Origin of the sequence: Thalassospira profundimaris WP0211, from assembly GCF_000300275.1 — a bacterium.
GTDB lineage: Bacteria > Pseudomonadota > Alphaproteobacteria > Rhodospirillales > Thalassospiraceae > Thalassospira > Thalassospira profundimaris.
Map to the genome: position 1 here is coordinate 115343 of NZ_AMRN01000007.1, position 57507 is coordinate 172849.

Consider the following 57507-nt stretch of genomic DNA (forward strand, 5'->3'; position numbering starts at 1 on the left):
ACATCGTCCCCGACCAGCCTGAACAGCTTTTCATTTGGCAGGTGGCAGTTTCGCCCAAGGCCCGTGGCCTGCGTCTGGCGAAGCGTCTGATCCTTGATATTCTGGATCGTCCGTCCTGCCACAACGTCTCGCAGCTGAACACAACGATCACCTCGACGAACGCACCGTCGCAGGGTGTCTTCCGTTCCGTTGCGCGCGAACTGGGTGCTGATGTTAAGCGCAAGGTCCAGTTTGAACGCGAAACACACTTCGAAGGCGCCGCTGCCAGCGAAATTCTTTGGCAGATCGGTCCGTTCGAGCGCGAAGACGTCGAACGCGTCGCCGCCTAATCCGGCTGACCTAATTTTCCCACTTGTCATACTCGAAATGGCATCGACCATTTCTGGAACATCCGGCACGCCGGAACGTTCGGTATGACAGGTGGACTTGATTTTCCCAATCTGAAAGAGGGAACTATGACTGTATTTGATCGCCTTGAATCGGAAGTTCAGAGCTATGCACGCTCCTTCCCCGTAACCTTTGAAAGTGCTGAAGGCGCTTGGCTGACCGATGTCGATGGCAACCGCTATCTTGATTTCCTTGCCGGTGCCGGCACGCTGAACTATGGCCATAACCATCCTGTCCTGCAGGAAAAGCTGATTGATTATATCAAATCAAACGGCGTAACCCATGGTCTGGACATGCACACCAAGGCAAAGGCAGCGTTTCTTGAAGCGCTCGAAGAGAAAATCTTCAAGCCGCGCGACATGGAATACAAAGTCCAGTTTACTGGCCCGACCGGCACCAACGCCGTCGAAGCTGCTCTTAAACTGGCCCGTCGCGTCAAGGGCCGCGAAACCGTGATTTCGTTTACCAACGGCTTCCATGGTTGCACGCTTGGTTCGCTTGCCATCACGGGTAACGAACATCATCGTGGCGCTGCTGGCGTCTCGCTTGATAATGCTGTTGCCGTGCCGTTTGACGGTTATATGGGTGACGGTGCTGATACCACCGAGTATCTGGACCGTGTCCTTTCGGACAACTCCAGCGGTATCGCCCTGCCCGCAGCCGTGATCGTCGAAACCCTTCAGGGCGAAGGTGGCCTGAATGCCGCTGACTTCGGCTGGCTCAAGAACCTGGAAAAGGTTTGCCGCAAGCATGACATACTTCTGATTGTCGATGACATTCAGGCGGGCTGTGGTCGTACCGGTACGTTCTTTAGCTTCGAACCTGCTGGCATCAAGCCGGACATCATCACGCTGTCGAAATCCCTTTCGGCGTATGGTCTTCCGCTTGCCGTGGTTCTGATGAAGCCGGAACTCGATGTCTGGCATCCGGGCGAACATAACGGCACCTTCCGTGGTAACAACCACGCGTTTGTGACTGCTGCTGCTGCGCTTGACCATTTCTGGTCGGATGACAAGTTTGCTGCTGATGTACGCGACAAGGCCGCGTTCCTTGAAGCGCGCCTCGATGAAATCATTGATCGCTATGGCGATGGCAAACTCTATCGCAAGGGCCGCGGCCTGATGCAGGGTATCTGCTTTGAAAGTGGCGAACTGGCATCCAAGGTCACCAAGGAATGCTTCAAGCATAACCTTGTGATCGAAACCAGTGGTCCGGAAGATGAAGTGGTCAAATGCCTTGTGCCGCTGATCATCTCCAAGCAGGATCTGGCACATGGACTGGAAATCCTTGAACTGGCAACCGCCAAAGCCATGGGCAAGGACGTTTCCCCGTCCAAAGCAGCCGCTGAGTAACATAGTTTGGGCGACGCTTAACTGCGTCGCCCGACCCCACAACTTAATTATATCAAAGAGTTAAAAATGATTGTTCGTACTCTGAAAGAATGTGAAGCATCCGGTCGCCGCGTGGTTTCGGACAACTGGGAAAGCACCCGTCTGTCGCTTGCCGAAGATGGCATGGGTTTCTCGTTCCACATCACCACCATTTATGCCGGCACCGAAACCGAGATCTGCTACGCCAACCATTTCGAGACGGTTTACTGCATCTCGGGCAACGGCGAAGTTGAAACCATTGCTGACGGCAAGAAATACAAGATCGAGCCGGGCACGGTTTACATCCTCGACAAGCATGACCGCCACTATCTGCGCGGCGGCACCGAGGACATGGTAGTTGCCTGTGCCTTCAACCCGCCGCTGAATGGCCGTGAAGTGCATGACGAGAACGGTGTTTATCCGCTCGATGGCGAAGCACTCGCAAGCTAACAATTTCTGGTCGGGCGGCACCTAACGACTGCCCGACCATTTAAAGCATATTCTTTAAAGGAAACGCCCCTAAAGGAGGCAACATGCTTTCAGCCCAGAAAAACAAGGACGCAGGGCATAGCGTTCACAAGATCGGCGGTACGTCGATGACCCAGGTTGATGCGGTCATGGACAACATTCTTGTCGGCAACCGTAAGGAAGACGAACTTTACAACCGTGTCTTTGTTGTTTCGGCATATGGCGGTTTTACCGACCTTTTGCTGGAAAACAAAAAGACCGGTGAACCGGGCGTCTATCAGCTTTACGCCGGCTCGGAAACCGATTGGGCCTGGGGCGATGCCTTGACCAAGGTCTCCGAAAAGATGTGCGCCATTAACGAAGAAATTTTTGGCGACGCGCCGGAACAGAAGCTTGCCAATGCCTTTGTGCAGGAACGCATTGAAGGCACCCGCAGCTGCCTGATGGATCTTCATCGTCTATGCAGCTTCGGTCACTTCAAGCTTGAAAAGCATCTTCTGACCGTACGTGAAATGCTCTCAGCCATTGGTGAAGCCCATAGTGCGCACAACACCATGCTTCTCCTGCGCGCCAAGGGTGTGAATGCGGTCTTTGCCGATCTTTCGGGCTGGCGTGAGCCAGAGGCCTCTACCCTTGATGGTCGCATTGGAAAGGTGTTTGATGACATCGACCTTTCCAAGCAGCTTGCCATTGCGACTGGCTATGCCCAGTGCAGCGAAGGCCTCATGAGCATCTATGGCCGTGGCTATAGTGAAGTGACGTTCTCGCGCATTGCCTGCCTGACCCAGGCGCGCGAAGCGATCATTCACAAGGAATTCCACCTGTCGAGCGCCGATCCGCGCATCGTCGGCGAAGACGCTGTGCGCCCGATTGGCCGCACCAGCTATGACGTGGCCGATCAGTTGTCGAACATGGGCATGGAAGCCATCCACCCGCGTGCGGCCAAAGGCCTTCGTCAGAACGATATTCCGCTGCGGATTGCCAATACCTTTGAACCGGAACATCCGGGCACGGTTATTGACGATCATTGGGAGCCGGAAAACAGCCGTGTTGAAATCGTGACTGGCGTTCCGACCGCGTTCGAGATTGAAGTCTTCAATCAGGATATGGTTGGTGTTCCAGGTGGCGAGGAAGCGATCCTGAACGTTCTGAAACGTTACAAGGTCCCGACCGTTACCAAGAACCTGAACGCCAATACGATTACGCATTACGTGTCGGCACCGCTTAAGCAGATCCGCCGCTGCGTTGACGAGATCGAGGCAAATCAGCCAGAGGCAACCGTTCAGACCCGTAAGGTCGCGATTGTCTCAGTGATTGGTGCCAACATCGAACAGCCGGGTCTGTTCGCCCGCGCGGTATCGATCCTTGATGATGCCGGTGTTGAGCTGGTGGCATCCCACTATCCGAGCCGCCGCGTTGATCTGCAGTTTGTTGTTGCCGAAGGCGACTTCAACAAAGCGATTGTTGCGCTGCATCGCGGCCTCGTCGAAGGCAAAAAAGAAGAAAGTGCGTCATCCAAGAAAACCAAGGATGACAGAACCGAAAAACAGGAAAAGCTCAAGGCTGCATAAGCCAAAAGGGCATCCGAACATCACAGCAAAACCCGCAAGTGCCGCATTGGCCTTGCGGGTTTTGTTTTGCCTTGATCATATGCTTGTCAGTTTTGATGCAGCGCGATAGGACTTAAAGGATAAACGGGGCACACCAGCAAAACAGACGGGACATCGACCATGACCACGCATAACAGCAAAGCCATCAACGAACTCCTCGACGTCATGGCAAAGCTGCGCAACCCCGATGGTGGCTGCCCGTGGGATCTGGGACAGGATTTCTCCACCATTGCCCCCTACACCATCGAAGAAGCCTACGAAGTGGCTGATGCGATTGCAGACAATGACATGCCAGAGCTTTGCAACGAGTTGGGAGATTTGCTGTTGCAGGTGGTGTTCCATGCCCAGATGGCGAAGGAAGCCGGTCATTTCGAGTTCGAAGACGTCGCCAATAGCATCGTTTCAAAAATGATCAGCCGCCATCCGCATGTATTTGGCGACGGGGATGCCACGACGACCGATAGCGTCAATCAGACTTGGGAAAAGATCAAGGCCGCCGAACGCGCCCGAAAGGCAGAAGACAAAGGCCACGAACGCCACAGCGCCCTTGATGGGGTCGCAAGCGCCCTGCCCGCGTTAATGCGGGCAGAAAAATTGACCAAACGTGCCGCGCGTGTCGGGTTCGACTGGCCCAGCACCGAAGAAGTCTTTGACAAGCTTCACGAAGAAATCGACGAACTCAAAGCCGAAATGACCGAAAACCCGGATCCGACCCGCCTGCAGGATGAACTTGGCGATATGCTGTTTGTGATGGCCAATCTGGCGCGCAAAATCGGTGTTGATCCCGAAGTGGCGCTTCGCGGAGCGAACCATAAGTTCACCAAACGCTTCCACTTCATCGAAGACGAACTCGCGCGCGACGGCCGCACGGCTGCGGACTCAGATCTGGCTGAAATGGATAGTCTCTGGGATTTGGCGAAAAAGACCGAACGCGGACAGGTGTGATCCCACACCTGTCCCGTCAAAGTTTTTCGATCTAATCTTCCAGCGGCATATAGATTTCGGTTCGCAATTCCGTTGGTGCCACTTCGCGCGGATTATTGAGATATTCCTCAAAAACCGGGCCTTCGCGCGCTTCCTCACCAGACTGTGGCAACCACTTGCCAAACAACCACAAATAGGCTGCCATCATATCGGCATATGGCCCCTTGTAATGCAGGCAGGCATATCGTCCCGCCGCAACGGTTGTTTGTTCCACCGGCGCTTCCAGTTCGATTGCCGTTGCGCTTGAAAGCAATGCTCCTGCTTTCGAAAACAGGTCTTCTTCGCGGTAACTGCCCGGATCTGTGTGATAAACCCCAATCAATCTAGCATCCGGTGTGATCAGGTTCCGTACCGCCAGCCATCCAAACAACCGGTCGAACGCCTCGCCGATCTGCATGAAGGATCCATGATGATCGATCGTCAGAAGCGACAATTCCGGGACGTTCCGAATCTCAACATCCCAAGGGCCGCTGATGACAGCACCTTGGTCCTCAAGGGCGTTCAGGAACTTCGCATGGCTGCCTTCCTTGCGATATCGCGCTGGTGGCATGCCATAGCAATCCGAAAAGATGCGCGTAAAGGATTGCAGGTTAGGATACCCGCATCTCTTGCCGACATCTTCGATTGCAATTGCACTGTTGGCCAACATTCCAGCCGCTGTGTGAAGACGCACACGCTTTACCGTTGCCGCAATGGTCTCATCAAAAACACCGTGATAAATGCGATGCCAATGGGTCGGCGACATGCAGGCGATTTCCGCCAACTTGTTCAGATCAAGCTCTTCATCAAGATGATCATGAATATAGCCCTGCACGCGGGCAAGACGTTCCTGGTAGGATTTCCGGGCATGCAATTTATTCATCGTTCTCTCATGCAGTTTGTTGTGCAGTTCGAAAACGCTAGCACGCGTTGATTTGACAAATCTTGCGGTCTTGCAACGTCGTTATGCAGGGAATAACGGCTTCAGGATTTCGTTGATCTCGGTCCAAAGTTCTTCGGAACTGGCGCACAAAAGCCCGGCAGCGGTCGCATTGGCATTATATTCGTTGTCTGCATCCGATGTAATGTAACGCGCATAGCCACCGGCCTCACGCACCAGCAATGTACCGGGGGCATGATCCCAGGGTTTAAGTGTCCGATAGGCACAGAAATCAAACGCCCCACGCGCTGTTTCCTCATACTCGGCACCACAGCAGGAATAATGCGCAACATCGGCAAAGAAATCGAGATGTCCGTAATGCTTGCGAATGCGGTCCCGGGCGTATGAAATCAGAAAACCTTTGGCATCAGAGGCCTTGGTAATGTTTGAACGCACCGAAACAGGCTGATCCTTGTAACGCGTGCCCGACCCCAATTCTGCAACGGTTGCTGCACCTTCAATCGGATCAACAATCCAGGCAGCAACGGTTTCACCGCCCGCATAAAGGCCGACCATGCAACGGAACGGTTGTTTGTGATGGGCGAAGTTCTTGGTGCCATCTACCGGATCAATGATCCAGAATGGATCATCCCCGGCAAAAATCCGTTGCTGTAAAGTCGGGTCTTCATGGGCGGCTTCTTCGCCAAGTGCGCGGCTGCCCGGCAAAAGATCGGTCAAACGGCGGGTCAGAACGCGTTCGGCTTCGGTATCAGCAATCGTCACCAGATCCATTGCATGGGTCTTGGTATCGATATCGGCATCGTCCAACTGGCCAAAACGCGGGGCAATTTCAGCAGCCGACACTTCCCGAATGATTTCGGTCACTTTGTCCATATCGACTTTAATCGCCACGCGCTCTCTCCCTATCAAACCAGATGAACATCGAGCCCGGCCTTTGCACACCAGTCTTCGAAACGGCCAACGCGGGTCGTATCGACGCGCACCTGAACCGAAATGCCGTCGGCACCTTCGTTGCGTTTCAAAACCTCGCCCTGCTCATAAAGCCGCGCCAATGATTTGCCATCCGAATACGGCACGCAAAGCTCAAATACCGGCATATCTTCGGTCAGCCGGTCTTCAATCAGGCCCAGCAATGCGTCGCAATTGGTCCCTTTGATGGCTGAAATCGCGATCGTGTTGTCGTGGCGCGCAGAATATTCCGAAACGGCTTGCAGTTCTTCGCCTTTGAGCTGATCAATCTTATTCAGCGCTTCGACAAGTTCCTCGCCGTCAATCGCCTTCTGAAGCCCAAGCTCCTTAAGAACTTCAAGCACATCAAGCTTTTGCTCTTCGGTTTCCGGCGATGCCACATCGCGAACATGGACAATCAGGTCGGCTTCAAGAACTTCTTCAAGCGTTGCACGGAACGCCGCGACGAGATCGTGCGGCAGATCGGACACAAATCCCACGGTATCAGAAAGAATAACCTTCCGACCACTTGGCAGGATCAAACCACGCATGGTTGGATCAAGCGTCGCAAACAGCATATCCTCGGCAAACACCTCGGACACAGTCAGCTGGTTAAACAACGTCGATTTACCGGCGTTGGTGTAACCGACAAGGGCCACAATCGGATACGGTACCCGACGGCGTGCTTCGCGATGAAGTTCACGCGTCCGTTTGACTTCCTCAAGCTCACGACGGAGCTTGGCAAGCTTGTCACCGATCAAACGACGGTCGATCTCGATCTGACGTTCACCGGGACCGGCAAGGAATCCACGCCCACCACGTTGACGTTCAAGGTGGGTCCAGGTCCGGACAAGGCGCGAGCGCTGATAGCTCAGCAGTGCCAGTTGAACCTGCAAACGACCTTCACGCGTCCGCGCGCGATCAGCAAAGATTTCAAGGATCAGGCCGGTCCGGTCAATGACCTTGCATTTCCACTCGCGCTCCAGGTTACGTTGCTGGATCGGGGAAAGCTGGCCGTTGATCATCACAATGTCGGCCTCAATGGCCTTGATCTGCAGACCAAGACGTTCGGTAACGCCTTTGCCAAACAGTGTTGAAGGCCGCAATTTCGCGATGGGCACAATTTCCGCGCCCACCACTTCAAAATCAAGTGCACCCGTAAGACTGACCGCTTCTTCGAGACGCGACGATGCGTCGCGCCAAGCACCGGTCTGGTCTGCGCGTTTTAGTTCCGGGTGGAAAACTAGGACCCGGGGAGCTTCTGGCGTATCGCCGCCCCCCGAAGTCAGAGATTCTTCAGCTATTTTCTTCTTCCGTCGCAGGCTGGCTCGGATCAAACAGTTTGATCGGCGTCGTCGGCATTACCGTCGAAATCGCATGTTTGTATACGAGCTGGGTATGAGCATCGCGCCGCAGCAAAACAGAGAAATTGTCAAACCAGGTGATAATGCCCTGCAATTTGACTCCGTTGACCAGAAACACGGTAACCGGCGTTTTGTTTTTACGGCAATAATTCAGGAAGACGTCCTGAACATTCTGTGATTTTTCCGCCATCGGTTAGACCTAGCCTTCTTTTATGAGCGTTTTTTTGGTTTCGGGCGGTCAAGGAAAATGTGGAACCGTCGACTTAAAGGTCTGTCACGATTCCGGCCCCATTTTTAATGACCTCTATGAACTATAAGACTTTCGAGAAGCCTTTTACAACCCCTACAAGCGCCCCGCAATCAGCGAAATGCCAATCAGGGCTAAGAGTCGCGGAATTCTGCGTATCGCCGTGACCGGTAATTTCATCACCAATCAGAATTGCAGTCGCCCCGACGTTGCGCGCGCACTGAATATCGACCACGCTGTCGCCAACAAACCACAGATTCTCATATTGCGGCGCCGAAGAGTCGCCCATTGCCAGATGCACCGGATCGGGTGCCGGTTTGTCCTTGGCGGCATCGGTTGCACCGACAATCTTGCCAAAAAATGGTGTCCACCCAAGGTGATCGGCTTCCTTGCGCAAGAAATCCCCGTTCTTGTTGCTGACCACCCCGATATAGGTGCCGTTATCACGCAGTGCACATAACAAATCATGCGCCCCGGCCAGCGGCATCAGGGTTTCAAGGTGAATAGACTGGAAATGACCATAAAAGCTGTCTTTGGCCTGCTCCCAGCGATCTTCACCAAACAAGATCGGAAAACTGTCACGCATCGAGCGCGCGACACGCTGCTTGGTTTGGTCAAGCGTCCATGTCTCAAGCCCGAAATCGTCAAATGTCATGTTAAGGGCCGCCTGGATCGTCCCCCAGCTATCGACAAGGGTGTTATCCCAGTCAAAAATGACGGCCTTTGGCGGATGGGGCAATTGATCAGACATTTGAACTTCCGGTGGCAAGATCGGGAATATATTGTATGAGGATTACAGCAACGATTTGATTTATCAGAAGTATTCCAGACGAACAGCGAACATCTTTTCGACCTTCTTGATCTGTTCTGACCCGGCAAATACGACAATCCGGTCGTTGGCCTCGATCACGGTGGCGGCGCGCGGCATCACAACTTCGCCATCGCGCAAAATGGCCCCAAAGACCACGCTTGCCGGCATTGCGATATCCTTGATCGCCTTGCCAACGATTGGTGCCGTTTCAAGGGCTTCTGCCTCAAGAACCTCGCCAAAGCCCTCTGACAAGCTGTGCACGGCACGAATACGGCCGCGGCGCACATGATGCAGGATGGTCGACACCGTCGTCATACGCGGACTAATCACCACATCCACGCCAAGTTCGGAAACCAGCGAGTTGTAGGTACTTTTGTTAATCAGCGTCAGCGCACGCGGGCAGCCATACCGCTTGGCCAGAAGTGATGCCAGAATGTTGGTTTCATCATCATTGGTCAGCGCAACAACAGCCTCGGCATTGCCGACATTGGCTTCTTCAAGCAGTTCAGGATCAAGAACGTCCCCGCGCAGAACAACGCTTTTCTTTGGCAATTTCTGCGCGACATAGCGCGCACGTTCCGGATCGGCTTCGACCAGTCGGGTGGTCACACCCGGGAAGTTCTTGTTGATTTCCTCGGCCAGGAACAATGCGATGTTCCCGCCGCCAAAGATCACAATTCGGCGTGCTTCGGGATCTTCATGACCAAAGGCCGACATTGCGCGATCCACCTGATCGCTCGATACAGCAAGATACACAAGGTCGCCCGCCAGCATTTGATCGTCGCCCTTGGGATAGACCGCCTTGTCACCGCGGATCATGCCAAGGATCGAGATGTTGAGATCCGGGAAAAGCTGATGAAGCTGACGCAACGGCGTGTTGATCACCGGGCAATCGTCGCTACACCGAATGCCAAGGATTTTCACCTTATCATCGGCAAACGGGATCATGTCGAACGCACCGGGTGCCTGAAGGCGGCGTGCAACCGCGCGCGCGACTTCCATCTCGGGCGAAATCACCACATCAATCGGAAGCTTTTCACGGCCAAACAGGCTGGCCCATTCCGGCTGCAGATAAGTCTGGCTGCGGATACGGGCAATTTTGGTTGGCACGTTAAACAGCGAATGCGCCACTTGACAGGCTGTCATATTGACTTCATCGGCAAAGGTCACTGCGATCAGCATATCTGCCTCTTCGGCACCGGCCTGTTGCAACACATCCGGGTGCGAGCCAAAACCAATGATACCCTTGACCTCAAGCGTGTCGGAAATCTTGCGCACCAGTTCTTCGGACTGGTCGATCACGGTTACATCATTGTTTTCCGCAGCCAGATATTTGGCAATGTGGAACCCCACCTGCCCGGCGCCGCAAATGATGACCTTCATTTCGAATTCTCCCGTTCACAACAGTCCATGATGAGTTTGGGCTTATTGCCCGTTCACACCAAGGCTTTTCAGCTTGCGATGCAAGGCTGAGCGTTCCATGCCGACAAAGCTTGCCGTTTTGGAGATGTTCCCGCCAAAACGGTCGATCTGTGTCTGGAGATATTCTTTTTCAAACATCTCCCGCGCTTCGCGGAGCGGCAATGCCATGATTTCACTGGTCTTGTCAAAACTTAGCGACGTCGGCACGTCAGAAAACAGCTCTGATGGCAGCATTTTACCACTGATCAGATCAACCTTGTCATCATCATCGGGCGCCATGATCATCAATCTTTCGATGACATTGCGCAACTGGCGGACATTGCCCGGCCAATCATAGGCATGCAGGGTTGCCATTGCTTCGGGCGAGAGTTTCCGTTTCGGAAGACCGGTCGCATCGGCATACCGATCAAGGAACATTTCCGCCAACATCGGAATATCTTCCCGACGCTGCTGCAAGGATGGCACTTCAAGCGGCACAACATTGAGGCGGTAATAAAGGTCCTGGCGGAATTTCTGCTCGGCGATGCGTTGTTCAAGATCGCGTGCAGTCGTTGCGATAACGCGCACATCAACATTGACCGGAACCGATCCGCCAACGCGTTCAAACGTCTGATCCTGCAAAACCCGGACAATCTTGCCCTGGGTTTCGAGCGGCATATCTGCCACTTCATCAAGCAACAAGGTCCCGCCATGGGCCAATTCAAGCACACCTGTGCGCGCCTCACGATCCGAAGTCGCAACCGCCCCAAACAGCGATTCTTCCATGGTGTCGGGCGAAATATTGGCACAGTTCAGCACGACAAACGGTGCTTCCGCACGGGCGGATTTCTGATGGATCAGGCGCGCGACAACTTCCTTGCCCGATCCGGCCGGGCCATGGATCAGAATGCGGCTGCCGGTACGCGCAACCCGTTCGGCGGACTGGCGCAAGTTGTTCAAAACCGACGATTTGCCAACAAGTTCGGTATCACCACCGGCCCGCAAAGTCAGTTCGCGGTTTTCACGACGCAGGCGCGCATCGTCAATGGCGCGTTCGACCACCATTAACAGGCGGTCAGTATTGAACGGTTTTTCGATGAAGTCATAGGCACCAATGCGCGATGCCTCGAGCGCGGTTTCAATATTTCCGTGACCGGAAATCATCACCACCGGAACTTCGCTGTGTTCGCGCTTGATCAGCTTAAGCGTCTCGATGCCATCGTGATCACTTTCATCCATCCAGATATCAAGCACCACAAGGCTTGGTCGACGTGCTGCAACCTCTGACAGCGCGCCTTGGCTTGATCCTGCCTGACGGGTTGTATAACCCTCGTCCTCGAGGATGCCTGATATCAGAGCCCGGATATCTTCTTCATCGTCGACAATAAGAATGTCGTGCGCCATGTCGTGACCAAATCAATCTTTTTCTTGTTTCGATTTTGACAACTAAATCAATTGCCTGAGGAATGTGCGTCCGAAGCCACACTATCAATTTCGGCTTCTACAACCTTTGGGAAAGATAGCGTAATCGTAGCTCCGCTTTCAACGCCGTCGGAGAGTATAAGCTCTCCACCATGGTCTTCCATGATTTTCTTTACGATCGCCAATCCAAGCCCGGTTCCCTTCGATCGGGTGGTGACATAAGGCTCGGTCAGGCGCTCGCGATGCTCTGCCGGAAGACCTTTGCCGTTATCCGACACCGCAACGAAAACGCGTTGATTATCGGGCGACACCGCGACTGAAATCTCGATCTTGCCAGGTGGCAGTTCACCCTCTGCCGGCTTTTCACGGCCTTCAATCGCTTCTGCCGCATTCTTAAGCGTATTTGTCAGACATTGATTGACCTGATGCGCATCACACGAAATTTGCAGATCTTCGATACCACTGCGGTCAAAATCATAAGTGATATTGCTGTGCGCCTGTTTTTGCAGGAAGACCGCACTTTTCACCAGCTCTCCGATGTTTTCCAATCGCATGGTTGGTGATGGCATGCGGGCAAAGCTGGAAAACTCGTCGACCATCCGCCCGATATCGGACACCTGTCGGATGATGGTGTCCGTACAGGTCGTAAAGACTTCCTGATCATCGGTGATTTGCTTTAGATACCGGCGCTTCAAACGTTCTGCTGAAAGCTGGATCGGTGTCAGCGGGTTTTTGATTTCATGGGCGATACGGCGCGCGACATCAGCCCAGGCCGCCATACGCTGTGCGGTCTGAAGTTCCGTGACATCGTCAAAGGTCACGACATAGCCAAACACCGTGCCATCATCGGCCCATTCCGCTGTCACACGCGCCATCAGTGTCAGGTTGACACCATCACGGCGGATTTCGATCTGGCGTGGCTTGCTGCGATCCCCATCGCGGGCAAAATCGTCAAACAGTGGCTGAAACTCCGGAATAACGTCGGTCAGTTCCTGTGCCAGATAATCCTCAAGATCAACACCAAGAAGATCCGATGCACTGCGGTTTGGAAGATCAATCTTGCGTGCCGGATCAAGGCCAATCACGCCGGCGGTAACCCCGCCAAGGATGGCCTCGGTAAAGCGCCGCCGTTCATCATTCAGCCGGTTGGCTGCAATCAATTCATTGCGCTGGGTTTCAAGCTGGGCTGTCATCCGGTTAAACGCCCGGCTAAGCGCTTCAAGTTCATCCCCCTGCCCGTCAAGCGGCACACGGAAAGACAAATCCCCGTCGCGCACGCGTTCCGCACCGGTAATCAACTGCGACACAGGCTGGACCAAACGGGTTGCCACCATAAGCCCCAACGTCACAGCCGCCAAAAGCAGCACAACAGAAATCAGAACAAAGATCATGACAAAGGTAATCACAATCCCCGAACGTTCACCCTCAAGACTTTCATAGGCATCAACTGCACGCCGTGCCTTGTCGATGCGATCCAGAACGTTGGGGTCGACAAAACGACCGACCAGCAAGAAGGCGTCAATAAAGCTTGGGATCTTGGCGATTGCGCGGATGCGGTTATCGCTTGAACCGATCATCAGAACGACGTCTTTCTGCCGTGCTTCGTCAAAGACTTCCGGTGGCACCGAAACCTGATTGGTATCGTAGGAAAAACTGTATTCGGATTGGGCGATAATCTGACCCGATCCGTCGACCATCATCACTTCCGGCAACCCGCGCGCCAGCGCCTGATCGGTCAGAAAGTTCGAAATGCGGTCCGGACTGGTCGAAAAATTGACCCCGAAACGCTGCAAGTCACTGGTGGTTGCCAAGGCATCCGCGCGGATCAGTTCCTGGTGTTCGCGCAAATAGGCATCGGCGATGACCATACTTTCTTCAACGGCGGTTCTGATGCGGTCGCTAAACCAGCCCTGAATACCGAAATGCAGGAAAAGTGCCGAGAATATCGCAACCACAATCGCTGGCGTCACCGCCACCAGCGAGAACATAAGAACCATACGGGTATGAAGCTTGGCCCCGGCAACCCCGCGCCGACGTTCCACCCAAATCTGGACAAGCTTGCGCGCCACAAGGGTCGCCAACAGCAACACCAACACAAGGTCGATGTTTAGCAGCAACAAAATCAGGCGCGGGTCAGGCCGGAATGGCGCTGTCCCCGTCATCGCCAGATAGGTCGCCGTTACCGAAACAAGGGCAGCCGTTACCAATCCGAACGCAAAGCGCCGTGACTGTCCCAGCCGCCCCAGAAACCGTACAAAGCCCGACCGCAAGAACCGGTTGGAGATCGAACGGTCGGTATTGTTCATTTCGTGCCCCTGACGACTTCCAGTCCAAGATCACGGATTTTCTTGCGCAGCGTATTGCGGTTAAGGCCAAGAACCTCTGCGGCCTTGACCTGATTGCCCCGTGTTGCTTCCAGCGTCACATTCAAAAGCGGACGCTCCATTTCCCGCAAAATGCGATCATAAAGACCATTGGCAGGCAGATCGTCATCATGGGCATCAAAATATTCGCGAACATGGCGTTCGATGGATTCTGAAAGCGACTGTGGTTCCGCAGTCGGTGCGGCTTCGCTGATATTATTCTCGGAAAACTCGGTCTCGATGACATCGACACCGATGACATCATGCGAATAAAGTGCCGTCAGGCGACGCACCATGTTTTCAAGTTCGCGGATGTTCCCCGGCCAGCGGTGCGCTTTTAGGCGCGCCATCGCTTCGGACGACAGCGTCTTGCGCGGAAGACCTTCTTCGCTGGCCTGCATCAGGAAGTGGTTGACCAGTTCCGGAATGTCTTCCAGCCGTTCACGCAGCGACGGCAGACGGATCGGCACGACATTCAGGCGATAGAACAAATCTTCACGGAACGTGCCTTCACGGATCAGCTTGCGCAAATCACGGTGCGTGGCTGCAACAATGCGCACATTGACCCGAATGGGTGTACGCCCGCCAACGCGGGTGTACTCACCTTCCTGCAAAACACGCAGCAAACGGGTCTGGGCTTCAAGCGGCATGTCGCCGATTTCATCAAGAAACAGCGTGCCGCCCTCGGCCTGTTCAAACCGGCCGACTTTGCGTTCGTTTGCACCGGTAAAGGCGCCTTTTTCGTGACCGAACAGCTCGCTTTCGATCAGTTCGCGCGGGATGGCGGCCATGTTGATGGCAACAAACGGACCATGACGGCGTCCGCCATATTCATGCAGTGCGCGCGCAACCAGTTCCTTGCCCGTACCGCTTTCGCCGGTCACCATCACCGTCAGGTCGGTATTCATCAAACGCGCCAGCGCACGATAAATTTCCTGCATCGCCGGCGAACGACCGATCAGTGGCAGGCGATCATCGCCCTCCTCATCCTCGGACTTACCGGTTTCATTGGCCTGCGGCGTCTCAAGTGCGCGATCAACAATCCCCATCAACTCATTAAGATCAAATGGTTTTGGAAGATATTCAAACGCACCGCGCTGGGCGGCCTTCACCGCCGTCATCAGCGTATTCTGAGCACTCATGACAATAACGCGAAGGTCCGGGCGCAGCTTGCGAATGCGCGGCACCATATCCAGCCCGTTCTCGTCAGGCATCATCACATCGGTAATCACCAGATCGCCATCCCCATCGGCGATCCAGTCCCAAAGTGTGCGGCCATGGCCAGTACTGCGGACTTCGTGTCCCTGACGCGACAATGCCTGCGTCAGGACAGTGCGAATGGCCCGATCATCGTCGGCAACCAGAATTCTCGCAGGGCTCGTACTCATGCGGTTTCTTCCCTGTTATTGATTATGATCGGATCAGCGGCCCCCTCGGCCAATGCCCGATTGTAAATCGGTAGCATGATTTGAAACTCTGCACCTCCCCCGGGTACATCTTTCACTTCAATCACACCGCCATGGTCATTGATAATTTTCGCAACCAGCGCAAGGCCAAGTCCCGATCCGGTCGGTTTTGTCGTCACAAACGGGTCAAACAGGCTTTCACGCATGTCTTGCGGAATACCCGGCCCGTTATCACGCACCGACACCACCAGCGGCAGGTGAACGCGCGCGTCACCACCGGCCACGGCAAGGCGGATACCATGCTGATAGCGGGTCGAAATTGTAATAACACCGTCCTTCGGATCGACGGCCTCACCGGCATTCTTGATCAGGTTCAAGAACACCTGAACAAGCTGATCACGATTGCCAAATACCGGCGGCAAGGACGGATCGTAAATTTCTTCGAATGTCAGGTTCTTGGCAAAGCCGTTTTCCGCCAGACGACGCACATGCTCAAGAACCGTATGGATATTGACAGCCCCGCGTTCCAGCGGCTTGTCAGAGAAAATCTCCATCCGGTCAACGAGTTCGACAATGCGGTCGGCTTCATCACAAATCAGGCGTGTCAGCACACGATCATCTTCGTTGCTGGTTTGCTCAAGCAATTGCGCGGCACCACGAATACCCGAAAGCGGGTTCTTGATTTCATGCGCCAGAATGGCCGCCATGGCACTGACAGAGCGTGCTGAATTTCGGCTCAGCAACTGGTTGTCGATCTTTTGCGCGATCGAGCGTGGCTCAAAGGTCAGAACCGCACAATCGCTGTCATCAGGCATTGAGCCAACCGTCAGATTAACCGTGTGCTTACCGATTTTGGGGCTTTCGATCAGAAGATTATGATCGGCAACCAGGGTTGCCTCATCAACGGCCTGTCTGATCAGGGAAAAAACCGGGCTGTCCTGCGGGATGAAATCCGTCAGGTCACTGCGGCACAACACGGCGGCACTGGTGTTAAACAGTTGCTCGGTGGCCTGATTGACAAACTTGATTTTGCCATCCCGGTTGGCCACGACAACAGCACTCGCAATCGCGTTCAGAACGCCGGTCGGGTCGACCCCATTGCCTTTTCCAAATCCCAGTCTCATGCATATCTTCCCCGACAACAGTTTTTGACCGTCGCCATATTATTGTTATGAGGTAATCAGGCGGCTGCCTGATCCAGTTTGATTTCGTTTTCGATCAACGGTTCGTAGAACGACCGGATTTGATTTTTGACTTCGGCTGGGTCATCCAACACATTGACAATGCGACGAAATTCCGTCGCATTTCTCAGGCTGTTGCAATACCACGCCAGATGCTTGCGGGCGATGCGCACACCCTGACGGCCATGATGATCAATCATCGCATCATAGTGACGCAGGATGGTCTGGAGCTGAATTTCAAGTGTTGGCGCCGGAAGCTTTTTCCCCGTCGCAAGATAGTGCGACACCTGTGCAAGGAACCATGGACGCCCCTGCGCCCCACGTCCGATCATGACCCCGTCTGCACCGGACCGCTCCAAAAGTTCCTTGGCATCTTCTTCGCTGTTTACATCACCGTTGCCAAGTACCGGGATCGACACCGCGTCTTTGACCAGTGCAATCGCATCCCAGTCGGCATCACCCTTGTAGAACTGGCAGCGCGTGCGCCCATGAATGGTCAGCATCGCAATCCCCAGATCCTCTGCAATGCGGGCAAGCTTGGGGGCATTGCGGTTATCATCATCCCAGCCAAGACGCATTTTCAACGTCACCGGAACCGACACCGCATCCACCGTCGCCTTGATAATATCGGCAGCCAGCTTTTCATCACGCATGAGTGCCGAGCCGGCATAGCCCTTGGTCACCTTTTTGGCCGGGCACCCCATATTGATATCGATGATCATGGCCCCGCGGGCTTCGTTCATCTTGGCCGCTTCGGCCATTTCTTCGGGTTCGGTGCCTGCAAGCTGAACCGAAAGCGGGCTTTCAGCAGCACAATCACCATGCATTTTACGGACTTCTTTTTCATGCCGCTGGATGCGGGTCATGGCATCCGACGCAATCATTTCGGACACAACAAGATGTCCGCCAAACTGGCGGACCTGTTGCCGAAACGGAAGGTCAGTCACACCTGACATCGGTGCCAGCACAACATTCTCTGGCACATGTACAGAACTGATCTGCAATGACATGAAGGAATTCCAATTGCCTAAAACTTGGGCAGATTAATAAAACTGGCCACGACATGCAACAACTCTCAGCCTGTTGTTGCAATTATCGTTGTTTCAAACCTGAAAACTCTAGGAAAATCCGACGAAAGTTCAACATTGTCGGGACTAACCATCCGATCAGGAATGCCTGCCCATGCCCCAATAATGACTAGCAATTATGCATACATCAAAAGGATGATCGTAAAAATTGAGCAAGCCACAATCTGGCAGGGCTATCTGGTCGCCCTGTTTTGGGGCTAGCCGATAATATAGCCGGTTACCAACCGAACGCCCGGAAACGCCAAAGTCAGAAGCAACCAGGCGCCAAGAACAAAGCGTACAGCCATGCGCCCGCGCAAGGTGGAGCGTTCATGGATAAAGATCAGCACACAAATGGTCGCAAAACCCAGCAAGGTCAGCAGCATCTTGTGGTCGATTTCCCACAGGCTCTGGCCTTCAACATACCGAAGCGCAAAGCCTGAAATGATTCCGATGATCAGGATCCAGGCCGACCATTTCAAAAACCCGACCAACATGTATTCACTGTCGCGCAGCGGCGGCAGACGTCGGCTCCAGCGGGTCGGCTTGCGTTTTTTCAGGGCGTATTCTTGAACGACATAAGCCATCGCGGCAATCGCTGCCAAAGTCACAAGCGCATAGGTGATCAGGGAGCTACCGATATGCGCCCAAAGCCAACCGGAATAAAGTGCCGGCCCATCCACGGTTTCGGCAACGTTGTTACCAAATACCCGGAAGACCGCCGCCAAAACCGCGAAAAGAAGCAGATAGCCGCCGATATACCCGGCCAATCGCCAGACCTGATGCGGGCCTTTGCAAATTACCAGCCCACCAAAAATCAGGATTACGGTTAGTTCCGACCAATGCAGGGCCGCGGCAAATCCACGCGACTGAACTTCCTCACCGGTAACCCCCAGCAACACCATCGTGCCGACAGCCGCCAGACAAATGGATGCATAAAGCCAGATATCGCGCTGTGGTTCAGGGCGCATGATCTGTCCGGTCAGGGGCAACAGGGCAAGGATATGGATATATGCTGCAAGCATCTTGAAACCCGTTTCAGTCTCCGGGATCAATCGCGACCCCGATATTGCATTTGCCGACTTGGCAAAACCTCCGCAGAAAGATAGCCTGCGGCGCACTCACGACAAGCCATGGCTTTATGTTTATGACCCAAAAAACAGGCGTTGTCATCGTCGCTGCCGGCAGCGGTAGCAGATTTGGCGACCCGATACCAAAACAATATCACATGCTTGGCGGCAAAAGCATTCTTGCACATTGCATCGAATGCTTTGCACGACATGCCGATCCCGACCTTATTCAGGTGGTCTATAATCCAGCCCATCAGGACTGGTATGAAAGCGCAACTGCGACCTTGAATGCAACCGGGTCGCTCCCCGCGCCGGTGCCAGGTGGTGACACCCGGCAGCAATCGGTTCTGAACGGATTGCGCGCCCTTGAGGCCAAGGGTCCGGATATCGTTCTGATCCACGACGCAGCACGCCCGGGGATATCCGATGATGTGATTGATCGGGTTATGACAGCACTTCAGACCCATCCGGGGGCGATACCCACCCTGCCCGTGGCGGATACCATCAAGCAGACAGATCGGGATGGCGTCATCACCAAAACGATTGCACGCGAAACCCTGCAACGTGCCCAGACCCCACAGGGGTTTGATTTCAAAACGATTCTCGATGCGCATCAGAAATTCGAAGGCCAGGAATTCACCGACGATGCAGCCTTGCTTGAGGCCACCGGGCTTGATGTGATCTGCGTTGCCGGCACCACCAACAATGACAAGATCACCCATCGCGATGATTTTGGCCGGGCACAAAGCTGGGCAAATACGACAGACAAGGAAACAGCGCACATGTCGCAAGAAGAATATCGGGCTGGCACCGGATTTGATGTTCACCGCTTCGCACCGGGGGATCATTGCATCCTTTGCGGGGTAAAAGTCCCGCACAGCGCGCGCCTTGAAGGCCATTCCGATGCCGATGTCGGCCTGCACACCCTGACCGATGCCATTTTGGGTGCGATTGGCGCAGGTGACATTGGCCAACACTTCCCGCCAAGCGACATGCAATGGAAAGGTGCAGCGTCTGACATCTTCCTCAGACACGCGGCAGACCTTGTGCGCAAGCGTGGCGGGCGGATTGTAAATGTCGATGTGACGCTCATCTGTGAACGTCCGAAAATCGGGCCACACACCCCGGCAATGTGCCAGAAAGTCTCGGAAATTCTTGGGATTGATGTGGACCGCGTCAACGTCAAGGCCACCACGACCGAACGACTTGGCTTTACCGGGCGCGAAGAAGGCATTGCCGCACAGGCGGCCGTCAGTGTTGCCCTTCCGATCAACTGATCAACCGCGAAGACCAACAAACAAAGGGCAGGATCAAAATCCTGCCCTTTTGCATTTAAAGGATATATGCGCTCAACGGCAGCTTAGGACGCGGCCTTGTCGCCTTCTTCTGGCAACTGGTGTTTCATCAGCACCGGCACCTGCGCCATGCCAAACACCATGGTGATCGGCATAATGCCCCATACCTTGAAGGCCACCCAGGTATCGGTGGAGAAATTGCGCCAGACGATTTCATTGACCACGGCCAAGAACACAAAGAAGAATGCCCAACGCCAGGTCAGAATGCGCCAACCTTCATCGGTTGCCTTGAACGCGCTTTCCAGAACCAGCTTCAGGAACAGTTTTCTTGCTGCCAGTCCGCCAAACAGGATGCTGGCAAACAGCAAGTTCACAATGGTCGGCTTGATCTTGATGAACAATTCGTCATCGAGATACAGCGTCAGACCACCAAACACGATGACAAACACCCCACCGATCAGCGGCATCACCGGGATGGTTCGCGCCAGCGCATATGACGTCGCGAGTGCGACGACGGTGGCGGCGACAAACACTGCCGTTGCTGTCATCAGGTTGGTCGTTGCATTCACCGCAAAAAACAGGACCAACGGCCCCATTTCGAGGGCCATTTTGGTAAGCTGGTTCATTAACTCGTATCATCCCATGGAATAAATTTGCGCCATCCTAGGGGGCATGCCCGCCATATGCAATCACATCAGCCGTGATCCGGATCCCAATTGGGTTTGCAGCCATGAAACATAATCGTGATTGCCACGCCCCAACGGGAGTTCAAGAATACAGGGGACCTCATAAGGGTGGTGATCTTCGACCCATTGCGCCAATTCAAGCGCCTTTGTTTTTGATGTTTTAAGGATAACCACCACCTCGGTTTCTTCCTCGACATCGCCATCCCATTCATAGATCGCCGTCATATGAGGCAAGACATTGGCACAGGCCGCCAGTTTTTCGCGAATAGCACCACCCGCAATCACACGCGCCATATCCATGTCCGGCACCGTAACATACAGAAATGACATCTCACTTGGTTGGAACTCTTCTGGCGTCATTGCGATTGCTCCATGGTTGATAATCCGTCACACTGATCAGGGTCAGGACCTAACATCCGATGTTTGTATCACCAATCATATCATAACGGTGCGAGGAGTACCGATGACGGGGAAAAAACATTCGAAACCGACCGATGTGCAGCTTGAATGGCTGCGCCGTGGTCTTAGCCAGCCCGGTGGCAAATTGCCGCTTTTTGACGGCAATGGCAAACAGATCAGCGAAAAAACGGTTCGAAGCTGTATTGATCATGGCTGGGCGGCACCGTGGTTTGACAACCCTGTCAAGCCCGATTGGCTGATCTGCAAGCTGACTGATGAAGGGCGTCGGGTCGCCAGCGCAGGCAGTTAACGCACGCTCCCCCTAAGCTTGGCCTGCAAATGCCGTAAAATCCTGACCGATCTGATCCGATCCCGATGATTGCGGGTATCAGACTCATCTTGCTGACGGCAACAGATGGGTAAAGATCATGCCGATATTGCTGCGAAACATGTTCCGGGTGGTTACTGTTCTGGGGGCATTACTGAGCCTTCCGCAGGCGGCTGCCGCATCCGACGAAGCATGGCAGATCTGGCAGTCTGACGGTGTTCATGCCTTGATGCGCCATGCCATTGCGCCGGGCACCGGCGATCCGGCGAACTTCACCCTGGGCGATTGCACGACACAGCGTAATCTGGACGACACCGGCCGCCAACAAGCACGTCAAACCGGTGATCGCATCCGCGAGATGGGGATTGAACTAACCTCAATCCTGACAAGCCAGTGGTGTCGCTGCGTTGATACCGCGCAGTTGCTTGATCTTGGTCCGGTGACCGAGGAGCCAGCACTGAATTCCTTTTTCCGCAATCGCAGCACAGAAGCGGCACAGACCGCCGAAATCAAAGCAAAGCTTGCCAGCCTTTCCGGTGATGAAAAGCTGTTACTGGTGACCCATCAGGTGAACATCACCGCCCTGACCGACATTTTCCCGCGGTCGGGTGAAATCATTCTGTTCAGGATGGCGGATAACGGCACGGACATAGACGTACTTGCGCGTCTGATGCCGTAGCATACCGAGATGCGATTTTTCGCAATAATATCAAAGGGGAGATAATTGGTCGGAGCGAGAGGATTCGAACCTCCGACCCCCTGCACCCCATGCAGGTGCGCTACCAGGCTGCGCCACGCTCCGACCGTAGAGTTGCGCCGTTTGGCGCGGCTCGATAAATAGCGGCGCCACGCCAAAGACGCAAATGGTTTTTATGGATTTTTTTTAACGTCCTGCAGGCCTGTGCGCAGGATCGCCTGAAGTTCTTCGAGTTCGCCCAAAACAGCTTTCAGCGCTGTTTTGTCCGGACCGGAGACACTGGTCATTCCAGACATAGTGGAACCAGGCGCCATATCCGATGCGCCTGTTTCTGTGTCCTGGCCGGTTACAGCGATTTCCGATGGCAACTTGCCCTTGTTCTGATCAAGGAGCTTTTGCACCCCCTTGATCGTAAAGCCCTGGTCGTGCAGCAGCGTGCGAATATGGGCAAGGAAATCAATGTCTTCTGGACGATAATAACGTCTGCCCCCTGCCCGTTTCATCGGCTGGATCTGGGGAAACTTGGATTCCCAGAACCGCAGGACGTGCTGCTGAAGACCAAGCTCCTTTGCAGCCTCGCTAATTGTGCGAAAAGCAGAGTCAGACTTTGCTGTCCGGCGGGAAGTTCCCGCCGCAGCCCCCAAGTTCGTTTTCATGACTTCTTTTTCTTAAGCGTTAATTCGGGCTTTCAGGACCTGTGAAGGCCGGAAGACAAGCACCTTACGCGGAAGGATCGGTACTTCTTCACCCGTTTTCGGGTTTCGTCCGATACGCTGACCTTTCTGACGAACAGAGAAACTTCCGAAAGAGGAAATTTTTACAACTTCGTCCTTGATCAGTGCCGATGAAATTTCATCGAGAACAGTTTCAAGCAGCTGGGCGGATTCATTCCGCGACAGACCAACTTCCTGATAAACGGCTTCCGCGAGATCCGCACGGGTAATCGTTGTTTCCGACATGACAGGCCGCCTCCTAATTACGGGACTTAATTTACAAGGCTATATCTGGTAGCGAAATCACTCAATATCAACAGGATACAATGCTTTTTGACGGAATGTTGTGAAAATTAAGAATTTCACGTGAATTTGTGTCATTCCGTACAAATGGTCCGGCTTTACCAACGCATTAACGATGCGCCCCAAGTAAAACCGCCGCCCATGGCTTCGAGCACGACAATATCACCGCGTTTGACACGTCCATCATGGACCGCCTCGGCCAGTGCCAATGGGATTGACGCCGCAGACGTGTTGGCGTGACGATCAACCGTCACAACCACCTTATCCTTGGAAATACCAAACTTGCGCGCCGTACTATCGAGAATGCGCTGGTTGGCCTGATGCGGCACCAGCCAGTCAATATCGCCCGGCTCAAGGCCGGTATCGGCCAGAACTTCGCGGATAACACTGGCAAGGTTTGTCACAGCGTGGCGGAACACTTCCTGACCTTCCATGCGCAAATGCCCGACGGTCTGGGTCGCGGACGGTCCACCATCGACATAAAGAAGCTCATACTTGCTGCCGTCAGAATGCAGACGGTTGGCAAGAATACCAACGTCTTCGATCGTGCCCTGGCCTTCAACGGCCTGCACGACGACAGCCCCCGCACCATCGCCAAACAGCACGCAAGTCCGGCGATCTTCCCAATCAAGGATCCGCGAAAAAGTCTCCGCCCCGATAACAAGCGCGGTTTTGGCCTGACCGTTACGGATATACATATCCGCCGTCGTCAGCGCATAGATAAAGCCAGAACAAACAGCCTGCACATCAAAGGCGAACCCTTTGACCCCAAGGCGATTTTGCACCTTTGTGGCTGTGGCCGGGAATGTGTTGTCCGGGGTCGCGGTCGCAACAATGATCAGATCGATGTCATCACATGTGACACCGGCATGTTCCATCGCGCTTTTGGCAGCAGCAAAGGCAAGATCACTGGTGGTTTCACCTTCGGCCGCGATGTGGCGCTGACGAATGCCCGTACGGGCAACAATCCATTCATCTGACGTGTCAACGCGCTTGGCCAGATCATCATTGGTTACAACGTTTGCAGGCAAATATGAACCGCAACCAATAATGCGAGAACGAGTTGTCATGATTTGGGGACCGCCGGTTTTCTGTTTTTCTGGTGGGTTAATCAGTTGGCTTGACCAACAGGAACGGCAACGTCTTCTTGCTCCGCATTTTCAAGGCCGCTCATGGCCTCTTCAAATAGTGCAAGCTCGTGCTTGATGCTGTCATTGAGGTTGTTAACGATCAGATCGTGGCAAACCCCGATGGCGTTGGAAAAACCAAGCGCGTCGGTGCCGCCATGGCTTTTGACCGCAATGCCATTCAGGCCAAGCAACATGGCCCCGTTGTAACGGCGCGGATCCATGCGATCACGGAAACGCTGAAGCGAACGACGGGCAAGAAGATAACCGATCTTGGCAAAGAACGAACTTTTGAACGTCTCGCGCAGGAAATGCACCAGCAGACGCGCAGTACCTTCTGCGGTTTTAAGCGCGACGTTGCCGGTAAACCCATCAGTCACGATCACATCGACCGTACCCTTGGCCAGGTCATCCCCTTCAACAAAGCCCTCAAAACGGATCGGCAGATCAATGTCGCGCAAAATCGCTGCGGCTTTCTTGACCGACTCATTCCCCTTGAGTTCTTCGATACCAACGTTGAGCAAACCGACAGACGGTTTTTCAAGACCAAACAGGATCCGTGTGAACACTTCCCCCATCAGGGCAAACTGCACAAGGTTGTGTTCGTCACATTCGATGTTTGCGCCAAGGTCAAGCATCACCGTCTCGCCGCGCTGTGTCGGCATATAGGTGGCGATTGCCGGGCGATCGATGCCGCGGACAGTTTTCAAAACGAACTTGGCCATTGCCATCAGCGCACCGGTATTCCCGGCAGACACGACACCCTGTGCGTCGCCCTCTTTAACGGCGTTGATGGCAAGACGCATGCTGGAATCACGGCGCTGGCGAAGCGCGACGGAAGGTTTGTCTTCCATCATGACTTCCTGCGAAGCGTGGCGGATGTCGCTGACAGCTTCCAGTGATGGATATTTGGCCAAAAGCGGTTTGAGTTTCGCTTCATCACCAAACATCAGAAACTTGAGATGGGGCAAACGCTTGAGCGCAATTTCGGCACCAGCCAAAACCATCTCAGGCGCGTGGTCTCCTCCCATCGCGTCAAGTGATATGCAAACCTGTTCAGGCAACGTATTCTCTTATGGTTGTTCTAAAATCTCTGAACCGGGTATCCGGCAGGCAAGCCAATAGGCAAAGCTTGTCATCAATGGGCCGGAACGCCCGTAATTACCGGAATTCTCCACCAGATACAAGGTAAAGCACATTCCGGCTGCCCACACCATAACAGTGTGAACACGATCATAGTGCAGTCAAAATGTGAAATGCCGGTAAATACCGGCATATTCAACAAGCCTAATCATCAGACGTTCCCGCCCGGATGACCACTATTTTTTCTTTTCAAGCTGTTCTTTAAGGCCTGCAAGCTGCGCAAACGGGTTGGGTTTGTCGGCGTCGGCCTCTTCTTCGGTCTGGATCGAGTCCGGCAGCTCCGCATCATCCTTGCGCGGATACGGGTCCATCGCAACGGCAAGGAACTGTGCAACAACCTCGCCCAGATCAATCATGCCATCGACAAGCGGCTCGGGCTGTTCAAGCAGCGCCATCAATTCGGCTTCCGAAAGATTTTCAAGATCGTCCGGGTTTGACGGCATGTCTTCTTCGGAAACATGCGGCGAGAAAAGAACTTCAACCGTATCTTCAACGGTTTCCGGCACGGGCTCGAGTGTTGCGACACAGCGCTGAACGATTTCGGCACTCATCGGGCCACGCACGGTAACTTCGCCGTTTGACGCGGTTTTAACTTCGAGCTCGGCGCGCAAGCTATCAATTGAAACCAGCTCGAACCGTTTGGCCAGTTCGGCACGTTCCTTTTCATTGGCTTCAATAACAAGTTTCTCTTTGCCACTGACCATTTCATCGGTTTTGACAATACGGGAAAACTCGGGGGTAAAATTATCAGGCATCAGGTCGTTCTTTCTCGTGCGAGTCAGATACAGCAACAGCCGGGACATCGGGAAAATGAACCGCGCCGTTCTGCATTTGCAAAATGGTTTGATTTTCAAGGCTGGTCAGCGCGTCGTGGATATAGCCGACCATCGCCATAAGTTGTTCATTGCTGACATTACAATCAGCGTAAAGATTACGGTCCAGTGCGGCGGCAAGCTCGGCTGCGCCAGACTGAACACCTTCTTCATAGGCAACAATGCGCCCATGGTAGGATTCAGACATCTTGCGGATCCGTTTCAGGATACCGACATCGCCGATCCCCATTTCACGCATGTTCTGATCAAGATCAGAAAACATCACATCAAAGATGCGCTGTGCAAGATCACGGTCACCATCATCGGCCTTCAGACGGCGAAACAGGATGAATGCATGAACGAGAATAAGGTCAAAGCGCCCTTCCATCTTATCGGGAACGCCAAGCTTTGCGTAGAAGTCCGGTTGGCGCGCCTGGGTTACCATTGCCGTGTAAAGCTCGAACGCAGCAGTTTGCTTGCGGTCTTTTTTCTTAAGCCATCCAAACAACAGTAACACTCCTTCGTTGACATTCCTGTCGTGGCACGCAGAATGCCGTAAATCTCATTGGGGTATGTCTGCCCCATGCATTGCCCGGCAATATCATGCGCCTCGCGCAGAAACTCAAGGCAATTCCGGTTTCGCTTCAAGAAGAGGGTCGCTCAGGTGAGCTTCATGGATAACAAAACTACCCGCATTCCCCTGATCATGCTGGCAGGGCTGGCTATTGCCTTTGTCGCTGCCTGCAGCCCCAGAATTGCGACCCGCGGCCACGCGCCGGACCCAGAACAGCTTGAACAGATCTCTGTCGGAGAATCGACCAAGGGTGATGTCACCAATATTCTGGGATCGCCATCATCGGTTGCCGCCTTTGACGAGAATGTCTGGCTTTATATTTCCAGTGTGACCGAGACCGTCGCATTCTTCGAACCCGAAACCGTCCAGCAGAAAGTCATTCTGATCAGCTTCGATGCGGCCAACCGCGTGGAAATCCTGAGTGAATATGACCTCGAAGACGGCAAGCCGGTTATCCCGACGGACCGCGTCACACCGACTGCCGGTCGTGAAATCACGATCCTGCAACAGCTCTTCGGCAACCTCGGCCGCTTCAGCGAGCAGAAATAAGCCGCCTGAGCCGATCAAGAGATCTGTCGTTATTTAAAATGGTCGAACCCGCCATCTGCGAGTTCGGCCATTTTTCCATCCGTCCCGATCAGTGATACAACACCAACCTCATCCGTCACCCCACCGATGACGGTGAAAGTATCGCCCAAGGCAGCAACATCGTCGGGTGCGCCCGCAATCAGAAGTTCGTAATCATCACCGCCCGCAAGAATGCGCGACCACTGGTCTTCGTCACCATCCAACACCGCGCGCGCCGCCTTGGATAGCGGAACAGCATCGCGGTTGATCACAAGACCGACACCCGAAGCAGAGCAAATTTTGCGACAATCGCCTGCAAGCCCGTCGGAAATATCCATGGCAGCCAGGCGTCGTTTCGATGCGATACAGGCCGCACTTTCCGTCATTCGCGGCTGCGGCAACCAATAACGGTCTTTCAGAAACGCGGCCAAATCCGGTGCAAGATCGGGAAATTCGCCGTTCAGTAGCGCCAGCCCCAAGGCCGCATCGCCCAACGTTCCGGTGACTGCCAAAACATCGCCCGGCTTTGCCAGATCACGTCGCAGGGCCCTGCCCGTTGGAACATAGCCAAATGCCGTCAGACTGAAGAATGTCGGACCCGGGGTTGCAACCGTATCCCCGCCCCAAAGCGAAACATCATAAGCCGCACAGTCTTCGCCAAACCCCATGGCAAATCGCGCCACCCAGTCATCAGGAAGATCGCGATTATAACCTGAACTCAAGACGACACCGCCCGGTCGGGCACCCATGGCCGCCAAGTCCGACAGGTTCACGCGCAGAACTTTCTTTGCGATCAGTTCGGGTTCATCAATGCTTCGGAAATGGACATCTGCCACCAGCGCATCGGTTGTGACAACAACCTCGTGCCCGGCTGGAGGAGAAAATACGGCCGCATCATCCTTCAAAGACAATGCGGCCGGATCACTTTGCGCAATGGGCGCAAAATGGCGCGCGATCAGTTCAAATTCGCCGGACCGCGCTGCCATATCAATTCTGTCCGGCTTCACCGGGACGCAAGGTTTTCCCAATGCGGTCCAGCACGGCATTGACCAGCTTCGGTTCGTTCTCGTCAAAGAACGAATGTGCTGCGTCGACATATTCCGTGATGACAACCCGCATCGGCACGTCTTCACGTGCGATCAGTTCATACGTGCCCGCACGCAAAATGCTGCGCAGAACCGTCTCAAGACGCTGCGTGGTCCAGCCCTTTTCAAGCGCACCATTGATCAGCGCATCAAGATCGACCATGCGCGCGGCAACACCCTGAACCAGATCGGCGAAAAAGCCGCGATCCGGATCGATCAGGTCTTCGTTTGGCACATCAAGATCGCGACCACCCGCACCATCAAGGCGGAAGTCGGAATATTCGCGCACGATATCAGCGGCAGGCAGCTGCGAAAGCTCTGCCTGATAAAGCGCCTGAATAGCGGCAAAACGCGCCGCGCTGCGCCGTTGTGCGGCTGATGCCTTTGATTTCTCGGTCATTACTTGTGATGTATTCCAAAGTGGTTTTGAACTTCAATCTGACGCAGAACAGCTTTGGCAGCCTCGCCGCCCTTGTTCTTTTCGTCAGCCTTGGCCCGTGCAAGTGCCTGCGCCTCGTTCTCGACAGTCAGGATGCCATTGCCGATTGCCAGGTTGTAGTCAAGGCAAAGCTGCATCAGCGCACGATTGGCTTCTTCGCAAATGTGATCGTAATGCGTGGTTTCGCCACGGATAACACACCCCAGCGCAAGATAACCGTCATAGCGCGGACCGGTGGCCAGTTCTTCCATCGACTGCACAGCATAACGGATGGTAATCGGCACTTCAAACGCACCCGCGACCGAAATACGGTCCCATGTCGCGCCACCAGCTTGCAGCGTCGAAGCGGCCCCTTTGACAAGGTCTTCGACGATATGCGTGTAATACGGCGCATCCACAATCAGAATGTGGGGGGCGTTGCTCATGATTTTATTCCTCCGAGACGACAAGCGGACGCTGATCAACCAGATTTAGACCGAAGCCGTCAAGTCCTACAATGTGGCGTTTGGTATTTGAAAGCAGAATCATGTCGCGAATGCCAAGATCATGCAAGATTTGCGCACCGACACCATAGTCGCGCAAATCACCATCACCGTTTTCATTCGCCAGTTCCTGACGCAGGGCATCGCCATCACCGCCATTCATCTCGATCAGTTTGGCAATCGAAGCAGAAAGCGTGTTCGGGCGCGGTTCACGGATCAGGACAACCACACCACGCCCCTCCTCGCCGATCTGGCGCATGGCGGCCGAAAGTTGGCCCTGATGGCCCGTTTGGGTATCGCCCAAAACATCTTCTATCACATTTAGGGCATGCACACGGGTCAGAACCGGCGCATCATCAGAAATATCGCCTTTAACCAGCGCAATATGTTCGGCATAGGTGACATTGTTGACATAAAGATGCATGTCAAACTCGCCGCCATTCACACTTTTGATCTTGGTGGTGGCTTTGCGCTGAACGACTTTTTCATGTTTGCGGCGATAGCGGATCAGATCGGCGATCTGTGCGATCTTGAGATTGTGTTTCTTGGCAAACTCGACCAGTTCAGGCAAACGCGCCATTTCACCCGAATCACTCATGATTTCACAAATGACACCCGACGGGTTCAGGCCCGCAAGGCGTGCGATATCAACAGAGGCCTCTGTGTGACCGGCCCGCACCAAAACCCCACCCGGACGGGCGCGGAGCGGGAATACATGGCCCGGTGTCACGATGTCGTGGCGACCGGCATTGGGATCGATCGCAACGGCCACAGTCCGCGCACGGTCAGGTGCGGAAATACCCGTGGTAACACCAGTCTTGGCTTCGATCGATACGGTAAAGGCTGTTTCATGGCGCGTGCCGTTATGCGCACTCATCATGGTCAGGCCAAGCTCGTCGCACCGCTCAGATTCAAGCGTCAGACAGATCAGGCCGCGACCATGCGTTGCCATGAAATTGATGGCATCGGGCGTTGCCATCTGGGCCGGAATAACCAGATCGCCCTCGTTTTCGCGGTCCTCGTCATCGACAAGAATGAACATCCGGCCATTGCGGGCCTCTTCGATGACGTCTTCGATTGGCGAAAGATAATTATGCGGCATTGTTGATCAATCCTTGCCCAGCATGCGCGCGACGTAGCGTGCCAGCATATCAATTTCAAAGTTGATCCGGTCGCCCGGTTGCTTTGAACCCAATGTGGTTTCGTTTTGGGTATGCGGTATCAGATTGATACCAAATGTGTTTCCGTCAACCTCGTTGACGGTCAATGACACACCTTCAAGTGTCACCGATCCCTTGGATGCTATATATTTTGCAAAGGCTTCGGGCACTTCGAATGTCAGGCGCAAAGAGTCGCCTTCAGGTACGCGTTTGGTCAGCGTTGCGACCCCGTCGACATGTCCGGATACGATGTGGCCACCCAACTCATCCCCGACACGCGTCGCCTGCTCGAGATTGACCTTGGAACCGACAACAAGGTCACCCAGCGTCGTCCGCGACAGGCTCTCTGCCGATGCCTCGATGGCAAACCAGTCACCCCCGGTTTCGATCACGGTCATGCAGGCACCATTACACGCGATTGATGCCCCCAGAACGATCTTTGAGGTATCAAATGATGTGGTGAACTCAAACCGGGTGTCGCCGGTTTTCTTGATTGCACGCACGGTTGCGATATCGGTGATGATGCCAGTGAACATTCATTTATTCCGTTATTTTATCGTAGGTTACCGCAATATCTGCACCCACTTCACGAACTGAAGTACGTTTGAAATGCGGTGCGTCGGCAAGCTGATTTAAACCAAGATCTGCAATCATTGCCTTGCCGTCACCACCGATCACCGATGGCGCGACGAAATGAATGATACGATCGACAACACCCGCCCTGATCAAACCGGCGGCAAGATTTCCGCCACTTTCAACAAGGACACGCGTCAGACCTTCATCTGCCAGCTTACGCAGGACATCATGTAGGTCCAAATGATCGCCTGCGCATCCGGCAGAAATCACTTTTACCGCAGTTTTTTCAAATTTTTCCGATAGTTCGGCGAAATTCTTGTCGGCTGTCACCAGCCATGTCGGCACGTCGTCGGCCGTCTGGACAAGCCTGGCAGCAAACGGCACGTCACCTGCGCGGTCCAGAATGACACGCACCGGCGACTGGTGATCGCGCCCGGAAAGGCGACAGGTCAAACTTGGATCATCGGCGATGACCGTCTTGGCACCGACCAGAATGGCGTCATGATTCGCGCGCAGCATGTGACCGGCTTCGCGTGCGCAAGCACCCGTAATCCACTGGCTTTCGCCACTGGCCGTCGCAGATCGCGCATCAAGGGTCGATGCCAGTTTAAGAGTGACAAACGGACGGGAACGCTCGGCCTTGCACAGAAACCCTTCATTCACACGGCGGGCCTCATCGGCATAAAGCCCGACATCAACCTGAATGCCGGCATCACCCAGCATTTTGTGCCCCCTGCCCGACACGCGCGGATCCGGATCGGTCAGCGCGCTGACAACGCGCGACACCCCGGCTTCAATCAGGCCGGTTGCACAGGGCGGCGTTTTGCCAACATGGCTGCACGGTTCAAGGGTGACATAGGCAGTTGCACCACGGGCCAAGGGACCGGCCATATCAAGGGCAACACGTTCGGCATGCGGGCGGCCACCGGGTTGTGTGTGACCACGACCAACGATGGTGCCATCAGAAGAAACAAGGACACAGCCAACCGACGGGTTCGGCCAGACATTTCCCAAACCGCGTTTTGACAGGCTCAATGCGACCTGCATGAAATGCCGGTCGTCTTCGCTAAACGCGGGGGCTGTCATTACTCTGCGTCCGCCTCTTCTTCCCCATCATGCATTTTTTCGACGAATTGTTCGAAATCGCGGGCTTCACGGAAATTCTTGTACACCGAAGCGTAGCGTACATAAGCCACCTGATCGAGGGCATTCAGCGCCTCCATCACCATTTCGCCAATGGTATCGGTGGAAATATCGCTTTCGCCACTGCTTTCAAGACGACGCTGAATGCCATTAAGGGCCTTTTCAACACGCTCGTCTTCAATCGGGCGTTTGCGACACGCAAGAAAGATCGACCGCGCCAGTTTGTCGCGGTCGAACAATTCGCGTTGCCCGTCTGTCTTCACAACCATCAATTCACGCAACTGGACACGTTCAAATGTCGTGAAGCGTGAACCACAGGCAGGACAGAACCGGCGACGGCGAATGGCATGATGCTCTTCGGTCGGACGGGAGTCCTTAACCTGGGTATCGGTATGTCCGCAAAACGGGCAACGCATATTTTTATCTAAGCCTCAAATCGATCAGGAATAGATCGGGAAACGCTTGCAGAGGTCTTCAACCTTCGCACGGACGGCGGCCTCGACTTCGGCATTGCCTTCCGGGTTGTCGACCATGGCATCCAGAACGTCACCGATCAGTTCACCGATCTGCTGGAATTCGGCAACACCGAAACCACGTGTGGTACCAGCCGGCGTACCAAGACGCACACCAGACGTAATGGTCGGCTTTTCGGTGTCAAACGGAATACCGTTTTTGTTGCACGTAATGCCTGCACGTTCCAGTGCGACTTCCGCCGTGTTGCCTTTCAGGCCCTTCGGACGCAAGTCCACCAGCATCAGGTGCGTATCGGTACCGCCAGTCACGATGTCAAAGCCACGTTTGACGAGGACTTCGGCCAGTGCCTTGGCGTTATCAACAACCTGCTGTGCATATGCCTTGAATTCCGGACGCAGGGCTTCGCCAAAGGCAACAGCCTTGGCCGCAATCACATGCATCAGCGGACCACCCTGCAGACCCGGGAAGACGGCGGAATTGATCTTTTTGCCGATCTCGAGGTTGTTTGACAGGATCATGCCGCCACGCGGACCACGAAGGGTTTTATGCGTGGTAGTGGTTACGACATCTGCATAAGGAAGCGGGCTCGGATGAACGCCACCGGCAACCAGGCCTGCAAAGTGCGCCATATCAACCATCAGCAAAGCGCCAACCTTGTCAGCGATTTCGCGGAAACGTTTGAAATCGATCTGACGCGGAATGGCCGAACCACCGGCAATGATCAGCGCCGGTTTGTGTTCAACCGCAAGGGCTTCGACCTGATCGTAATCAAGGGTCAGGTCGTCTTCACGAACACCATACTGAATCGCATTGAACCACTTGCCCGACAGTGCAGGACGCGCGCCGTGCGTCAGGTGGCCACCAGCATCAAGCGACATACCCAGAATGGTATCGCCCGGCTTGCAAAGGGCCAGCATCACCGCACCGTTTGCCTGCGCACCGGAATGGGGCTGAACGTTGATAAACTCGCAGCCGAAGATTTCCTTGGCGCGATCAATTGCCAGCTGTTCGGCAACGTCAACATATTCACAACCACCATAATAACGGCGCGAAGGATAACCTTCGGCGTATTTGTTGGTCAGGACAGTGCCCTGTGCCTCGATAACCGCTTTGGAAACGATGTTTTCCGAAGCAATCATCTCGATCTGGTTCTGCTGACGATCAAGCTCGTCGGTGACAGATTTGTACAGTGCCGGATCAGCTTCGGCCAAGCTGGTGGTGAAAAAGCCTTTGAACGACATGCGGGGGCCTCTTTCGATGCGATGTGACGGGGAGCGATCCCTTAAGGAACCGCCTGCCCGTTCCGGTTGATGCCAGATGGCGAGAAAATCAGACGGAGCAGGACATTTTTGCGACGCGGCCTTCGTGACGACCGCCTTCGAATTCGGTCGACAAGAAGGTATCAACACAATCAAGTGCCGTGGCTTCACCAATCAGGCGGGCACCAAGGCAAAGAACATTTGCGTTGTTATGTTGACGGCAAAGTTCCGTGGAAAGACGGTCATGAACCAGCGCTGCACGGATTTGCGGATAGCGGTTGGCTGCCATGCTCATACCGATGCCAGATCCACAGACGAGAATACCCGCCTCGGCCTTGCCATCGATAAGGGCCTTGGCCACTGCCTGCGCATAATCCGGGTAATCAACCGAAGCCGAACCATCTGTGCCCAGATCAAGCACTTCAATCCCGCGCTTTTTCAAGGTTTCAGCAATGGTTGATTTCAGTTCCACACCACCGTGGTCGGAGGCAATCGCAAGGGTTTTGACGGTCATAGGCGTGCCTTTATTCAAAAGCAAAAGTTAAAATTTGAGCGCCTTGTAGCATATAGCGTCGGGGCTGCCAACGCGCAGCTCATGCAAAACAGCAAGTTTTCCAAACAGAACTGACGCAGTAAAACCGTTATGGTTCAAACGCTCCGTATATTGAACACATATGTCAGCTTTAACGCCGTCAACAAGGTCCATGCAGGTATCAGAATGCCGCCATGGCCGTAAAGTACGATCCAGCCATATAAACAGTATTATTGCGCAATCTGTCTGGTTGTATTTCCTGTGCGATCTGAAATTTAAGAGGGTTTAATCATCGTCACCAAAGCATAAACTTTAATATAGCATCCCTATAAACCAAAACATGCTCTATTAAACAAATAACCTTGTGTTTTTCTGTGGTTTGACTATACCGATTGAATAGTGCATTAAGTTTAATGTGATTTATCAAATGAAGGATTACTTCAATTATGGCTGAAACCGAGAACAGCGTGCTTGATCGCGACGAACTTTTACAGATGACCGTCGACATTGTATCTGCCTATGTCAGCAACAATGCGCTTGCCGCGGCACAGATTCCGGAACTGATTTCGACTGTCTTTGCTTCTCTTGATGATATACACGGTGTTGAAAAAGAACCGGAACAGGAACCGTTGAAACCGGCTGTTCCGATCAAAAAATCTATTGGCGATGATTATATTGTCTGCCTCGAAGACGGCAAAAAGCTGAAAATGCTGAAACGTCACCTGCGCACGACCTATAACCTCACCCCGGAAGAATACCGTGCGAAATGGGGCCTGCCGGCAGATTACCCGATGGTCGCACCGAATTACGCCAAGCAGCGTTCGCAGTTTGCCAAGAAAATCGGTTTGGGTCGCAAGGCGAAATAACGCCTTCCCCAGTCAAATACCGAAAGAAAAAACGCCGCCCTCATTCAGGGCGGCGTTTTTCGTATCCGACTGCAAAAGTCGGGTCAGCCCAGCTCTAGGCCGGACTGACCGTTCGCAGTTGATCACGGATTCTGGATAGCACCGTCGGTGTACTGACCGTCTTTCCAGGTGTAGATCCAGTAACCCGGAGCATCGACGTCGCCTTTGGCGTCAAACGAGATTTCGCCAAGAACGGTGTCGAATTTCTCGGAATGCAGGGCATCTACAACCGGCTCGAAGTCGGTCGAACCAGCTTTGTTGGCAGCCTGTGCCCAAGCCTGGATCGCACCATAGGTGAACAGGGTGTAACCTTCCGGCTTGTAACCGATTTCGTCGAAGTATTTGACGAGGTCGGCGTTGCGCGGATCGGTTTCAATTGCAGGCGATGCGGTGAAGATGGTGCCTTCGCCGGAATCACCGGTAATTGCCCAATATTCAAGGGTGTTGATCGCGTCACCAGACATGACCATGGTGTCCATGCCCTGTGCGCGCATCTGACGAACGATCAGACCGAGTTCGGTGTGGTAACCACCATAATACAGAACTTCGATGCCTTCGGATTTCAGCTTGGTCACCAGAGCCGAGTAGTCTTTCTCAGCCGGGGTGATTGCTTCGTAAAGGGCTTCGGTTACGCCGTTCGCATTGAGGTTTTTCTTGGTTTCGTCAGCCAGACCTTTGGAATAAGCCTGTTTGTCGTGAACGATGGCGATTTTCTTGTCGCCATAGTTTGCAGCCAAGTATTTACCAGCAACTTCACCCTGCTGATCGTCACGACCGCAAACACGGAATACGTTGTCCATGTCACGTTCGGTCAGCTGCGGGTTGGTCGAAGCCGGGGAAATCTGGATGATGCCCTCTTCGAAGTAAACTTCCGAAGCCGGGATCGAGGAACCAGAGCAGAAGTGACCAGCAACAAGTGCAACGTCTTTGCTAACCAACTGGTTGGCAACAGCAACAGCCTGTTTCGGATCGCAAGCGTCATCGCCGATTTCGAGAACGAGCATTTCGCCGTTCACGCCACCAGCTGCGTTGATGTCAGCAACTGCTTTCTCTGCACCCTGGGTCATCTGTTCGCCAAATGCAGCATACGGACCGGTCATCGGACCAACGGTCGCGACAACGATGTCAGCTTTTGCTACACCCATTGAAAGAACAAGCGCGGAAGCAGTGGCAAGAAGGCCGAGCTTGGTTTTCGACATAAGAGAAGTCTCCCTGTTCCAAAGGTTGATTCCATCACCATGACAGAATCATCTTTTTGGATCTGAAACCGGCCCGTGTTTATCGCCGATTACCGGTTTCAGTTCCCTCGCACCATAGCGCTCCGTATTCGGGACGCATGAGTACAAACCAGATGATTGCCCGTTATCGGGCAACCATGCGGGGACGCGTTACGTCCCCGCAAATATCAGCGAACATCAGCACCTTCGCGGGCGCGATACGCAAACGGACCAACCCGTTCATACAGCCACGGATATTGCGACAGCATCTTGTTCACCTGCGTCAGGCGGAAAGCCGCGAAGGTGATAGCAAACAGGATTACCGTATCAAAAATGTAGCCGGAAAGTGAAAGAAGCTCACCTTCAAACAGGGCAAAAACCATGAAGCGGTCAACGCAGCCAAGCAGCAGTGCATAAGGCACTAGCTGCCAGGCCGGACGCCAGGTGTTTGCGATGGCCTGACCGGTCATAAAACCGCAGAACCCCATCAGGATGATGGTCATTCCGATTGTGACACCAATGCTGGTACCCGTAATCGCTTCCATCTCAGAACTCCCTAGTGGCCACCCTCGAGGTAGGCTGCGCGGACTTCCGGGTTTGCCAGAAGTTCCGCACCCGTCCCCGAGAGCGTGATATTGCCATTGACCATCACATATCCACGATGAGCCAGTTTAAGCGCATGGAATGCGTTCTGCTCAACGAGGAAGACCGTCATCTTTTTCTCGCGGTTGATCTTCTCAACCGTTTCGAAAATCTGCTTCACGATCAGTGGCGCCAGACCAAGTGACGGCTCATCAAGCAGAAGAAGACGCGGACGGCCCATCAGGGCACGGCCGATTGCCAACATCTGCTGTTCACCACCAGACATCGTACCGGCACGCTGGTTGATGCGTTCCTTCAGACGCGGGAACAGATCAAACACCATTTCGATATCCGAATTGAAATATTTCGGATCCTGGGTGATCGCGCCCATCTGAAGGTTTTCATAAACCGACATGCGCGGAAAAATACGACGCCCTTCCGGGGACTGCTGAATACCAAGCTGGCAGATCTCATGCATTGGCATGCGACTGATATCCTGGCCTTCAAACAGAATGCGTCCCTTGCTGGCCTGCGGCGAACCGCAGCAGGTCATAAGCAACGTGGTTTTGCCGGCACCGTTGGCACCGATCAGGGTGACGATTTCACCTTCATTGACTTCCATATCAATGCCCTTGAGGGCTTCGATATTGCCATAGAAGGTATGAACACCTTCGATTTTAAGCATGGACATATCGATGGACTCCCTCACTGCGCTTTCGGATCAAGATGAAGGTCGGCAGCAACTTCCGGCGGAAGCTCGTCATCCTCTTCTTCGCCAAGATAGGCGCGGATAACAGCCGGATCATTCTTGACGGCTTCTGGATTGCCATCGGCAATCTTTTTACCGTAATCAAGAACGATCACATGGTCGGAAATCTGCATGACAACGCTCATATCATGCTCGATCAGAAGGCAGCCAACGCCCTGATCATCACGGATGCTCTGCAACAGAACGTTCAGTTCCGCCGACTCACGCGGGTTAAGGCCCGCAGCCGGTTCGTCCAGACAAAGCAGTGACGGGTCGGTGCACATGGCACGTGCGATTTCCAGGCGACGCTGGGAACCATATGGCAGGTTACCGGCATTCCAGTCAGCCTGTGCATACAGACCAACCTTCTCCAGCCAGAACTCCGCCTTTTCGACCGCTTCCTTTTCCGCCTTGGCATATTTGCCAAGGTTGAACAAACCGGCAAGAGAGAACGCAGAGGCCTCCATCAGTCGGTTATGCTGGGCAACGATCAGGTTTTCCAGAACCGTCATCCCGGTAAACAGGCGGATGTTCTGGAACGTGCGGGCAACACCTTTGTTACGTGGAATGCGGAACCCTTCGGTCCGTTCCAGCAACCGCGGCCCATCTTCGGCATGAAGGGTCAGGCGACCCTCGGTCGGAACGTAGAACCCGGTCAGGCAGTTAAACACAGTGGTTTTACCTGCGCCGTTCGGGCCGATGATGGCTGTAATTTCACGCTTGTTGGCGTTGAAAGACAGATCATCAATCGCGACCAATCCGCCGAAACGCATGGTCAGATGTTCGACTTCAAGCAGTTTGTTGTCGGTCATTTAATTTCTCCGGCAACTTTTTCTTTCTGGCTCATATTGAGCAGAATGGTCGGATCACGGAAGGACAACAGACCGCGCGGACGCCAGAGCATGATGGCAACAATACCTGCCCCGAAGATCAGCATGCGATATTCGGCCAGTTCACGGAACATTTCCGGGAAACCGATCATGACAATTGCTGCCAACACGACGCCGATCTGGCTGCCCATGCCGCCCAGAACCACAATCGCAAGAATCACAGCCGATTCAAGGAAGGTGAAGCTTTCCGGGCTGATAAAGCCCTGACGGGTTGCAAAGAACGCACCGGCAAAACCACCAAACATCGCGCCGATGGCAAATGCCGACAGCTTGGTGTTGGTCGGGTTGATGCCAAGCGAACGGCAGGCGATCTCGTCTTCGCGCAACGCTTCCCAGGCACGCCCGATCGGCAATTTGCGCAGACGCAGGGTCACGAAGTTCGTCACCAGTGCCAGCACAAGGATCAGGTAGTACAGGAAGATCAGGCGATGCATGGACGAGTATTCCATGCCAAACAGCTCGTTAAAGCCAATCGTCCCTTCCGGAACACGCCGCGAAAAATCGGCCAGTCCAAAGAAGCTCGGACGTTCAATCGATGAAATTCCGTCCGGACCACCGGTAAGGTCATACCAGTTGATCAGAACAACGCGGATAATCTCACCGAACCCGAGGGTCACGATTGCAAGATAGTCACCGCGCAGACGCAGAACCGGGAAGCCAAGGATAATCCCGAAGCTTGCCGCAAAGATACCGGCCAATGGCAGGCAAAGCCAGAAGCTCAGATCGAAGTTCTGTGACAGCAATGCATAGGAGTACGCCCCGACCGCATAAAACGCCACATAGCCCAGATCCAGAAGACCCGCCAGACCAACCACAATGTTCAGGCCCCACCCCAGCATGATGTAAATCATCACAAGGGTCGCAAGGTCGATTGCGGAACGGTCTTCGCCAAAGATGAACGGGAAAATGATAAAGAAGATAATCCCGATCAGACCGATTTTCTTGGTGTTCGAACGATACGCCAACTGGATTTTGGACGACAGTTTGGCGCTTTCTTCGACATCAGCCGAGGTCTTGTCTTTCATCGTGAAATAGGCCGTGGCAAAAATGATCGCCACAAACGCGATACCAACGATGGTGCTGACGACACTTGAAAACACCATGTCGAGGAAGACCGGCGAAACCCAGCGGTCATCAAGTTCGCGGAAACGTACGAACATTTCAAAAACGGCAACGGCAGAAAGCGTAATCAGAACGGCCTGGCCGAGACGTGAAATGTTCTCGCGGCGGAAAATCAGGCCAAGACGCCCGATCACCGTAGCCCCGATTGCAATCAGGACAAGATCCCAACGCACGGCCAGTTCCAGACCGGTCGGACGGTCAACCGTCTCGACACCAAGGAGCATGACCGACATCAACAGCGCGATCACGGCAAAGAACGCAAGTTCCTTGACCACTTCCGAGCCATTGGTACGAGAAGAAGCAAATGCAGCAGACATCAGACTTTCTCCACCTCCGGCTTGCCGAGCAGACCCCACGGACGGAAGATCAGCACAAGAACCAGAATGCCAAACGTTGCGACATCCTTGTATTCAATCGTGAGATACCCCGACCAGAAGGCCTCGATCAGGCCGATCAGAAGACCACCAAGCATTGCGCCCGGCAAAGATCCGATACCGCCAAGAACGGCTGCGGTGAAGGCCTTAACACCGGCAAGGAAGCCGATATAGAAGTCGATCACGCCGTAATACAACGTCACCATCATCCCCGCGACCGATGCCAGGGCAGCACCCATGACAAACGTGGTCGAGATGGTGCGGTCAACGTTAACCCCCAGAAGGCCTGCCATTGTACGGTCCTGCTCACAGGCACGCTGTGCGCGGCCCAGGGACGTTTTGGCAATCAGCAGCGAGAAGACAACCATCAGCACAAATGTCAGAACGATAATCACGATCTGCATATAGCTAAGCTGAACGTCGAAATTCGCGCTTTCCATCAGGGTAATGCCGCCCTCAACAAGCGGCTGCATCGGTTTCACGCGCGCGCCCTGCGAAATCTGAACGAAGTTCTGCAGGAAAATGGACATGCCGATGGCAGAAATCAAAGCTGCCAGACGGAATGAGCCGCGCAGCGGCCGATATGCAACCCGTTCCACGCCCCAACCGTACACAGAGGTCAGAACCATTGAAACGAACAGCATCAAAAGAAGAGTGAGAGGTAGAATTCCACTGATACCGGCAGCCTGACAGATCAGGAAGGTAATCAGGGAATGGAACGCACCGATCATATAGATCTCACCGTGCGCAAAGTTGATCATGCCAATAATGCCATAAACCATCGTGTAACCGATGGCGATCAGACCATAAATGGCCCCCAGCGTCAGACCATTGATCAATTGTTGTAGGAAATAAGCCCAATCCATTGCACAACCTTAGATTTGGCACAGACATACAAGGACTTCGCCAGATCAGCAGAAGGTATCAATTCACACACAGATGTAATGATTGGATGAGACACTGTCTCCCCATAGCCCCTGGCAAACCCGCAAAGCCTCCGTCTTATTGTTATCGGGTAACCCCCGGTTTTAACCCTCTATGCCGGTCATTCTTTTTGCGACCATTACATAAAGAGCGCGATTAGAGCGAGGACATTAGACACACGATTTCAAACCCTGCAAGCCGCTTTGACATTTTAGTGAAAATCACCAAAACAGGATTTGAAATTGGCATAAAACACTGACTTCGAAAGTCACCTGCGCTTTATATTGTATAAATTATCCCTTTTTGAGAACGTATTCAAGTTTTTGTGCAGCAACGCGCTTCAGTTGTTCCGGATTCCGGCTGACAGGTCCGGCAACAGTCACTTCCACGCCTGTTTTGCCGTCAATGGCCGTACACCGCAGATAGGTGCCGACTTGCCGAAGCTCAAAATAAATCTCGTTCGAGGTGTTATAGCGTGAGGTCATTGATGCACTGCTGTTATCAAAAATGGACTTGTCTATTGTGCTCCCATTTTCAGACAACGCAACATATAACAAAACGGGCCCGGAAATCCGGACCCGCTCGTTTGGCGCCCCTTCTGGGTACTTCTATTTCTCGCCATCCAGCATTTTAACGATGGCCGAAAAATCCATGCCACCGTTACCGCCATTGGAATAAAGCGCATAAAGGCTTTCGGCCAACGCCCCCATCGGGGTTGTTGCGCCAGATGCCGCTGATGCCTGCTGGGCAAGTTTCAAATCTTTGAGCATCATATCCACCGCAAAGCCCGGCTGATAATCGCGGTTGGCCGGGGACGTCGGAACCGGCCCCGGGACCGGGCAATAACTTGTCAAAGCCCAGCACTGACCTGATGCCTTTGAAGACACCTCAAACAGCTTCTGGGCATCCAGGCCAAGGCGCTTTGCCAGCATGAAGGCCTCGGAAACTGCAATCATGCTGACACCAAGCACCATGTTGTTGCAGATCTTTGCCGCCTGCCCTGCACCGCTGTCACCGGCATGGATGATATTGCTGCCCATGCCCGCCAAAATGGGTTGTGCACTGGCAAAGTCCGCCTCAGATCCACCCACCATGAATGTTAGCGTACCTGCCGCCGCACCGGCCGTCCCGCCAGAGATCGGGGCATCAACAACACCAAGACCTGCCGCACGGGCCAGTTCGGCTGCCTTGCGGGCCGAGTCCACATCAATTGTCGAACTATCGATCAGAACGGTGCCCGGCTTGGCATGTGCAATGACACCGTCCGGTCCATCATAAACGCCCAGAACGTGCTTGCCCGCGGGCAATACCGTAACAACAACTTCGACATCACTGGCCGCTGCGCCCACCGATGCCGCCTTTGAGGCACCGGCCTCCACGGCCTTTGCCACCGCATCTGCCGACAGATCAAAGACCTTGACCGCATGTCCGGCCTTCACAAGGTTGGCCGCCATCGGGCCGCCCATATTGCCCAGACCGATAAAACCGATATTCGCCATTTGAAGTCTCCTCTGACACCCTATCTGGGTGTTTTGTTCTGATTTATGTTGATCTGGCAGGGTGATGTTCCCTGCCCAATAGTCTAAAGATTAAGCTCTTTGTCTTTTGGCAGTTTCTCGAAATATTCCGCCACTTCGCGTGGATCGACCTGACCGATATCGCCATGCTGCCATTTCGGCGCGTGATCCTTATCAATAATCACCGCCCGCACACCTTCAAACAGGTCCGGCTTGCATACCATGCGCTGCGATAGGCGATATTCCATGTTCAGGACCTCTGCCAGCGACATATCGCCACCCTGACGGATTTGCTCGAAACTGACGCAAAGGGATGTCGGCGACTTGCCCAGCAACGTCTCAAGCGTCTCTGTGCCAAATGCACTGGCCGCAGTCCGCAAGGCTTCAAAGATCGCCGCGACACTGTCGCCAGAAAAGCAATGATCGATCTCGCTGCGAATTTCTGAAAGTGGCGCTGAACCGAACGGTGTTTCATGCTTATTGAGGATATCCTCGACAGTCGCAAAGCCATCACCGTCCCAAGCCGCACTTGCCAGTGCATTCTTGACGGCATCCAGTTTCGCACTTTCCGCCCCATGGGTTGCAAGTCCGGCATAAAGGCAATCTGCGGCCTTGATCCGCGCTCCGGTCAAACCAAGATACATCCCGATTTTGCCAGGACACCGCGGCAGGAAGTATCCCCCGCCGACATCCGGGAAAAATCCAATGCCGGTTTCAGGCATGGCAAACAACGTGCGTTCTGTCACGACCCGGAACCGGCCATGGATTGAAACCCCGACACCACCGCCCATGGTGATCCCGTCCATTAGTGCGATATAGGGCTTTGGATAGGTCGCAATATAGTGGTTCAGGTGATATTCCCGACGATAGAACGCATCAAGCATCTCTTCGTCATCAACCTTGCGGGCATCATAAAGGCCGCGGATATCACCACCCGCGCAGAATGCCTTCTCCCCCATCCCTTCAATGATGACGACCTTGACCGATGGATCCTGTTCCCAGGATTTCAGCTGCGCCATCATCATATCGACCATCACCAGATCAAGCGCGTTTAGCGCCTTGGGACGGTTCAACAGGATACGCCCAACCGGCCCGTCCTGCGAAAACAGAACCGGTGCGTCTGCGGTTTCAGTCGGCGAATTTGAAACTGTGCTCATAACCTAGTCTTTCAGGGCTGCACGCGCGATGATCAGGCGCATGATTTCGTTGGTACCTTCAAGGATCTGGTGCACGCGCAAGTCACGCAAAAGCCGCTCGATGGGGTATTCGCGAATATAACCATATCCGCCATGAAGCTGCAGCGCTTCGTTACAGACATTAAAGCCGATATCGGTGGCAAACCGTTTGGCCATCGCACAGAACTGCGTGGCATCATCGGTCTTGTGATCGAGCTTCCATGCCCCTTTATGAAGCATCAGCCGGGCGGCTTCGAGTTCGGTCACCATATCAGCAAATTTGAACTGCAATGCCTGAAACTGATCCAGGCTTTTGCCAAACTGCTTGCGGACTTTCATGTGTTCGCGGGCATGTTCCATTGCCGCACGCGCACCACCGATCGAACAGGCCGCGATATTTAACCGCCCACCATCAAGGCCCTTCATGGCGAATTTGAAACCTTCGCCCTCGTCACCCAGACGGTTTTCGACCGGCACCTTGCAATTACTAAATATAACGGCGGCGGTCGGCTGACTGTTCCAGCCCATTTTTTCTTCAAGCTTGCCAAATGATAGCCCCTCGGCGTCTTTGGGCACGATAAACGTCGAAATGCCTTTCGGGCTGTCATCGCCGGTGCGCGCCATGACGACATAGATATCACTGCGCGATCCGCCGGAAATAAACGCCTTCTCGCCATTCAGGATATAATGATCGCCATCGCGTTCGGCCCGGCTGCGAAGCGACCCGGCATCCGATCCCGCCCCCGGTTCGGTCAGGCAATAACTTGCGAAATGTTCCATGGTGACGAGTTTGGGCAGATATTTCGCCCGCTGCGCGTCATTGCCAAACGTATCAATCATCCAGCAGGCCATATTATGGATCGAAATATAGGCAGCGGTTGACGGGCAAGCTGCGGCCAGCTCTTCGAAAATAACCGCAGCATCAAGGCGCCCAAGCCCCGTACCACCATGTTCCTCACCGGTATAGATCGCGGCAAAACCAAGTTCGGCTGCCTTGCGCAGGGTTTCTTCGGGAAATGTATGATTGGCATCCCAGTCGCCCGCATATGGCGCCATTTCATTCTGCGCGAAATCACGCGCAGCTTGGGCAAATGCCTGCTGATCTTCAGACAGGTTGAATTCCATTGGATCGCCGCCTCTTTTGATTTTCTATTTTCCCTTTACGTAAACGTGAAATCTGCTGCTTGTCAATTCATTCGGTATAATCGTACCGAATTATCACAATTCTCATCCTGAACGCCCATCACGTGCAAAGCACTCTGGCATTTCGCCAAATCTTCCTTGCGAATACAGGGCCGCTGCGCATACCCTCCTCGCCTCAGGAATCACAATAAATCAGGGAAACAGTCATCATGTCTTCGACCAAGCCGGAAACAATTGTCCTTCATGCAGGCTATCGTGCCGAACCGACAACCGGTTCTGTCGCCGTCCCGCTCTATCAAACCACCAGTTATCAGTTCCGCGACACCCAGCATGCCGCAGACCTTTTTGCGCTTAAGGAACTGGGCAACATCTATACCCGCCTGATGAACCCGACCAATGATGTGCTTGAACAGCGCGTCGCTGCCCTTGATGGCGGTGCTGCGGCGGTCGCACTGGCATCGGGCCAGGCGGCCTCGACCTTTGCGGTGCTGAACATCGCACAGGCGGGTGACAACATCGTCAGTTCCACCGATCTTTATGGTGGCACCTGGAACCTGTTTGCCAACACCTTCAAACAGATGGGCATCGAAGTCCGCTTTGCCGATCCGGCCGATCCGGAAAACTTCCGTCGCCTTGCCGATGACAAAACGCGTGCGTTCTATGCCGAAACCCTGCCCAACCCGAAACTGCAGGTCTTCCCGATCCGCGAAGTTGCCGATATCGGTGATGATCTGGGCATTCCGTTGATCGTCGATAACACTGCCGCGCCAGTGATCTGTAAACCGATCGACCACGGTGCAAGCATTGTGATGTATTCGACCACCAAATTCATTGCCGGTCATGGCACCTCGGTTGGCGGCATCGTTGTTGATTCGGGCAAGTTTGATTGGGAAAAGCATGCCAAGCGCTTCCCGCTTCTCAATGAACCGGATCCCAGCTATCACGGTGCCGTCTGGACCGAGGCCGTCAAACCGATTGGACCGGTGGCATACGCGATCAAACTGCGCTGCACGTTGCTGCGCGATGTTGGTGCGGCAGCTTCGCCGTTCAATTCCTTCCAGACCATTCAGGGCATGGAAACCTTGCCGCTTCGGATGGAACGCCATTGCGAAAATGCGCTTAAGGTTGCCGACTTCCTGGCATCCCACCCGAAGGTCACCAAGGTCATCCACCCCAGCAAACAGGATGGCGAAGCCCGCCGTCGCGCGGACAAATATCTTAAGGGTGGTTTGGGCTCTTTGATGGGCTTTGAACTGGCCGGTGGCAAAGATGTCGGCGAGAAATTCATCAACTCGCTGGAGCTGTTCTACCACGTGGCCAATATCGGTGACACGCGGTCGCTTGCCATTCACCCGGCCACCACGACTCACAGCCAGCTCTCAGAGGAAGATCGCCTGTCATCGGGTGTGACCGATGGCTATGTCCGCCTGTCAATTGGCATCGAACATATTGACGACATTCTGGCGGATTTGACACAGGCACTTGATAAAGCCTGATAAACCACCGAATGCTGCTTTGCTGCAAAACCGGTCAGATCCTCGTCTGGCCGGTTTTTCTATTGACGCTTTTGCATGTCCGGGCTAACTCATATCGGCAATACATGCACAACATGCAAAACAGGCATACAGATGTCGAGCGTTTCAAGCCGCCAGGACGAAATCCAGAAACTTCTGCGCAGCCAGGGCACCGTTCATATCCACGATCTGGCCACCCTGTTTCACGCATCCCTTGATACCATCCGCCGCGATCTGCGCCAGATGGAGGAAGAGGGTTACTTGCGCCGCATTCATGGGGGTGCCGTCCTACCCAATTTGGCACAGGAAAGTTACGCGGAACGGGCGCAGGAACTGCAACCCGAACGGACTGCGATTGCCCAAAAGGCCGCACGCGAATTGATCCCCGATGATTGCGTGGCGTTTTTCGATAGCGGTACCACCGTGTGTGAAGTTGCACGCAACCTCAAACCATCCTTTCGCGGCACGGTGATTACAGTCAATCCGATGATCGCGGTCGAACTCGCCAGTCATCCGAATGCCGAAGTCATCATGTTGGGCGGCACGCTTCGCAAAACAGATATGGTGGTGTGCGGCCCGACGACCCTTGATCAACTCAGAAACTTTAATGCCGATATCGCACTCCTTGGCACCTGCGCACTTCACCCCGAGGCAGGCCTGTCGACCAGCAGCACCGAAGAACGCGCGACCAAGGCGGCCATGATCGCCCAATCGGCCGAAGTCATTGCCATCACCACCGCCGACAAACTTGAAACCAGCCTACCGCACCGGGTCTGCGACATTGATGCGATTTCCCATCTGGTCACCGGGCGCAAACTTTCAAACGGTTATCTTGCCAATTACACCCGGCGTGGTTTGAACGTCATTCAGGCCTGATCGCCTTCCCTCGCCTTGCGGAGAAACTTGTTAAATGCAAACCCACGCCACTGCCCATAACCGGGTGCGCGCCATCTTCTTTTTACATGGCGCCGCTTTTTCAAGCTGGGTGCCGCATATCCCACTGGTGCAGGAAAGTCTTGGCCTTGGCCATGACGAACTTGGCGGCATTTTGCTGGCGGCGGCCATCGGGGTGCTTGCCGTGATGCCAATCGCCGGAAGACTGGCAGACCGGTTTGGCAGCGAACGCGTGGTGCGCTATTCGGGGCTGTTTTATTTCATCGCGGTTGGCGTGCCCGCCTTCATGCCCGATTATCTCAGCATTTCGATCGCGATGTTCGCGCTTGGCTTTTCCGGTGCCTTTCTGGATGTCGCGATGAATGCCAATGGCCTGCAGGTCGAACGTGTTAAGGGCCGCAGCATCATGTCCGGGTTACATGGTTTCTGGAGTCTCGGTGGTTTTGTCGGCGCGGGGATTGCCGCCGCATGGTTCGCCCTGCCAATTGGCAATGAATTCCATCTGCCAATCGTGCTTTCTCTTTTCCTGATCGCGCACATCATCGCACAAGCGGGACTTCTTTCGGATCACGCCGCATCAGAACATCTGTCTGGCCCAAAGGATGCCAGCCAAACAACGGTGACAAAGACCAAGGATCGCAATCTGTTCCTGATGCTGTTGCCATTCGGGGTCTGCGCCTTTATCGGCCAGTTTGGTGAAGGTGTCCTGACAGACTGGGCAACGGTGTTTATGAATTCCGAACTGTCATCGGGCCCAACCTTGGCTGCCGTCGGCTTTGCCATCTATTCCTTTGCCATGGCCGCCACGCGATTGTCCGGTGATGCACTGGTCACCCGATATGGTCGCGTGCCGGTATTGTTGACAAGTTCGGTGCTGGCATCCCTTGGCACCCTTGTTTTGACCCTGTCTCCCAATATCGTTGTCGCCTGGATCGGCTGCGGGATTGCCGGCATGGGGCTTGCGGTCATTCTGCCGCTGTTGCTTTCTGCGGCATCCCAGACAACCGGCAAAGGTGGTGGTGCGGTTGTTTCGATCATTGCCGCAACCGGCTATTCCGCGATCATGGCCGGGCCACCGGTGATCGGTGCGGTTGGTGAAGCCCTCGGACTGGTCACGGCCTTTGCCCTGACATCCGCATTCCTTGCCATGATTATCCCGGTTTACCTGTTAACCATGCGCAGGCGTTTGCAAATTGCGGCCAATGGTTGATCAACGGCGCAATCTGTCCCATAAATTGCCCAGCCTCACATTATAGAGATTAGATCATGGTCAACAAATTCGCCTATGGCACCTTCCCAAGCACCCGGCAGCGCCGCAACCGCATGACCGACTGGTCGCGCCGCATGGTCGCCGAAACGCGGTTGACCTCCCATGATCTGATCCTGCCTGTCTTTGTGATCGACGGCAAAAACGAACGCACCCCGATCCCGTCAATGCCCGGCGTTGAACGCCAGTCGGTAGATATTTTGGTGGAAACCGCCAAACATGCCGAAAAGCTTGGCATTCCGGCCCTTGCCCTGTTTCCCTATATCGATGCCAGCCTGAAAACCAAGGACGCCCGCGAAGCCTATAACCCAGACAACGTCGTATGCCGCGCGGTCAAGGCGATCAAGGATGCCTGCCCCAATCTGGGCGTCATCACCGATGTCGCGCTGGATCCTTTCAATGCCGACGGACAGGACGGCATTGTTGTCGACGGTCAGATCCTTAATGACGAAACGACCGAGGCCCTTGTGCGTCAGGCCCTTGTTCAGGCGCAGGCAGGCTGTGACGTGGTTGCACCGTCGGACATGATGGATGGTCGCATCGGTGCGATCCGCAAGATTCTTGAGGAAGCAAACCTCAAAAACGTTCAGATCATGGCCTATTCGGCAAAATACGCATCCGCTTTCTACGGCCCGTTCCGCGATGCAATCGGCTCGGCCAGTGCACTTGGCAAGGCTGACAAGAAAACCTATCAGCTTGATCCCGCCAACAGCGATGAGGCCATGCGCGAAGTCGCCTATGACCTTGATGAAGGTGCAGACTCGGTTATCGTCAAACCGGGCCTGCCCTATCTTGATGTGCTTTATCGCGTCAAACAGGAATTCGGCGTGCCGGTCTTTGCCTATCAGGTCTCGGGCGAATACGCGATGATGCGTGCGGCCGGTCAGAATGGCTGGCTTGATTATATTGGCTGTGCGATTGAAACCCTGTCCTGCTTCAAGCGTGCCGGCGCATCCGGTGTTCTGACCTATAGCGCGATTGAAGTCGCCGAGGCACTGGAAGGCTGATTTCTGCGCCGCCAAGACAAGCAATAAAAAAAGGGCCTCAATCGAGGCCCTTTTGTTTTGGGATGCGAACATCAAATCATGCGGACTTTGCCGCAATGCCATCCGCATCATCTTCAATGCCATGGCCAATCGCCCGCGCACAGAAATGCGGACGCAGGCCGGATCGGGCAAACACGCCTTCAATATCCTGCCCATCAAGGAACCCGCCCTGATGGACCAAAAGGGTTTTGATGCCTGACGCCAGTCCACCCAGCACATCGGTATGCACCGTATCGCCAACCATCAACACACGGCTGCGATCAACACCGGGATGGCGTTTCAGGACTTCCTCAAACACGTGGTGATACGGTTTGCCAACGCATTGCGGCATGACACCGGATGCATCGCCTGCCAGATGCGCGAAGTATCCCGACTCAACCGAAAGGAAATCGCCCATCGGTGCACAAATGTCGGGATTACCGACCAGAACCGGCCGCGGATTATCCTTAAGGCTCTGCTCCAGAAGGGCTTGCTGGGTATCGGTCCAACTATCAGAATCAATCAACAGGAAGCCGCCAACCGCATCATAAAGCGCAGGATCACTGCCAAGCGGCTCGACCCGGCCGGGCAGAATATCAAACGGCCAGTCGGTCGGCGCCATTGCCCCCCAATGGGAGATGTCGGCATATTCGCCCATCAGCGGGGCGACGAACTGCTGGCTGCTGATCAGGCTGTTATTGTCAAAATCAAAGCCGCGTTTGCGATGACGCGCCAGAATGGCCTCGCCGGAGCTTGAGGCATCATTGGTGACAACCGCAATCTTCTTGCCCATTTCCTGCAAGGTCGCGACCGTCTTGACCGCACCGGGAATGGCACTTTGTCCACTATTGAGCACGCCAAAGGCATCAAACACGATCAGATCAAACTGATCGGCAATCGCCAGAAGGTTATCGACGTAATCGGTTGCTGCGGGCACCGCATCGGGTGCGACCTGTGGCAGACGCGGTGCATAGCGCAAATAGGCATCCAGGGCCTGCGCAAAATCCAGTTGCAACCGATTGGCACTCATCGTCATTTCTCCCACACGAACGGCACGTTATTAAAATTCCGGCGTATTCAAACCGATTAGCGCGTTAATTACACCCAAAATTATTCGCAACACCACAAACGCGGATAATCAACCTCAAGGCATCACGCAACTTCATTACCCATGCACCATACGCATAGCAATAAAAAGCATCAAATCTGCATCAGCCATCCACTTTAGAGCAGTTAACGAGAGGTTTCAGGGATTTCTGCGCTTTTCAATCCGCAGACATGCAAAAAACGCATTGGATTATATCCGCAATCACCCTTAGATTGCCCTCACGAAATGAATAGGACGTATCGACTGATGAATGCGCCACCAAGCAGTTGATCATTCGATACATCCCATGCAAACCGACACGTCAAACCAGCTAACTATTCCTGTGCGGAATATCTCGGTGAGAACATGCCGGTTAACTGAACAGACGCCGAATAATCGGCCGGTTTGAAATAGGTGATGAAATGATCGTAACCAAGATTTTTGCTTTCCTTCGCGCTCTGCGCGTTCAGTACCAGACCCAGACTGCGCTGCGTAAGCTTGACCCGCGCGAACTGGCAGACATCGGTCTGAACCGCGACATGATCGATGATGTAGCACACCGTGTTGCTTTCGGTCGCTAAGCCACGACCGTAGCGTCCATGAGGAAGACCCCGACAGAGCATCTGTCGGGGTTTTTCTTTGTCCGGATTTTGGGATGGCCGCTAAAAGATCCGCTTTGCCTGCTTTGTCTTAGTTGGCAAACAGGGCCTTGTGCTCTTCACGCAGGACATTCTTCTGCACCTTGCCCATCGCATTACGCGGCAGTTCATCGACAAAGAACACGCGCTTGGGCACCTTGAAGTTGGCAAGCTCGGACTTGATCGCGCCAATCACGCCCTCTTCGCTTAAGCCGCCTTTTGCTTCCGGCACGATCACGGCAACAACCGCCTCGCCAAAATCGGGATGTTGAACGCCGATCACGGCACTTTCAACAACACCCTCCATTTTGTCTATCAGGGTTTCGATTTCCTTGGGATAAACGTTAAACCCGCCGGAAATGACCAGATCCTTGGCGCGCCCGACAATATGGACATATCCCTTGGCGTCGATCTTGGCGATATCACCAGTGATAAAGAACCCGTCTTTGCGGAATTCCTCGGCGGTTTTTTCGGGCATCTGCCAGTAACCGGCAAAAACGTTCGGGCCCCGTGCTTCCAGCACGCCAATCTCATCCGTACCAAGAACATTGCCGTCTTCATCACACACGCGCACTTCGACATCTGGCAGTGCCGGGCCAACGGTATGAACGATGCGCTCGCCATCGAGCGGATTGGATGTCGCCATACCCATTTCCGTCATGCCATAGCGCTCCAAAAGCGCCTTGCCTGTTCGTTCCCTGAAGGCTGTAAAGGTCTCTGGCAGAAGCGGCGCAGACCCGGAAATGAACAGACGCATGTTTGCAGTGACATCCTTGATGAAATCATCGCCCGACAACAGACGCACATAAAAAGTCGGAACCCCCATCATCACCGTACTGCGCGGCAAAAGCGCCATCACCTGGTCACGATCAAACTTCGGCAGGAAGAACATCTTCGATCCCGACAGCATCACACAATGACATGCAATGAAAAGCCCATGGGTATGGAAGATCGGCAAGGCATGAAGCAGGGTATCGTCCCCCTTAAAGCCCCAAAGCTTTTCAAGCGTTGATGCGTTCGACCACAGGTTCATCTGGGTCATCATCGCACCCTTGGGCTTGCCCGTCGTGCCCGACGTATAAAGAATGGCCGCCAATTCATCGTCTTCGCACGCAACCGGCGCAAAGTCAGAGGGTTGCGATGCCGCCCCGTCCATAAGGCTGCCCTCAGACTGCATGCCCAGTGTCAGAACATGCGCAACACCCTGCTGGTCCGCGATGGCCTTGACCTCATCTTCGCGATGGGGCTGACAAACAAAGATCACCGGCGATGCGTTATCCATGAAATAGGCAAGCTCGCCCGCCTGATAGGCGGTATTGAGCGGCAAATAAACAAGGCCCGCACGAATGCAGCCAAGATAAAGAAACAGTGCTTCGGGGGATTTATCGACCTGAACGGCAACCCTGTCGCCCTTTTTCGCACCAAGCGACGTCAGAAGACCGGCAATCTGGGCCGATGCTGTGTCGGCATCGCCATAGCTATAGGTTTTGCCATCAGGCGTCTCAATCAGAACTGATGACAGATCGGCCGGAAACCGGTCGCGTATGCGCATAAAAAGGCTGTTGGTCACTGTACTGCTTCCCCGAGAATTCGTTTTGACCGGCAGGTTTCCCCCTGCCGGTCTTTTCTGCGGGCAGCATAGTGCAATCAACCATTATAGGTAAACAAGTACCTTTTTACCGCAATGATCGATTTTGTCTGTCAATCAGACTGCTCTGGCCTTGTGACGCTAGTCCAGCGCAACCGACGGGAACTCCCCGTCAATATACGGGAACGCCTCACTGACCGTCACCTGCACCTCGGGATGGAAGCCGTTGAAATGGGTGGCCAGCGCATTGCTATACGCCCCGATGTGACCAAACTCGATCCAGTCCCCTTCGCGGATATCGGCAGGCAAGGTCACGGTCGCCGGCAAGACATCCATATTATCACAAGTAGGCCCATAGATCGTGAAATCGAGCGTTTCTTCCGGATCGAAATCACCTTCAATGCGCAACGGACGCACCGGATAACGCAATTGCCCGGTCACGGTTTCCGACAGGCTGCCGTAAACACCGTCATTGATAAACAGCGTATCTTCCTTGCGCAGGTGAACCTGCGTGATCAGGGAAATACCGCTCGATACCAGCGCCCTGCCCGGCTCGCACATAAAGGTGGTATCGGGCATATCAAGCCAGCGGATACAATCCTTGATCTCGTCCATGAACTCGTCAAGGCTGGCACCGCGCTGGTTCATATACTGGCCGGGAAAACCGCCGCCAACGTCGATATGTTTGACCTTCACGCCTGAAAAATCAACGACTTGACGGATAAGCTCAACCGCAATCCGGTATCCGGTCGGTGTCGTGCATTGTGAACCAATATGGAAGCAAAGCCCGGCATGATAGCCATATTCATCAACCTTTTTCAAAAGCTCGGCTGCCACCATCGGACGTGCACCGAACTTGGCCGAAAGGTTATAGGCCGCACCGGCTGGCGGTGTTGCAAGGCGCACATGGATCACCAGGTTCGTGTCGCCCTCGGTTTCCTCGCGGATTTTCTCAAGCTCTTCGGCGGTATCAATCACATAGTGATCAATCCCGAATACCCGATAGGCATTGCGGATGGCATCGCGGCTTTTGACCGGATGCATGAAATAGGCCTTCATCCCCGGGAATTGCCGCCGCACGATCGAGATTTCCTCAGGCGAAGCCGTGTCAAAATGACGCACCCCGCCTTCATGAAGATATCGCATGACCTCCGGATGCGGATTGCATTTCACCGCATACAGGACGTCTCCCGGGAACATTTCGACAAAGCGCTGCGCTGTTTCTCGAAGAATATTGGGTCTAAGGCAATACACCGGATAGGAAGGCTTGAGTTCCTTAACAACATCGAACGTCGTATCGAAATGACGTGGCACAATATACTCCATCGTTTACCAATATCAGGCGCCCAGACACGTACCGCCGCCGGGCTGGCCTTTGAGTTAGGGTAACAGCCCTCTTGCCGCCTGTCATGCGACTTGCTTGTGGACCACACCGATTAGCGTACTAATTGCGCTTGATATTGCATCGCCCTGTCGATAATTTGGTAAACCAATACCAAATAACCAATATCGTGCGCCCCGCGCGGTTTACCGCAGATGCACGCCAACCCACAGGGAGCCTGAAATGCCCATCGATCCGATCCTTGATCCGTCCGTTCTGGCCAAGGAGCTGTCCGGTTATCATCTGATCAACGGTAAACTTGTCGCCCCGAAAAACGGCAAGACCTTTGATGTTCTTAATCCTGCCACGGGCAAGGTTATCGGTCAGGCAGCCGACGGTGACGCCGACGATGTCGCGATTGCGGTTGCCGCCGCCAAGGCCGCCCAGAAGGACTGGGCCGAACGCCCGGCGCGTGAACGCGGCAAACTGTTGGCCGAATGCGGCCGCATCCTGATGTCCCATGCCGAGGAATTGGGCCGTCTGGTCGCCCTTGAATCGGGCAAGGCCCTTCGCACCGAAAGCCGGGTTGAGGCATCGGTTCTGGCCGATATGTTCGTCTTTTTCGGCGGACTTGCGTCAGAGCTTAAAGGTGAAACAGTTCCGTTTAACCCGAACATGATGACCCTGACCACCCGCGAGGCCGTTGGCGTTGTCGGTGCGATCATTCCGTGGAACGTTCCGATGATGCTGATGGCGATCAAGGTTGCCCCGGCACTGGTTGCCGGTAACGCAGTCGTCGTCAAATCCGCCGAAGACACCCCGCTTGCGGTTCTGCGCGTGTGTCAGATCATGCAGGAAGTTCTCCCGGCTGGCGTCTTTAACATCCTGTCGGGCTTTGGCCCGTCTTGTGGCGGCCCGCTGGTTGAACACAAGGATGTCAAAAAGGTTTCCTTCACCGGATCGGTTGAAACCGGCCGCACGGTGTATCGCGCCGCTGCCGAAAAACTCATTCCGGTCACCCTTGAACTGGGTGGCAAATCCCCGATGATCGTCATGGGTGATGCCGACCTTGATAAGGCGATTGCCGGTGCGATTGGCGGCATGCGTTTCACCCGTCAGGGACAAAGCTGCACGGCGGCATCACGCATGCTGGTGCATGAAAGCCTGCATGACGAATTCGTCAAACGCCTGATTGATAAGGTCAACACCCTTAAAATGGGTGATCCGCTGGATGAAGAAACCGACATCGGCACGATCATCAACCGCAAACAGTTCGACAAGGTTTGTGGCTATATCGAAGTCGGCGAAAAGGAAGGTGCGACCAAAAACGAACTAAGCGCCCTTCCCACCGACAGCGCCCTTTCCGATGGCCTGTTTGTCCGTCCGGTGATCTTCACCAATGTCGATCCGAACGCGCGTATTGCCCGCGAAGAAATCTTTGGCCCTGTTGCCTGTGTGTTCAAGTTCAATACCTTTGAAGAGGCCCTTGAACTTGCCAATGACAGCGACTTCGGTCTGGCTGCGACCGTCTGGACGACGGACCTTAAAACCGCACTTGTTGCTACCAAGCGCCTCGAAGCGGGCTTTGTTCAGGTCAACCAGAACCTTGTTGTCCAGCCGAACCTGTCTTATGGCGGCATCAAGCTTTCCGGTCTGGGCAAGGAAGCATCGCTTGAAAGCATGCTTGAACACTTCACCTACAAGAAGACGATTATCCTGAACATGGAATAACCTGTCTGTCGCTTGAAACGATTGATTTCAAAAAACCGGGTTGCACGTGACGCAACCCGGTTTTTCTTTTCCGATGCTTGACCTTGGGCGCGCAATCCGCAAAGGTGCCTTTCTCAAACACATCGAAACCCGGAAAGTACATGGCTATGTCTGCAGCTACTGACATCCTCGCATCACACTCTTGCCCGCCTCTTCGTGCCGGTGTGATCGCCATGATTATGGGTATTTCCGACCTGCGAATGTGATCCCTGTCATCTGCGGATGACAGGACCGGTTTAATACCGCTATTCACGCCATAAAATATTACTATAGCCATCGCATCAGATTGCGGATGGCCGCAGGAGTACGGAAATCATGACTGTTTCCTATCACGATATTGTTCGCGCCTCGGGCTTGCTCGAAGGCATCGTTGCGAAAACACCACTGGTGAAATCCCTAACGCTTTCAAACATTTGCCAAGCGGATGTTTATCTGAAACTTGAAAATCAGCAATATACCGCGTCGTTCAAGGAACGTGGCGCCTATGTAAAACTGGCAAGCCTGACTCCGGAAGAACGCGAAAAAGGTGTTATCGCCGTATCGGCTGGCAACCACGCGCAGGGTGTTGCCTATAACGCCAAACGACTTGGTATTCCCGCCACCATCGTGATGCCCAAAAACACCCCCTACACCAAGGTTCACCATACGCGCTCGCACGGTGCAGAAGTCGTTCTGACCGGCAACGTATTTGCCGAAAGCCTTGAGGCCGCCGGCCGCATCCAGCAAGATCGTGGTCTGACCTTCGTCCATCCGTTTGATGATCCACATATCATCGCAGGCCAGGGCACTGTCGGGCTCGAAATCCTTGATGAAAACAAAGACATCGACACGGTTGTCGTGCCGATTGGCGGTGGCGGTCTGGCATCGGGCGTTGTCACCGCGATCAAGTCGCGCCGCCCCGACATCGAAGTGATCGGGGTTGAGACCAAGCTTTACCCGTCCATGTATGAAGGCATACACGGCAAGGAATTCACCGGCGGTGGCGTCACCATTGCCGAAGGCATTGCTGTCAAACAGCCCGGTGGCCTGACGC

General features: G+C 54.1%; 59 protein-coding genes and 1 tRNA gene (2 of these 60 only partly in view). 17 read left to right on the top strand and 43 right to left on the bottom strand.

The genetic code is table 11. The features are described 5' to 3' along the window. The 5 genes from ectA to mazG form a co-directional block, all read left to right on the top strand. Positions 1–329, top strand: the 3' portion of a protein-coding gene (gene ectA, locus TH2_RS13925; protein ID WP_008891074.1) for a diaminobutyrate acetyltransferase. It extends 220 nt beyond the left edge of the window; the window shows 329 of its 549 coding nt (coding positions 221–549); the start codon falls outside the window, past its left edge; its stop codon occupies positions 327–329. A 126-nt stretch (positions 330–455) separates the two neighbouring features. Beyond that, a complete protein-coding gene (gene ectB, locus TH2_RS13930; protein WP_008891075.1) occupies positions 456–1739 on the top strand; it encodes a diaminobutyrate--2-oxoglutarate transaminase in 1284 nt (427 codons plus the stop codon). A 66-nt stretch (positions 1740–1805) separates the two neighbouring features. Further along, positions 1806–2207, top strand: a complete 402-nt coding sequence (locus tag TH2_RS13935) for an ectoine synthase (RefSeq protein WP_008891076.1) — start codon at positions 1806–1808, stop codon at positions 2205–2207. Positions 2208–2290: 83 nt separating this feature from the next. After that, complete coding sequence (locus TH2_RS13940) at positions 2291–3796, top strand: aspartate kinase (protein ID WP_008891077.1); 1506 nt, start codon at positions 2291–2293, stop codon at positions 3794–3796. A 159-nt stretch (positions 3797–3955) separates the two neighbouring features. Beyond that, complete coding sequence (gene mazG, locus TH2_RS13945; protein ID WP_008891078.1) at positions 3956–4780, top strand: nucleoside triphosphate pyrophosphohydrolase; 825 nt, start codon at positions 3956–3958, stop codon at positions 4778–4780. Positions 4781–4811: 31 nt separating this feature from the next. Here mazG and TH2_RS13950 read toward each other — a convergent pair whose 3' ends face one another. The 12 genes from TH2_RS13950 to ccsA all read right to left on the bottom strand — a co-directional run bounded on the left by TH2_RS13950 (position 4812) and on the right by ccsA (position 18934). Further along, positions 4812–5681 carry an AraC family transcriptional regulator gene (locus TH2_RS13950; RefSeq protein WP_008891079.1) on the bottom strand — a complete coding sequence of 290 codons (870 nt, stop codon included), beginning with the start codon at positions 5679–5681 and terminating at the stop codon, positions 4812–4814. An 81-nt stretch (positions 5682–5762) separates the two neighbouring features. Beyond that, positions 5763–6590 (bottom strand): inositol monophosphatase family protein, encoded by an 828-nt coding sequence (locus TH2_RS13955; RefSeq protein WP_008891080.1) that lies wholly within the window; start codon positions 6588–6590, stop codon positions 5763–5765. A 14-nt stretch (positions 6591–6604) separates the two neighbouring features. After that, entirely contained in the window at positions 6605–7984 is a 1380-nt protein-coding gene (gene hflX, locus TH2_RS13960) for a GTPase HflX (protein WP_157194120.1), read from the bottom strand. Then, positions 7944–8201, bottom strand: a complete 258-nt coding sequence (hfq, locus tag TH2_RS13965; protein WP_008891082.1) for an RNA chaperone Hfq — start codon at positions 8199–8201, stop codon at positions 7944–7946. The genes hflX and hfq overlap by 41 nt, the downstream gene beginning before the upstream one ends. 121 nt (positions 8202–8322) lie before the next feature. Next, entirely contained in the window at positions 8323–9009 is a 687-nt protein-coding gene (locus TH2_RS13970; RefSeq protein ID WP_008891083.1) for an HAD family hydrolase, read from the bottom strand. A gap of 63 nt (positions 9010–9072) precedes the next feature. Continuing rightward, positions 9073–10452 (bottom strand): Trk system potassium transporter TrkA, encoded by a 1380-nt coding sequence (gene trkA / locus TH2_RS13975; RefSeq protein WP_008891084.1) that lies wholly within the window; start codon positions 10450–10452, stop codon positions 9073–9075. A 42-nt stretch (positions 10453–10494) separates the two neighbouring features. Continuing rightward, complete coding sequence (gene ntrX, locus TH2_RS13980) at positions 10495–11874, bottom strand: nitrogen assimilation response regulator NtrX (RefSeq protein WP_008891085.1); 1380 nt, start codon at positions 11872–11874, stop codon at positions 10495–10497. 47 nt (positions 11875–11921) lie between these two features. Continuing rightward, a complete protein-coding gene (locus tag TH2_RS13985) occupies positions 11922–14198 on the bottom strand; it encodes a sensor histidine kinase NtrY-like (RefSeq protein WP_008891086.1) in 2277 nt (758 codons plus the stop codon). Next, the gene (gene ntrC / locus TH2_RS13990; protein ID WP_008891087.1) at positions 14195–15643 is read right to left on the bottom strand and encodes a nitrogen regulation protein NR(I); all 1449 of its coding nucleotides are present in this window, start codon (positions 15641–15643) and stop codon (positions 14195–14197) included. Before ntrC ends, TH2_RS13985 begins: the two co-directional genes overlap by 4 nt. Then, positions 15640–16785 (bottom strand): two-component system sensor histidine kinase NtrB, encoded by a 1146-nt coding sequence (locus tag TH2_RS13995; protein WP_008891088.1) that lies wholly within the window; start codon positions 16783–16785, stop codon positions 15640–15642. Before TH2_RS13995 ends, ntrC begins: the two co-directional genes overlap by 4 nt. A gap of 56 nt (positions 16786–16841) precedes the next feature. Next, positions 16842–17852 (bottom strand): tRNA dihydrouridine synthase DusB, encoded by a 1011-nt coding sequence (gene dusB / locus TH2_RS14000; protein WP_008891089.1) that lies wholly within the window; start codon positions 17850–17852, stop codon positions 16842–16844. A 275-nt stretch (positions 17853–18127) separates the two neighbouring features. Continuing rightward, complete coding sequence (gene ccsA, locus TH2_RS14005; protein ID WP_008891090.1) at positions 18128–18934, bottom strand: cytochrome c biogenesis protein CcsA; 807 nt, start codon at positions 18932–18934, stop codon at positions 18128–18130. 116 nt (positions 18935–19050) lie between these two features. Here ccsA and TH2_RS14010 point away from each other — a divergent pair, with 116 nt between their 5' ends. Beyond that, complete coding sequence (locus TH2_RS14010; RefSeq protein ID WP_008891091.1) at positions 19051–20256, top strand: bifunctional 2-C-methyl-D-erythritol 4-phosphate cytidylyltransferase/2-C-methyl-D-erythritol 2,4-cyclodiphosphate synthase; 1206 nt, start codon at positions 19051–19053, stop codon at positions 20254–20256. Positions 20257–20339: 83 nt separating this feature from the next. On the opposite strand, the gene TH2_RS14015 is transcribed toward TH2_RS14010, so the two are convergent. Both TH2_RS14015 and cutA read right to left on the bottom strand, forming a co-directional pair. After that, complete coding sequence (locus tag TH2_RS14015; protein WP_008891092.1) at positions 20340–20900, bottom strand: septation protein A; 561 nt, start codon at positions 20898–20900, stop codon at positions 20340–20342. A 63-nt stretch (positions 20901–20963) separates the two neighbouring features. Next, positions 20964–21320, bottom strand: a complete 357-nt coding sequence (gene cutA / locus TH2_RS14020; RefSeq protein WP_008891093.1) for a divalent-cation tolerance protein CutA — start codon at positions 21318–21320, stop codon at positions 20964–20966. Positions 21321–21423: 103 nt separating this feature from the next. Here cutA and TH2_RS14025 point away from each other — a divergent pair, with 103 nt between their 5' ends. Both TH2_RS14025 and TH2_RS14030 read left to right on the top strand, forming a co-directional pair. After that, positions 21424–21669: a hypothetical protein gene (locus TH2_RS14025; protein ID WP_008891094.1), complete on the top strand. Its 246-nt coding sequence runs from the start codon at positions 21424–21426 to the stop codon at positions 21667–21669. A gap of 118 nt (positions 21670–21787) precedes the next feature. Then, positions 21788–22366 (top strand): histidine phosphatase family protein, encoded by a 579-nt coding sequence (locus TH2_RS14030; RefSeq protein ID WP_008891095.1) that lies wholly within the window; start codon positions 21788–21790, stop codon positions 22364–22366. Positions 22367–22412: 46 nt separating this feature from the next. Here TH2_RS14030 and TH2_RS14035 read toward each other — a convergent pair. From TH2_RS14035 to TH2_RS14065, 7 genes are all read right to left on the bottom strand, one after another. Beyond that, positions 22413–22489 (bottom strand) — tRNA-Pro (locus TH2_RS14035). Between the two features lie 68 nt (positions 22490–22557). Continuing rightward, positions 22558–23040 carry a MerR family transcriptional regulator gene (locus tag TH2_RS14040; protein ID WP_008891096.1) on the bottom strand — a complete coding sequence of 161 codons (483 nt, stop codon included), beginning with the start codon at positions 23038–23040 and terminating at the stop codon, positions 22558–22560. Between the two features lie 12 nt (positions 23041–23052). After that, positions 23053–23343 carry an integration host factor subunit alpha gene (locus TH2_RS14045; protein WP_008891097.1) on the bottom strand — a complete coding sequence of 97 codons (291 nt, stop codon included), beginning with the start codon at positions 23341–23343 and terminating at the stop codon, positions 23053–23055. Between the two features lie 155 nt (positions 23344–23498). Next, a complete protein-coding gene (locus TH2_RS14050) occupies positions 23499–24470 on the bottom strand; it encodes a beta-ketoacyl-ACP synthase III (protein ID WP_008891098.1) in 972 nt (323 codons plus the stop codon). Positions 24471–24511: 41 nt separating this feature from the next. Next, on the bottom strand, positions 24512–25591 hold the full coding sequence (plsX, locus tag TH2_RS14055; protein ID WP_051007644.1) for a phosphate acyltransferase PlsX: 1080 nt from the start codon (positions 25589–25591) through the stop codon (positions 24512–24514). A gap of 255 nt (positions 25592–25846) precedes the next feature. Then, entirely contained in the window at positions 25847–26425 is a 579-nt protein-coding gene (locus TH2_RS14060) for a YceD family protein (RefSeq protein WP_008891100.1), read from the bottom strand. Further along, a complete protein-coding gene (locus TH2_RS14065; protein WP_008891101.1) occupies positions 26418–26990 on the bottom strand; it encodes a ubiquinol-cytochrome C chaperone family protein in 573 nt (190 codons plus the stop codon). The genes TH2_RS14060 and TH2_RS14065 overlap by 8 nt, the downstream gene beginning before the upstream one ends. 165 nt (positions 26991–27155) lie before the next feature. On the opposite strand from TH2_RS14065, the gene TH2_RS14070 reads away from it, so the two are divergent. Further along, positions 27156–27605: an outer membrane protein assembly factor BamE gene (locus TH2_RS14070; protein WP_008891102.1), complete on the top strand. Its 450-nt coding sequence runs from the start codon at positions 27156–27158 to the stop codon at positions 27603–27605. A gap of 29 nt (positions 27606–27634) precedes the next feature. On the opposite strand, the gene thiL is transcribed toward TH2_RS14070, so the two are convergent. The 9 genes from thiL to rpiB all read right to left on the bottom strand — a co-directional run bounded on the left by thiL (position 27635) and on the right by rpiB (position 34755). Continuing rightward, positions 27635–28609 (bottom strand): thiamine-phosphate kinase, encoded by a 975-nt coding sequence (gene thiL / locus TH2_RS14075; RefSeq protein ID WP_008891103.1) that lies wholly within the window; start codon positions 28607–28609, stop codon positions 27635–27637. Position 28610: 1 nt separating this feature from the next. Continuing rightward, positions 28611–29108 (bottom strand): transcription antitermination factor NusB, encoded by a 498-nt coding sequence (gene nusB, locus TH2_RS14080; RefSeq protein ID WP_008891104.1) that lies wholly within the window; start codon positions 29106–29108, stop codon positions 28611–28613. Beyond that, entirely contained in the window at positions 29108–29572 is a 465-nt protein-coding gene (gene ribH / locus TH2_RS14085) for a 6,7-dimethyl-8-ribityllumazine synthase (protein WP_008891105.1), read from the bottom strand. Before ribH ends, nusB begins: the two co-directional genes overlap by 1 nt. A gap of 4 nt (positions 29573–29576) precedes the next feature. Further along, positions 29577–30731 (bottom strand): 3,4-dihydroxy-2-butanone-4-phosphate synthase, encoded by a 1155-nt coding sequence (ribB, locus tag TH2_RS14090; protein ID WP_008891106.1) that lies wholly within the window; start codon positions 30729–30731, stop codon positions 29577–29579. Between the two features lie 6 nt (positions 30732–30737). Then, a complete protein-coding gene (locus TH2_RS14095; RefSeq protein WP_008891107.1) occupies positions 30738–31325 on the bottom strand; it encodes a riboflavin synthase in 588 nt (195 codons plus the stop codon). A 4-nt stretch (positions 31326–31329) separates the two neighbouring features. After that, on the bottom strand, positions 31330–32451 hold the full coding sequence (ribD, locus tag TH2_RS14100; RefSeq protein ID WP_008891108.1) for a bifunctional diaminohydroxyphosphoribosylaminopyrimidine deaminase/5-amino-6-(5-phosphoribosylamino)uracil reductase RibD: 1122 nt from the start codon (positions 32449–32451) through the stop codon (positions 31330–31332). Then, complete coding sequence (gene nrdR / locus TH2_RS14105) at positions 32451–32924, bottom strand: transcriptional regulator NrdR (RefSeq protein ID WP_008891109.1); 474 nt, start codon at positions 32922–32924, stop codon at positions 32451–32453. The genes ribD and nrdR overlap by 1 nt, the downstream gene beginning before the upstream one ends. Positions 32925–32948: 24 nt before the next feature. Beyond that, entirely contained in the window at positions 32949–34223 is a 1275-nt protein-coding gene (gene glyA, locus TH2_RS14110; RefSeq protein ID WP_008891110.1) for a serine hydroxymethyltransferase, read from the bottom strand. Between the two features lie 88 nt (positions 34224–34311). Beyond that, positions 34312–34755: a ribose 5-phosphate isomerase B gene (gene rpiB, locus TH2_RS14115; protein ID WP_008891111.1), complete on the bottom strand. Its 444-nt coding sequence runs from the start codon at positions 34753–34755 to the stop codon at positions 34312–34314. 464 nt (positions 34756–35219) lie between these two features. Here rpiB and TH2_RS14120 point away from each other — a divergent pair, with 464 nt between their 5' ends. Beyond that, complete coding sequence (locus tag TH2_RS14120; protein WP_008891112.1) at positions 35220–35639, top strand: Ros/MucR family transcriptional regulator; 420 nt, start codon at positions 35220–35222, stop codon at positions 35637–35639. Between the two features lie 122 nt (positions 35640–35761). On the opposite strand, the gene TH2_RS14125 is transcribed toward TH2_RS14120, so the two are convergent. From TH2_RS14125 to TH2_RS14170, 10 genes are all read right to left on the bottom strand, one after another. Next, the gene (locus tag TH2_RS14125; RefSeq protein ID WP_008891113.1) at positions 35762–36877 is read right to left on the bottom strand and encodes a branched-chain amino acid ABC transporter substrate-binding protein; all 1116 of its coding nucleotides are present in this window, start codon (positions 36875–36877) and stop codon (positions 35762–35764) included. Between the two features lie 206 nt (positions 36878–37083). Continuing rightward, positions 37084–37440, bottom strand: a complete 357-nt coding sequence (locus TH2_RS14130) for a DUF6867 family protein (RefSeq protein ID WP_008891114.1) — start codon at positions 37438–37440, stop codon at positions 37084–37086. A gap of 11 nt (positions 37441–37451) precedes the next feature. Further along, complete coding sequence (locus TH2_RS14135; protein ID WP_008891115.1) at positions 37452–38162, bottom strand: ABC transporter ATP-binding protein; 711 nt, start codon at positions 38160–38162, stop codon at positions 37452–37454. A 20-nt stretch (positions 38163–38182) separates the two neighbouring features. Next, on the bottom strand, positions 38183–39037 hold the full coding sequence (locus TH2_RS14140; RefSeq protein ID WP_008891116.1) for an ABC transporter ATP-binding protein: 855 nt from the start codon (positions 39035–39037) through the stop codon (positions 38183–38185). After that, positions 39034–40554 (bottom strand): high-affinity branched-chain amino acid ABC transporter permease LivM, encoded by a 1521-nt coding sequence (livM, locus tag TH2_RS14145; RefSeq protein WP_008891117.1) that lies wholly within the window; start codon positions 40552–40554, stop codon positions 39034–39036. The genes TH2_RS14140 and livM overlap by 4 nt, the downstream gene beginning before the upstream one ends. After that, complete coding sequence (locus TH2_RS14150) at positions 40554–41477, bottom strand: ABC transporter permease subunit (protein ID WP_008891118.1); 924 nt, start codon at positions 41475–41477, stop codon at positions 40554–40556. The genes livM and TH2_RS14150 overlap by 1 nt, the downstream gene beginning before the upstream one ends. A 351-nt stretch (positions 41478–41828) precedes the next feature. Continuing rightward, positions 41829–42020, bottom strand: a complete 192-nt coding sequence (locus TH2_RS14155) for a DUF6898 family protein (RefSeq protein WP_008891119.1) — start codon at positions 42018–42020, stop codon at positions 41829–41831. Between the two features lie 123 nt (positions 42021–42143). Next, entirely contained in the window at positions 42144–43034 is an 891-nt protein-coding gene (mmsB, locus tag TH2_RS14160; RefSeq protein ID WP_008891120.1) for a 3-hydroxyisobutyrate dehydrogenase, read from the bottom strand. Between the two features lie 83 nt (positions 43035–43117). Then, positions 43118–44209 carry an enoyl-CoA hydratase/isomerase family protein gene (locus TH2_RS14165; RefSeq protein WP_008891121.1) on the bottom strand — a complete coding sequence of 364 codons (1092 nt, stop codon included), beginning with the start codon at positions 44207–44209 and terminating at the stop codon, positions 43118–43120. A 3-nt stretch (positions 44210–44212) separates the two neighbouring features. Continuing rightward, entirely contained in the window at positions 44213–45352 is a 1140-nt protein-coding gene (locus TH2_RS14170) for an acyl-CoA dehydrogenase family protein (RefSeq protein WP_008891122.1), read from the bottom strand. Between the two features lie 227 nt (positions 45353–45579). On the opposite strand from TH2_RS14170, the gene TH2_RS14175 reads away from it, so the two are divergent. The 4 genes from TH2_RS14175 to hemB all read left to right on the top strand — a co-directional run bounded on the left by TH2_RS14175 (position 45580) and on the right by hemB (position 50052). Continuing rightward, positions 45580–46866 (top strand): O-acetylhomoserine aminocarboxypropyltransferase/cysteine synthase family protein, encoded by a 1287-nt coding sequence (locus TH2_RS14175; protein ID WP_008891123.1) that lies wholly within the window; start codon positions 45580–45582, stop codon positions 46864–46866. A gap of 132 nt (positions 46867–46998) precedes the next feature. After that, positions 46999–47760, top strand: a complete 762-nt coding sequence (locus TH2_RS14180) for a DeoR/GlpR family DNA-binding transcription regulator (protein WP_008891124.1) — start codon at positions 46999–47001, stop codon at positions 47758–47760. Between the two features lie 34 nt (positions 47761–47794). Next, positions 47795–48988, top strand: a complete 1194-nt coding sequence (locus tag TH2_RS14185; protein ID WP_008891125.1) for an MFS transporter — start codon at positions 47795–47797, stop codon at positions 48986–48988. 56 nt (positions 48989–49044) lie between these two features. Further along, positions 49045–50052, top strand: a complete 1008-nt coding sequence (gene hemB / locus TH2_RS14190; protein ID WP_008891126.1) for a porphobilinogen synthase — start codon at positions 49045–49047, stop codon at positions 50050–50052. A 76-nt stretch (positions 50053–50128) separates the two neighbouring features. Here the strand turns inward: hemB and TH2_RS14195 are convergent, their stop codons facing one another. Beyond that, entirely contained in the window at positions 50129–51100 is a 972-nt protein-coding gene (locus TH2_RS14195; RefSeq protein WP_008891127.1) for an HAD-IIA family hydrolase, read from the bottom strand. 479 nt (positions 51101–51579) lie between these two features. Here TH2_RS14195 and TH2_RS20790 point away from each other — a divergent pair, with 479 nt between their 5' ends. Next, positions 51580–51738, top strand: coding sequence for a DUF1127 domain-containing protein (locus TH2_RS20790; RefSeq protein WP_081579314.1), 159 nt, complete (start codon positions 51580–51582; stop codon positions 51736–51738). A 109-nt stretch (positions 51739–51847) separates the two neighbouring features. Here TH2_RS20790 and TH2_RS14205 read toward each other — a convergent pair whose 3' ends face one another. Together TH2_RS14205 and TH2_RS14210 are read right to left on the bottom strand one after the other, a co-directional pair. Continuing rightward, entirely contained in the window at positions 51848–53365 is a 1518-nt protein-coding gene (locus TH2_RS14205; protein WP_008891129.1) for a malonate--CoA ligase, read from the bottom strand. Positions 53366–53524: 159 nt separating this feature from the next. After that, positions 53525–54709, bottom strand: coding sequence for a type III PLP-dependent enzyme (locus TH2_RS14210; RefSeq protein ID WP_238538707.1), 1185 nt, complete (start codon positions 54707–54709; stop codon positions 53525–53527). 238 nt (positions 54710–54947) lie between these two features. Here TH2_RS14210 and TH2_RS14215 point away from each other — a divergent pair, with 238 nt between their 5' ends. Together TH2_RS14215 and TH2_RS14220 are read left to right on the top strand one after the other, a co-directional pair. Then, positions 54948–56435, top strand: a complete 1488-nt coding sequence (locus TH2_RS14215; RefSeq protein ID WP_008891131.1) for an aldehyde dehydrogenase family protein — start codon at positions 54948–54950, stop codon at positions 56433–56435. Between the two features lie 354 nt (positions 56436–56789). Further along, positions 56790–57507: the 5' portion of a threonine ammonia-lyase gene (locus tag TH2_RS14220; protein WP_008891132.1), read on the top strand. The gene runs 503 nt beyond the window's last position; only the first 718 of its 1221 coding nucleotides appear in the window; its start codon is at positions 56790–56792; its stop codon lies beyond the right edge, outside the window.

Excerpts from the sequence above, each read along its gene's own strand:
- ectB (WP_008891075.1), top strand. The coding sequence starts at position 456 with ATGACTGTATTTGATCGCCTTGAATCGGAAGTTCAGAGCTATGCACGC.
- TH2_RS13935 (WP_008891076.1), top strand. The coding sequence starts at position 1,806 with ATGATTGTTCGTACTCTGAAAGAATGTGAAGCATCCGGTCGCCGCGTG.
- TH2_RS13940 (WP_008891077.1), top strand. The coding sequence starts at position 2,291 with ATGCTTTCAGCCCAGAAAAACAAGGACGCAGGGCATAGCGTTCACAAG.
- mazG (WP_008891078.1), top strand. The coding sequence starts at position 3,956 with ATGACCACGCATAACAGCAAAGCCATCAACGAACTCCTCGACGTCATG.
- TH2_RS13950 (WP_008891079.1), bottom strand. The coding sequence starts at position 5,681 with ATGAATAAATTGCATGCCCGGAAATCCTACCAGGAACGTCTTGCCCGC.
- hfq (WP_008891082.1), bottom strand. The coding sequence starts at position 8,201 with ATGGCGGAAAAATCACAGAATGTTCAGGACGTCTTCCTGAATTATTGC.
- TH2_RS13970 (WP_008891083.1), bottom strand. The coding sequence starts at position 9,009 with ATGTCTGATCAATTGCCCCATCCGCCAAAGGCCGTCATTTTTGACTGG.
- trkA (WP_008891084.1), bottom strand. The coding sequence starts at position 10,452 with ATGAAGGTCATCATTTGCGGCGCCGGGCAGGTGGGGTTCCACATTGCC.
- ntrX (WP_008891085.1), bottom strand. The coding sequence starts at position 11,874 with ATGGCGCACGACATTCTTATTGTCGACGATGAAGAAGATATCCGGGCT.
- TH2_RS13985 (WP_008891086.1), bottom strand. The coding sequence starts at position 14,198 with ATGAACAATACCGACCGTTCGATCTCCAACCGGTTCTTGCGGTCGGGC.
- ntrC (WP_008891087.1), bottom strand. The coding sequence starts at position 15,643 with ATGAGTACGAGCCCTGCGAGAATTCTGGTTGCCGACGATGATCGGGCC.
- TH2_RS13995 (WP_008891088.1), bottom strand. The coding sequence starts at position 16,785 with ATGAGACTGGGATTTGGAAAAGGCAATGGGGTCGACCCGACCGGCGTT.
- dusB (WP_008891089.1), bottom strand. The coding sequence starts at position 17,852 with ATGTCATTGCAGATCAGTTCTGTACATGTGCCAGAGAATGTTGTGCTG.
- ccsA (WP_008891090.1), bottom strand. The coding sequence starts at position 18,934 with ATGCTTGCAGCATATATCCATATCCTTGCCCTGTTGCCCCTGACCGGA.
- TH2_RS14010 (WP_008891091.1), top strand. The coding sequence starts at position 19,051 with ATGTTTATGACCCAAAAAACAGGCGTTGTCATCGTCGCTGCCGGCAGC.
- TH2_RS14015 (WP_008891092.1), bottom strand. The coding sequence starts at position 20,900 with ATGAACCAGCTTACCAAAATGGCCCTCGAAATGGGGCCGTTGGTCCTG.
- cutA (WP_008891093.1), bottom strand. The coding sequence starts at position 21,320 with ATGACGCCAGAAGAGTTCCAACCAAGTGAGATGTCATTTCTGTATGTT.
- TH2_RS14025 (WP_008891094.1), top strand. The coding sequence starts at position 21,424 with ATGACGGGGAAAAAACATTCGAAACCGACCGATGTGCAGCTTGAATGG.
- TH2_RS14030 (WP_008891095.1), top strand. The coding sequence starts at position 21,788 with ATGCCGATATTGCTGCGAAACATGTTCCGGGTGGTTACTGTTCTGGGG.
- TH2_RS14040 (WP_008891096.1), bottom strand. The coding sequence starts at position 23,040 with ATGAAAACGAACTTGGGGGCTGCGGCGGGAACTTCCCGCCGGACAGCA.
- TH2_RS14045 (WP_008891097.1), bottom strand. The coding sequence starts at position 23,343 with ATGTCGGAAACAACGATTACCCGTGCGGATCTCGCGGAAGCCGTTTAT.
- TH2_RS14050 (WP_008891098.1), bottom strand. The coding sequence starts at position 24,470 with ATGACAACTCGTTCTCGCATTATTGGTTGCGGTTCATATTTGCCTGCA.
- TH2_RS14060 (WP_008891100.1), bottom strand. The coding sequence starts at position 26,425 with ATGCCTGATAATTTTACCCCCGAGTTTTCCCGTATTGTCAAAACCGAT.
- TH2_RS14070 (WP_008891102.1), top strand. The coding sequence starts at position 27,156 with ATGGATAACAAAACTACCCGCATTCCCCTGATCATGCTGGCAGGGCTG.
- thiL (WP_008891103.1), bottom strand. The coding sequence starts at position 28,609 with ATGGCAGCGCGGTCCGGCGAATTTGAACTGATCGCGCGCCATTTTGCG.
- nusB (WP_008891104.1), bottom strand. The coding sequence starts at position 29,108 with ATGACCGAGAAATCAAAGGCATCAGCCGCACAACGGCGCAGCGCGGCG.
- ribH (WP_008891105.1), bottom strand. The coding sequence starts at position 29,572 with ATGAGCAACGCCCCCCACATTCTGATTGTGGATGCGCCGTATTACACG.
- ribB (WP_008891106.1), bottom strand. The coding sequence starts at position 30,731 with ATGCCGCATAATTATCTTTCGCCAATCGAAGACGTCATCGAAGAGGCC.
- TH2_RS14095 (WP_008891107.1), bottom strand. The coding sequence starts at position 31,325 with ATGTTCACTGGCATCATCACCGATATCGCAACCGTGCGTGCAATCAAG.
- ribD (WP_008891108.1), bottom strand. The coding sequence starts at position 32,451 with ATGACAGCCCCCGCGTTTAGCGAAGACGACCGGCATTTCATGCAGGTC.
- nrdR (WP_008891109.1), bottom strand. The coding sequence starts at position 32,924 with ATGCGTTGCCCGTTTTGCGGACATACCGATACCCAGGTTAAGGACTCC.
- glyA (WP_008891110.1), bottom strand. The coding sequence starts at position 34,223 with ATGTCGTTCAAAGGCTTTTTCACCACCAGCTTGGCCGAAGCTGATCCG.
- rpiB (WP_008891111.1), bottom strand. The coding sequence starts at position 34,755 with ATGACCGTCAAAACCCTTGCGATTGCCTCCGACCACGGTGGTGTGGAA.
- TH2_RS14120 (WP_008891112.1), top strand. The coding sequence starts at position 35,220 with ATGGCTGAAACCGAGAACAGCGTGCTTGATCGCGACGAACTTTTACAG.
- TH2_RS14125 (WP_008891113.1), bottom strand. The coding sequence starts at position 36,877 with ATGTCGAAAACCAAGCTCGGCCTTCTTGCCACTGCTTCCGCGCTTGTT.
- TH2_RS14130 (WP_008891114.1), bottom strand. The coding sequence starts at position 37,440 with ATGGAAGCGATTACGGGTACCAGCATTGGTGTCACAATCGGAATGACC.
- TH2_RS14135 (WP_008891115.1), bottom strand. The coding sequence starts at position 38,162 with ATGCTTAAAATCGAAGGTGTTCATACCTTCTATGGCAATATCGAAGCC.
- TH2_RS14140 (WP_008891116.1), bottom strand. The coding sequence starts at position 39,037 with ATGACCGACAACAAACTGCTTGAAGTCGAACATCTGACCATGCGTTTC.
- livM (WP_008891117.1), bottom strand. The coding sequence starts at position 40,554 with ATGTCTGCTGCATTTGCTTCTTCTCGTACCAATGGCTCGGAAGTGGTC.
- TH2_RS14150 (WP_008891118.1), bottom strand. The coding sequence starts at position 41,477 with ATGGATTGGGCTTATTTCCTACAACAATTGATCAATGGTCTGACGCTG.
- TH2_RS14155 (WP_008891119.1), bottom strand. The coding sequence starts at position 42,020 with ATGACCTCACGCTATAACACCTCGAACGAGATTTATTTTGAGCTTCGG.
- mmsB (WP_008891120.1), bottom strand. The coding sequence starts at position 43,034 with ATGGCGAATATCGGTTTTATCGGTCTGGGCAATATGGGCGGCCCGATG.
- TH2_RS14165 (WP_008891121.1), bottom strand. The coding sequence starts at position 44,209 with ATGAGCACAGTTTCAAATTCGCCGACTGAAACCGCAGACGCACCGGTT.
- TH2_RS14170 (WP_008891122.1), bottom strand. The coding sequence starts at position 45,352 with ATGGAATTCAACCTGTCTGAAGATCAGCAGGCATTTGCCCAAGCTGCG.
- TH2_RS14175 (WP_008891123.1), top strand. The coding sequence starts at position 45,580 with ATGTCTTCGACCAAGCCGGAAACAATTGTCCTTCATGCAGGCTATCGT.
- TH2_RS14180 (WP_008891124.1), top strand. The coding sequence starts at position 46,999 with ATGTCGAGCGTTTCAAGCCGCCAGGACGAAATCCAGAAACTTCTGCGC.
- TH2_RS14185 (WP_008891125.1), top strand. The coding sequence starts at position 47,795 with ATGCAAACCCACGCCACTGCCCATAACCGGGTGCGCGCCATCTTCTTT.
- hemB (WP_008891126.1), top strand. The coding sequence starts at position 49,045 with ATGGTCAACAAATTCGCCTATGGCACCTTCCCAAGCACCCGGCAGCGC.
- TH2_RS14195 (WP_008891127.1), bottom strand. The coding sequence starts at position 51,100 with ATGAGTGCCAATCGGTTGCAACTGGATTTTGCGCAGGCCCTGGATGCC.
- TH2_RS20790 (WP_081579314.1), top strand. The coding sequence starts at position 51,580 with ATGATCGTAACCAAGATTTTTGCTTTCCTTCGCGCTCTGCGCGTTCAG.
- TH2_RS14210 (WP_238538707.1), bottom strand. The coding sequence starts at position 54,709 with ATGGAGTATATTGTGCCACGTCATTTCGATACGACGTTCGATGTTGTT.
- TH2_RS14215 (WP_008891131.1), top strand. The coding sequence starts at position 54,948 with ATGCCCATCGATCCGATCCTTGATCCGTCCGTTCTGGCCAAGGAGCTG.